The 54,784-nt window shown below is 70.3% G+C and carries 56 protein-coding genes (1 of these 56 running past the window's edge); 27 read left to right on the forward strand and 29 right to left on the reverse strand.

What is annotated here, in order from left to right; genetic code table 11:
* The first annotated feature begins 549 nt into the window (after positions 1-549).
* Complete coding sequence (locus tag FHS44_RS02405) at positions 550-1,863, forward strand: hypothetical protein (RefSeq protein WP_312863506.1); 1,314 nt, start codon at positions 550-552, stop codon at positions 1,861-1,863.
* Here FHS44_RS02405 and FHS44_RS02410 read toward each other — a convergent pair.
* Positions 1,820-2,422 carry a cysteine hydrolase family protein gene (locus tag FHS44_RS02410; protein ID WP_184712201.1) on the reverse strand — a complete coding sequence of 201 codons (603 nt, stop codon included), beginning with the start codon at positions 2,420-2,422 and terminating at the stop codon, positions 1,820-1,822. The two genes, FHS44_RS02405 and FHS44_RS02410, sit on opposite strands and share 44 nt — an antisense overlap.
* Positions 2,419-3,891, reverse strand: coding sequence for an MFS transporter (locus FHS44_RS02415; protein ID WP_184712202.1), 1,473 nt, complete (start codon positions 3,889-3,891; stop codon positions 2,419-2,421). The genes FHS44_RS02410 and FHS44_RS02415 overlap by 4 nt, the downstream gene beginning before the upstream one ends.
* A gap of 488 nt (positions 3,892-4,379) precedes the next feature.
* Between FHS44_RS02415 and FHS44_RS02420 the strand changes: the two genes are divergently transcribed.
* Both FHS44_RS02420 and FHS44_RS02425 read left to right on the forward strand, forming a co-directional pair.
* A complete protein-coding gene (locus FHS44_RS02420; protein ID WP_184712203.1) occupies positions 4,380-5,315 on the forward strand; it encodes a LysR family transcriptional regulator in 936 nt (311 codons plus the stop codon).
* A gap of 20 nt (positions 5,316-5,335) precedes the next feature.
* Positions 5,336-5,737 (forward strand): YchJ family protein, encoded by a 402-nt coding sequence (locus FHS44_RS02425; protein ID WP_184712204.1) that lies wholly within the window; start codon positions 5,336-5,338, stop codon positions 5,735-5,737.
* Between the two features lie 2 nt (positions 5,738-5,739).
* Here the strand turns inward: FHS44_RS02425 and FHS44_RS02430 are convergent, their stop codons facing one another.
* From FHS44_RS02430 to FHS44_RS02480, 11 genes are all read right to left on the reverse strand, one after another.
* The gene (locus FHS44_RS02430) at positions 5,740-6,636 is read right to left on the reverse strand and encodes a DUF4429 domain-containing protein (protein ID WP_184712205.1); all 897 of its coding nucleotides are present in this window, start codon (positions 6,634-6,636) and stop codon (positions 5,740-5,742) included.
* A gap of 43 nt (positions 6,637-6,679) precedes the next feature.
* Positions 6,680-7,090 (reverse strand): VOC family protein, encoded by a 411-nt coding sequence (locus FHS44_RS02435; protein ID WP_184712206.1) that lies wholly within the window; start codon positions 7,088-7,090, stop codon positions 6,680-6,682.
* A 13-nt stretch (positions 7,091-7,103) separates the two neighbouring features.
* Complete coding sequence (locus FHS44_RS02440) at positions 7,104-7,475, reverse strand: helix-turn-helix transcriptional regulator (RefSeq protein ID WP_221460442.1); 372 nt, start codon at positions 7,473-7,475, stop codon at positions 7,104-7,106.
* A gap of 67 nt (positions 7,476-7,542) precedes the next feature.
* On the reverse strand, positions 7,543-8,382 hold the full coding sequence (locus FHS44_RS02445) for an SAM-dependent methyltransferase (protein ID WP_221460289.1): 840 nt from the start codon (positions 8,380-8,382) through the stop codon (positions 7,543-7,545).
* A gap of 311 nt (positions 8,383-8,693) precedes the next feature.
* Positions 8,694-9,320 (reverse strand): TetR/AcrR family transcriptional regulator, encoded by a 627-nt coding sequence (locus tag FHS44_RS02450; protein ID WP_184712208.1) that lies wholly within the window; start codon positions 9,318-9,320, stop codon positions 8,694-8,696.
* A 1-nt stretch (position 9,321) separates the two neighbouring features.
* On the reverse strand, positions 9,322-10,731 hold the full coding sequence (locus FHS44_RS02455) for a carboxylesterase/lipase family protein (protein WP_221460290.1): 1,410 nt from the start codon (positions 10,729-10,731) through the stop codon (positions 9,322-9,324).
* Between the two features lie 62 nt (positions 10,732-10,793).
* Positions 10,794-12,341 carry an ABC transporter substrate-binding protein gene (locus FHS44_RS02460; RefSeq protein WP_184712210.1) on the reverse strand — a complete coding sequence of 516 codons (1,548 nt, stop codon included), beginning with the start codon at positions 12,339-12,341 and terminating at the stop codon, positions 10,794-10,796.
* Positions 12,341-13,387, reverse strand: coding sequence for an ABC transporter ATP-binding protein (locus tag FHS44_RS02465; protein WP_184712211.1), 1,047 nt, complete (start codon positions 13,385-13,387; stop codon positions 12,341-12,343). Before FHS44_RS02465 ends, FHS44_RS02460 begins: the two co-directional genes overlap by 1 nt.
* Positions 13,384-15,246: a dipeptide/oligopeptide/nickel ABC transporter permease/ATP-binding protein gene (locus FHS44_RS02470; protein ID WP_184712212.1), complete on the reverse strand. Its 1,863-nt coding sequence runs from the start codon at positions 15,244-15,246 to the stop codon at positions 13,384-13,386. Before FHS44_RS02470 ends, FHS44_RS02465 begins: the two co-directional genes overlap by 4 nt.
* A complete protein-coding gene (locus FHS44_RS02475) occupies positions 15,243-16,190 on the reverse strand; it encodes an ABC transporter permease (RefSeq protein WP_184712213.1) in 948 nt (315 codons plus the stop codon). Before FHS44_RS02475 ends, FHS44_RS02470 begins: the two co-directional genes overlap by 4 nt.
* A 500-nt stretch (positions 16,191-16,690) precedes the next feature.
* Positions 16,691-17,833 carry a serine hydrolase domain-containing protein gene (locus FHS44_RS02480; protein ID WP_184712214.1) on the reverse strand — a complete coding sequence of 381 codons (1,143 nt, stop codon included), beginning with the start codon at positions 17,831-17,833 and terminating at the stop codon, positions 16,691-16,693.
* A 167-nt stretch (positions 17,834-18,000) separates the two neighbouring features.
* Between FHS44_RS02480 and FHS44_RS02485 the strand changes: the two genes are divergently transcribed.
* From FHS44_RS02485 to FHS44_RS02515, 7 genes are all read left to right on the forward strand, one after another.
* Positions 18,001-18,654 carry a GntR family transcriptional regulator gene (locus FHS44_RS02485; protein ID WP_221460292.1) on the forward strand — a complete coding sequence of 218 codons (654 nt, stop codon included), beginning with the start codon at positions 18,001-18,003 and terminating at the stop codon, positions 18,652-18,654.
* Positions 18,655-18,742: 88 nt separating this feature from the next.
* The gene (locus tag FHS44_RS02490; RefSeq protein ID WP_184712216.1) at positions 18,743-19,549 is read left to right on the forward strand and encodes a carbon-nitrogen family hydrolase; all 807 of its coding nucleotides are present in this window, start codon (positions 18,743-18,745) and stop codon (positions 19,547-19,549) included.
* Positions 19,546-20,208, forward strand: coding sequence for a DUF2848 family protein (locus tag FHS44_RS02495; RefSeq protein WP_221460293.1), 663 nt, complete (start codon positions 19,546-19,548; stop codon positions 20,206-20,208). The genes FHS44_RS02490 and FHS44_RS02495 overlap by 4 nt, the downstream gene beginning before the upstream one ends.
* Positions 20,208-21,656 (forward strand): 4-hydroxyphenylacetate 3-hydroxylase family protein, encoded by a 1,449-nt coding sequence (locus FHS44_RS02500; RefSeq protein ID WP_184713397.1) that lies wholly within the window; start codon positions 20,208-20,210, stop codon positions 21,654-21,656. Before FHS44_RS02495 ends, FHS44_RS02500 begins: the two co-directional genes overlap by 1 nt.
* 22 nt (positions 21,657-21,678) lie before the next feature.
* Entirely contained in the window at positions 21,679-22,023 is a 345-nt protein-coding gene (locus FHS44_RS02505) for a cupin domain-containing protein (protein ID WP_184712217.1), read from the forward strand.
* The gene (locus FHS44_RS02510; protein WP_221460294.1) at positions 22,020-22,547 is read left to right on the forward strand and encodes a flavin reductase family protein; all 528 of its coding nucleotides are present in this window, start codon (positions 22,020-22,022) and stop codon (positions 22,545-22,547) included. Before FHS44_RS02505 ends, FHS44_RS02510 begins: the two co-directional genes overlap by 4 nt.
* 109 nt (positions 22,548-22,656) lie before the next feature.
* The gene (locus tag FHS44_RS02515; RefSeq protein ID WP_184712218.1) at positions 22,657-23,157 is read left to right on the forward strand and encodes a MarR family winged helix-turn-helix transcriptional regulator; all 501 of its coding nucleotides are present in this window, start codon (positions 22,657-22,659) and stop codon (positions 23,155-23,157) included.
* Positions 23,158-23,165: 8 nt separating this feature from the next.
* Here FHS44_RS02515 and FHS44_RS02520 read toward each other — a convergent pair whose 3' ends face one another.
* Positions 23,166-23,318, reverse strand: coding sequence for a hypothetical protein (locus FHS44_RS02520; protein WP_184712219.1), 153 nt, complete (start codon positions 23,316-23,318; stop codon positions 23,166-23,168).
* Positions 23,319-23,496: 178 nt separating this feature from the next.
* Between FHS44_RS02520 and FHS44_RS02525 the strand changes: the two genes are divergently transcribed.
* Positions 23,497-24,351, forward strand: a complete 855-nt coding sequence (locus tag FHS44_RS02525) for a sigma-70 family RNA polymerase sigma factor (protein ID WP_184712220.1) — start codon at positions 23,497-23,499, stop codon at positions 24,349-24,351.
* A 50-nt stretch (positions 24,352-24,401) separates the two neighbouring features.
* Here FHS44_RS02525 and FHS44_RS02530 read toward each other — a convergent pair whose 3' ends face one another.
* The 3 genes from FHS44_RS02530 to FHS44_RS02540 all read right to left on the reverse strand — a co-directional run bounded on the left by FHS44_RS02530 (position 24,402) and on the right by FHS44_RS02540 (position 27,225).
* Complete coding sequence (locus FHS44_RS02530; protein ID WP_184712221.1) at positions 24,402-25,967, reverse strand: M28 family metallopeptidase; 1,566 nt, start codon at positions 25,965-25,967, stop codon at positions 24,402-24,404.
* Between the two features lie 164 nt (positions 25,968-26,131).
* A complete protein-coding gene (locus tag FHS44_RS02535; RefSeq protein ID WP_184712222.1) occupies positions 26,132-26,521 on the reverse strand; it encodes a hypothetical protein in 390 nt (129 codons plus the stop codon).
* Complete coding sequence (locus FHS44_RS02540) at positions 26,506-27,225, reverse strand: hypothetical protein (protein ID WP_184712223.1); 720 nt, start codon at positions 27,223-27,225, stop codon at positions 26,506-26,508. The genes FHS44_RS02535 and FHS44_RS02540 overlap by 16 nt, the downstream gene beginning before the upstream one ends.
* Positions 27,226-27,555: 330 nt before the next feature.
* Here FHS44_RS02540 and FHS44_RS02545 point away from each other — a divergent pair, with 330 nt between their 5' ends.
* Positions 27,556-28,254, forward strand: coding sequence for a pentapeptide repeat-containing protein (locus FHS44_RS02545; RefSeq protein ID WP_184712224.1), 699 nt, complete (start codon positions 27,556-27,558; stop codon positions 28,252-28,254).
* Positions 28,255-28,285: 31 nt separating this feature from the next.
* Here FHS44_RS02545 and tatA read toward each other — a convergent pair whose 3' ends face one another.
* Both tatA and FHS44_RS02555 read right to left on the reverse strand, forming a co-directional pair.
* Positions 28,286-28,525 (reverse strand): Sec-independent protein translocase subunit TatA, encoded by a 240-nt coding sequence (gene tatA / locus FHS44_RS02550; RefSeq protein WP_184712225.1) that lies wholly within the window; start codon positions 28,523-28,525, stop codon positions 28,286-28,288.
* Positions 28,526-28,608: 83 nt separating this feature from the next.
* Positions 28,609-30,018 (reverse strand): FG-GAP and VCBS repeat-containing protein, encoded by a 1,410-nt coding sequence (locus FHS44_RS02555; protein ID WP_184712226.1) that lies wholly within the window; start codon positions 30,016-30,018, stop codon positions 28,609-28,611.
* A gap of 170 nt (positions 30,019-30,188) precedes the next feature.
* On the opposite strand from FHS44_RS02555, the gene ypfJ reads away from it, so the two are divergent.
* Complete coding sequence (gene ypfJ, locus FHS44_RS02560; protein ID WP_184712227.1) at positions 30,189-31,082, forward strand: KPN_02809 family neutral zinc metallopeptidase; 894 nt, start codon at positions 30,189-30,191, stop codon at positions 31,080-31,082.
* 80 nt (positions 31,083-31,162) lie between these two features.
* On the opposite strand, the gene FHS44_RS02565 is transcribed toward ypfJ, so the two are convergent.
* Positions 31,163-31,558, reverse strand: coding sequence for a DNA glycosylase AlkZ-like family protein (locus FHS44_RS02565; RefSeq protein WP_184712228.1), 396 nt, complete (start codon positions 31,556-31,558; stop codon positions 31,163-31,165).
* A gap of 57 nt (positions 31,559-31,615) precedes the next feature.
* Positions 31,616-32,590 (reverse strand): helix-turn-helix transcriptional regulator, encoded by a 975-nt coding sequence (locus FHS44_RS02570; protein WP_184712229.1) that lies wholly within the window; start codon positions 32,588-32,590, stop codon positions 31,616-31,618.
* Positions 32,591-32,670: 80 nt separating this feature from the next.
* On the opposite strand from FHS44_RS02570, the gene FHS44_RS02575 reads away from it, so the two are divergent.
* On the forward strand, positions 32,671-33,495 hold the full coding sequence (locus FHS44_RS02575) for an SDR family oxidoreductase (RefSeq protein WP_184712230.1): 825 nt from the start codon (positions 32,671-32,673) through the stop codon (positions 33,493-33,495).
* A gap of 235 nt (positions 33,496-33,730) precedes the next feature.
* Here the strand turns inward: FHS44_RS02575 and FHS44_RS02580 are convergent, their stop codons facing one another.
* A complete protein-coding gene (locus FHS44_RS02580) occupies positions 33,731-34,663 on the reverse strand; it encodes a helix-turn-helix transcriptional regulator (RefSeq protein ID WP_184712231.1) in 933 nt (310 codons plus the stop codon).
* Between the two features lie 100 nt (positions 34,664-34,763).
* Between FHS44_RS02580 and FHS44_RS02585 the strand changes: the two genes are divergently transcribed.
* The 3 genes from FHS44_RS02585 (at position 34,764) to FHS44_RS02595 (ending at position 37,604) form a co-directional block, all read left to right on the forward strand.
* Positions 34,764-36,002, forward strand: a complete 1,239-nt coding sequence (locus tag FHS44_RS02585; protein ID WP_312863507.1) for a multidrug effflux MFS transporter — start codon at positions 34,764-34,766, stop codon at positions 36,000-36,002.
* Positions 36,003-36,162: 160 nt separating this feature from the next.
* On the forward strand, positions 36,163-37,191 hold the full coding sequence (locus FHS44_RS02590) for a zinc-dependent alcohol dehydrogenase family protein (RefSeq protein WP_184712232.1): 1,029 nt from the start codon (positions 36,163-36,165) through the stop codon (positions 37,189-37,191).
* An 11-nt stretch (positions 37,192-37,202) separates the two neighbouring features.
* Positions 37,203-37,604: a (R)-mandelonitrile lyase gene (locus FHS44_RS02595; RefSeq protein WP_184712233.1), complete on the forward strand. Its 402-nt coding sequence runs from the start codon at positions 37,203-37,205 to the stop codon at positions 37,602-37,604.
* 28 nt (positions 37,605-37,632) lie between these two features.
* Here the strand turns inward: FHS44_RS02595 and FHS44_RS02600 are convergent, their stop codons facing one another.
* Entirely contained in the window at positions 37,633-38,178 is a 546-nt protein-coding gene (locus FHS44_RS02600) for a GNAT family N-acetyltransferase (protein WP_312863508.1), read from the reverse strand.
* A gap of 289 nt (positions 38,179-38,467) precedes the next feature.
* Between FHS44_RS02600 and FHS44_RS02605 the strand changes: the two genes are divergently transcribed.
* The 4 genes from FHS44_RS02605 (at position 38,468) to FHS44_RS02620 (ending at position 41,679) form a co-directional block, all read left to right on the forward strand.
* On the forward strand, positions 38,468-39,718 hold the full coding sequence (locus FHS44_RS02605; RefSeq protein WP_184712236.1) for a helix-turn-helix domain-containing protein: 1,251 nt from the start codon (positions 38,468-38,470) through the stop codon (positions 39,716-39,718).
* A gap of 535 nt (positions 39,719-40,253) precedes the next feature.
* Positions 40,254-40,577 carry a hypothetical protein gene (locus tag FHS44_RS02610; RefSeq protein ID WP_184712237.1) on the forward strand — a complete coding sequence of 108 codons (324 nt, stop codon included), beginning with the start codon at positions 40,254-40,256 and terminating at the stop codon, positions 40,575-40,577.
* 289 nt (positions 40,578-40,866) lie between these two features.
* Entirely contained in the window at positions 40,867-41,208 is a 342-nt protein-coding gene (locus tag FHS44_RS02615) for a hypothetical protein (protein ID WP_184712238.1), read from the forward strand.
* A 267-nt stretch (positions 41,209-41,475) separates the two neighbouring features.
* Positions 41,476-41,679, forward strand: coding sequence for a BldC family transcriptional regulator (locus tag FHS44_RS02620; protein WP_184712239.1), 204 nt, complete (start codon positions 41,476-41,478; stop codon positions 41,677-41,679).
* 17 nt (positions 41,680-41,696) lie between these two features.
* Here FHS44_RS02620 and FHS44_RS02625 read toward each other — a convergent pair whose 3' ends face one another.
* The 3 genes from FHS44_RS02625 to FHS44_RS02635 form a co-directional block, all read right to left on the reverse strand.
* The gene (locus FHS44_RS02625) at positions 41,697-43,193 is read right to left on the reverse strand and encodes an aldehyde dehydrogenase family protein (protein ID WP_184712240.1); all 1,497 of its coding nucleotides are present in this window, start codon (positions 43,191-43,193) and stop codon (positions 41,697-41,699) included.
* Between the two features lie 163 nt (positions 43,194-43,356).
* Complete coding sequence (locus FHS44_RS02630; RefSeq protein ID WP_184712241.1) at positions 43,357-44,721, reverse strand: FAD/NAD(P)-binding protein; 1,365 nt, start codon at positions 44,719-44,721, stop codon at positions 43,357-43,359.
* 105 nt (positions 44,722-44,826) lie between these two features.
* Entirely contained in the window at positions 44,827-45,825 is a 999-nt protein-coding gene (locus tag FHS44_RS02635) for a GlxA family transcriptional regulator (protein ID WP_184712242.1), read from the reverse strand.
* A gap of 653 nt (positions 45,826-46,478) precedes the next feature.
* Here FHS44_RS02635 and FHS44_RS41600 point away from each other — a divergent pair.
* From FHS44_RS41600 to FHS44_RS02650, 3 genes are all read left to right on the forward strand, one after another.
* Positions 46,479-46,883, forward strand: coding sequence for a ribonuclease domain-containing protein (locus tag FHS44_RS41600; RefSeq protein ID WP_184712243.1), 405 nt, complete (start codon positions 46,479-46,481; stop codon positions 46,881-46,883).
* 135 nt (positions 46,884-47,018) lie between these two features.
* Positions 47,019-47,312, forward strand: a complete 294-nt coding sequence (locus tag FHS44_RS02645; protein ID WP_184712244.1) for a hypothetical protein — start codon at positions 47,019-47,021, stop codon at positions 47,310-47,312.
* Between the two features lie 160 nt (positions 47,313-47,472).
* Positions 47,473-48,564 carry a peptidyl-alpha-hydroxyglycine alpha-amidating lyase family protein gene (locus FHS44_RS02650; RefSeq protein WP_184712245.1) on the forward strand — a complete coding sequence of 364 codons (1,092 nt, stop codon included), beginning with the start codon at positions 47,473-47,475 and terminating at the stop codon, positions 48,562-48,564.
* Here the strand turns inward: FHS44_RS02650 and FHS44_RS42210 are convergent.
* The gene (locus tag FHS44_RS42210; protein WP_184712246.1) at positions 48,544-50,100 is read right to left on the reverse strand and encodes a PucR family transcriptional regulator; all 1,557 of its coding nucleotides are present in this window, start codon (positions 50,098-50,100) and stop codon (positions 48,544-48,546) included. The two genes, FHS44_RS02650 and FHS44_RS42210, sit on opposite strands and share 21 nt — an antisense overlap.
* An 84-nt stretch (positions 50,101-50,184) precedes the next feature.
* Between FHS44_RS42210 and FHS44_RS02660 the strand changes: the two genes are divergently transcribed.
* The 3 genes from FHS44_RS02660 to FHS44_RS02670 are packed head-to-tail and all read left to right on the forward strand — an operon-like array spanning position 50,185 to position 54,068.
* Positions 50,185-51,999: a penicillin acylase family protein gene (locus FHS44_RS02660; protein ID WP_184712247.1), complete on the forward strand. Its 1,815-nt coding sequence runs from the start codon at positions 50,185-50,187 to the stop codon at positions 51,997-51,999.
* Positions 52,000-52,006: 7 nt separating this feature from the next.
* A complete protein-coding gene (locus tag FHS44_RS02665) occupies positions 52,007-53,212 on the forward strand; it encodes an MFS transporter (RefSeq protein ID WP_184712248.1) in 1,206 nt (401 codons plus the stop codon).
* Complete coding sequence (locus FHS44_RS02670; RefSeq protein ID WP_184712249.1) at positions 53,205-54,068, forward strand: alpha/beta fold hydrolase; 864 nt, start codon at positions 53,205-53,207, stop codon at positions 54,066-54,068. Before FHS44_RS02665 ends, FHS44_RS02670 begins: the two co-directional genes overlap by 8 nt.
* Here FHS44_RS02670 and FHS44_RS02675 read toward each other — a convergent pair.
* On the reverse strand, positions 54,052-54,489 hold the full coding sequence (locus FHS44_RS02675; protein ID WP_184713400.1) for a VOC family protein: 438 nt from the start codon (positions 54,487-54,489) through the stop codon (positions 54,052-54,054). The genes FHS44_RS02670 and FHS44_RS02675 overlap by 17 nt on opposite strands.
* Before the next feature lie 88 nt (positions 54,490-54,577).
* On the reverse strand, positions 54,578-54,784 hold the 3' end of the coding sequence (locus FHS44_RS02680) for a hypothetical protein (protein ID WP_312863509.1). The gene runs 237 nt beyond the window's last position; only the last 207 of its 444 coding nucleotides appear in the window; the start codon falls outside the window, past its right edge — the gene reads right to left on this strand; it ends in the stop codon at positions 54,578-54,580.

Here is a 54,784-nt window from a genome sequence, read left to right on the forward strand (position 1 = left end):
CCGCCGGAGTCCTCGGGGTCACCGTTCGAGGCAGTTGGGACGTCCGGGTTGCTCGCCGTATCGGAAAGGCAGTCCGCTGGTGGGTCGTACGGCGCGGCGCTTCGGCGGCCCGGGGCTGCTGAGCCGGAAGCACCCTTGGAACCGCCGGAGTCCTCGGGGCCACCGCCCGAGGGGGTGTCCAGGCCGCTCGCCGTACCGGAAGAGCGGCCTTCTGGCAGGTTGTACGGCGCGGCGTTTCGGCAGGACAGGACATCTGGGTTGTCCGCCGCGCCGGAAGCACCCTTGGAACCGCCACGAGAGTCCCCGGAGTCCTCAGGGTTACCGCCCGAGGGGGTATCCAGGCCGCTCGCCGTACTGGAAAAGCAGCCTTCTGGCAGGTTGTACGGCGCGGCGTTTTGGCAGGACAGGGCATCCGGGTTGTCCGCTGTGCCGGAAGCGCCGCCGGAACCGTCACGAGAGTCCTCGGGGTCATCGTCCGAGGTGGTCGGGGCCGCCGTGCCGGAAAAGTGGTCGTATGGTCAGGGGCTTCGGCGGCATTGGGTGTTTGTGGTGGTTCTCGTGGGCGCGGGGGCGCTACGAGGGCTGGTCATGCTTGGTTACCGGCCCGCCCAGCTCTACTGGTACGACTCGTTCACCTATCTCGATACTGCCGTGCACCTGAGGCCGTCCGGGCAGTTTCATCCGGCCGGGTATCCCCTTCTGTTGCGGGCGCTGTGGCCCTTCCACAGTGTGGAGGTGATCGCGGGCGTCCAGCACGCCATGGGGTTGGGCATCGCGTTGATGGTCTACGTGACGCTGCGACGTTGGTCGCTGCCCGGCTGGGGGGCGACCCTGGCGACGTTGCCCGTCCTGTTCGACCCGGCGTTCCTGCGGCTTGAGCACGCCGTCCTGTCGGACACCCAGTTGATCTTCCTCGTGGTGGCCGCGCTCACGGTGCTGCTGTGGCGGCGGGTGCCGACGGTCCAGGCCGCCGCCTGCGCGGGTCTGCTGGTGGCCTTCGCCGGGCTGACCAGGACGGCCGCGGTGCCGCTGCTGGGCCTGCTGCTGCTCTACCTTCTCGTACGGCGGGCGGGCTGGCGGTCGGTGGTGGCGCTGGTGCTGGCGGGGGTCGTGCCGCTGGGGGCCTACGCGGGGTGGTACGCGGCCAACCACGGCAGGTTCGCGCTCAGCGGTTCCGACGGGGTGGCGCTGTGGGCGCGGACCATGACCTTCGCCGATTGCGCGGTGATCAGGCCCCCGGCGCGGGAGGCCGTGCTGTGCCCGAACGGCACCGTTGTCGACGCGGCCTCCGAGTACGTCTGGGCGCCGGGCGCCTCGCTCAACCGGCTGCCCGGTGACCGCTTCTCCCACAACGACCTGGCCAGGTCGTTCGCGCTGCGGGCCATCGCCGCCCAGCCGTTCGACTATCTCCGCGACGTCGCCAGGGACACCTCGCTCGCCTTCACCTGGACCCCGGTCGCCCACCCGAAGCGGGTCAACGCGGCCCTCACCTTCCCCAGGGGGAGCTGGCCGCTGCCCGCCTTCCCGCTGATCGACAAGGTTCGTCAGGAGTACGACCCGGGCATTCGCGGGCTGTCCTCCGTCGAGCCGTACGCGGGGGTGCTGGCGGCCTACCCCTATCCGGTCTTCCTGCACGGCCCGCTGCTGGGCGTGGTCCTGCTGCTCGGCGGGCTCGGGGTGCTGCGGCGGCGCCGTACGGCACTGCTGCCTTGGGCGGTCGCACTGTTCCTGCTGGTCGGGCCGGTCGCGGCGCTCGACTTCGACCACCGCTACGTGCTGCCGGTCTTCCCGGTCGCGTGCCTGGCCGCCGCCCTGGCCCTCAGCCCTCGCGCAGGAGCGAGCGCAGTTCCACGGAGTCGATGATGTGGGCCATCCTCGGGAAGACGCCGGTCAGCAGGGTCCGGTGGAGGTGCGGGTCCGGGTCGGCGACGCCGTCGGAGAGGACGTGGAGCCGGTAGTCGCGGTCGGCGGCGTCGGCGACGGTGGACAGCACGACGCCGCCGGTGGTGACACCGGCGAGGACGAGGGTGGTGATTCCACGGTCCCGCAGCCGCCGGTCCAGGTCCGTCGTGGACAGCGCGCCGAAGCGGGTCTTGCGGACGACGATGTCACCGGGCTCGGGGGCGAGCCGGGGATGGATGTCCGTCGCGGGGTCCGCGTGGTGCATGAGGCGCTGCTTTCCCAGGTAGGAGAAGGATCTGTTGGCCGACGGGATCGCCGCCCAGTCGGCCTCGGTGAACCCGACGTGCACGTGGACGATGGCGGCGCCGTACGCCCGCATGTCGGCGACGGCACCCGCCACCCGCGTCAGCAGCGCCTCCTGGTCGGTCGAGTCGGGGAGCGAGGCGAGGATGCCGCGCTGGTAGTCCATGACGAGCAGTGCGGACGTCCCGGGGTCCAGCGGCGGGGGTGTGACGGTCATGCTGTCTCCTTGATGGTTGTGGAGCGGCGGGGGAGCAGGAGCGGGGTGGCCAGGAGGAACACACCGGCCAGGCCGATGGCCACGCGTGGGCCGAACAGGGTGCCCAGCACGCCCCACGTGGCCGTCAGGAGCGCGGTCGTCGCCTTGGTCGTCACGGACCAGGCGGACAGCGTGCGGGTGATCCGGTCGTTCGCGGTGCGTTCGAGACGGTAGGTGGCCTGGACCGGGTTGAAGACTCCGCAGCAGAGGATGAGACCGAACTCGACCCCCATCACCAGCAGCAGCCCCCCGGCGCCGGGCCCCACGAAGGCCAGGCCGACGGGCCAGAGCGCGCGCAGCGTCCCGGCCACGACCAGCACCCGGTGCTGCCCGAACCTGGCCACGAGCGGCCGGGTCAGTCGTGAACCGAGCAGCCCGCCGATCGCGGGCACGGCGAAGGCCAGGCCGTACTGCCACGCGGTGAACCCGAGCTGCCCGAGCATGAGTACGGCCAGCAGCGCGTCGGCGGCCATCACCAGGCCGTTGAACAGGGCCGTGTTGAGGAACAGGGGCCGCAACGTCGCGTCAGCGAGGATGTACCGCCAACCGTCGAGCAGGTCTCCGGCCCGCGGGCGCGCGGGTTTCCGGTGGTCGTGAGGGGGGTCCACGGACGCGAGCGGGGTTCCGGTCTGTGCATGTGCGGTTTCCCGGCGTTCGTACTGCGGCTTCTGGGTGCCGGTCGCGTGGACGTGCGTGGTCTCCAGGTGTTCGGGGTGTGGCTCCTGGCGGGTGCTCTGGGACGTGATGTCGCCTGTCGTGTGGAGGGCCGGGAGTGGGTTTCCGGCCCGCGTGTGCGTCGTTTCCTGGTGTTCGGGGCGTGAGTCCCCGGTCCGCGTGCGTGTGGCTTTCCGGTGTTCAGGGTGTGAGCCTTGGCGGACGCCTGTCATGTGGATGCCCAGGGCCGAGAGGAGGTAGCTGAGGGCGTCGGCCAGTACGGTCGCCACCGGGCCGAGGAGGCCGATCGCGGCGCCACCCAGGGGTGGGCCGATGATCGTGGTCGTCCAGGTCGTTGACTCGAAACGGGCGTTGGCGACGAGCAGGTGCTCGGCGGGAAGCAGCGTCTTCAGGTACGCGCCCGAGGCGGCGCGGAAGGTGATGTCGGCGGCCGCGACGACAACCGAGACCAGCAGCAGTTGGACGAAGGAGAGCACGCCGAGCGCGAACGCGGCGGGGATCGTCAGCAGCGCCGCGAACCGCACCAGGTCGGTGCCGATCAGCACGGGCCGCTTGCCGCGGAACTCCACCCACGGGCCGAGCGGAATCGCCACGACGGCGCCGACCGCGGCTCCCACGGAGGACAGCGCCGCGACCTCGGCGGGTCCGGCGTGCAGCACCTGGACGGCGATCAGCGGAAAGGCGCCGAAGGCGAGCCACGTGCCGAGCGCGCTGGTTCCATACGCTCCCCAGAGCCACCCGAACCGCCGCCCCAACCGGTGCCCGGACCGCTTCGGCCACCCCGACCGCTGCTCGGTCCGCCGTCCAGGCCACCGTCCGAACCATCCCAACTGCGGCCCGAACGACTCCGGCCATCCCAACCGCCACCTGAAGCGTTCCGGCCACCACCCAAACTTTTCCGACCGCCCCCCGAACCGCCGTTCCGACTGCCCCAACCGCCACCTGAACCGTCTCGACCGTCCAGAGCTTCCGAACCGCCCCGGCCGCGACTCGACCCGCTGGCCCAACCGCCATCCGAACCGTCCTGGTTGGCCAGAACTCCCCGGCCGTTCCCCGACGCGCTTCAGCGACCCCAACCGCCACCCGAACCGCCCCAACCGCTCCGACCGGTAACCGCTTCGCATGTCCACCCCCGTACAACCAACCAGCGACCCAACGCATCAAACCGCCCGCCGTACCAGGCGATCAAACAACCGAGAACCCGCTCAGCCACAACCAGCGGTTGTCCCACTAGGGTTCGAGGATGGATCTCGACGCCGTCAGGACGTTTGTCGTCGCCGCTGAAGTGGGGCAGTTCCAGGAGGCCGCGGCTGAGTTGGCGGTTACGCAGCAGGCCGTCTCGAAACGCATAGCCGCGTTGGAGCGGACCCTCGGGGTGCGGTTGTTCACGCGGACGCCGCGTGGTGCCGAGCTGACCATCGACGGGCAGGCGTTCCTGCCGCACGCCCGGGAGTTGCTCAGGGTCGCCGAGCGGGCGGTCGCGTCGGTGCGGGTCGGCAGTCGTCCGCTGCGCGTCGACGTGATCGCCTCGCGCGGGGCGGCCTCCGGTCTGATGCGTGACTTCCACCGGGCGTATCCCGAGGTCGAGCTCGACGTGGTGATGCTGCACGACATCGAGGCGGCCGTCTCCGCGATCCGGTCCGGGGTGATCGACGCGACCTTCCGGGCCGTCGCCATGCCGGGCAGGGCCCTGCCCGAGGACGTCGAGTCCGTGCGGGTGCTCGACGAGTCGCTCCAGCTTTTCACCGGCCCCGCCCACGCGTTGGCGGATGCCCGGTCGGTGACCATGGCCCAGCTCGTCGGGCACCGGATCTGGATGCCGGGCATCGTCCCCGGCACCGAGTGGGGCGCCTACTACGACGATCTCGTCGCCGCGTTCGGGCTCACGATCGAGGCGACCGGGCCGAACTTCGGTTCGGACGCGCTGCTCGACACCGTCGCCGACACCCCGGCCCTGGCCACCTTCATGGGCGAGCGGACCCGCCTCGTCTGGCCCGCGGGCTACGGCCTGCGACGTATCCCGGTGACCGATCCCGAGCCCGTCTACCCGCACTCGCTCCTGTGGCGCCGCGACAATCCCCACCCCGCGCTGGCCACCCTGCGTGCCCACCTCGCCGGGATGGCGGGTGGTCACGGTGCCGCGGGGACCTGGGTGCCGGGGTGGGTGATCCAGCGTTGAACCATGTGCACAATGAGGGCATGTCGCCTCGCGCCAAGCTCCGCCCCGCAGCCGCCTCGTGCCCCTGCGGGGCCGCCGTGCCGTACCGGGACCACTGTGGTCCGCTGCACCGGGGGGAGGCGGCGGCGAGCACCGCGGAGGCGCTGATGCGCTCCCGGTTCAGCGCCTTCAGTGTGGGGGACGCCGGTTACTTGCTGCGCACCTGGCACCCGAGCACCCGTCCCGCGCGGCTTGATCTCGGCGGCGGGTTGCGCTGGGTGCGTCTGGAGATCCTGGAGACCACCGGCGGCAGCGCCGTACACACCGAGGGGACAGTGCGTTTCCGTGCCCACTATCTGGAGCGGGGCGTGCCGGGGGAGATGGAGGAGAACAGCCGGTTCGTCAGGGATGGCGGCGCCTGGACCTATCTCGGGGCGGTCTGAACTCACTCCTCGTTGAGACGGGCGAGCAGGGCCTGCTTGGCGTAGGTGAACTCGTCCTCGGTGAGCACGCCCGAGCGGCGCAGCTCGCCGAGTTCGCCAAGGCGGCGCAGGACGGCGTCGTGGTTCTCCAACTCCGCCACCCGGCGCAGCAGCTTCTCCCGCTCATCCTTCGGGTCGAGGGTCGGCGCGGGGGCGACGGCCGTACGGCGTGGCAGCCTGGCGTGCACGGCGGCGGCGACCAGGATCGTCGAGCCGCCGTAGCGCTGCACCCCCCAGGAGACGCAGTTGGGGTCCTCCTCGGGGGCCTTCGCCGAGGCGGTGCCGTTGAGGTGGAAGCGGAGCCGTCCGTAGCCCATGCCGGACTGCGGGGCCCACTCGACGCCGGTGACCTCCCGCAGCGGGAACGTCCTGGACCCCGCGGCCTGCTTGGCGGTCTTGGCGAAGCCGGTCCAGTCGAGCCAGACGGTGTGGCCATCGAAGTTCACCGTGCCGTCGCCCGCCGTCGCGGAGATCGGCACGGCGGGCCCGGACAGCAGGAACCCCTCGGGGGGCGTCTCCGTGGTCCGCTCGACCGACAGGTAGGCGCGCACCTCGTCGGCGAGGTAGCTCGCGGCCCCGGTGCGGTCCTTGGGGATCGCCAGCCGGTAGGGGTCGGCGGGCCCGGTGAGCCGCCCCGCGGCCACGTCAGTGAGCGGATCGGTGCCCGGCCGCAGACGAAGTTGGAGATTTCCGCCCTTGCGCGCGGGCTCGAAGGACACGCTGCTGATCGCGGCGAGTGGAACGGTCAGCTCACCGACGAGTCTGCGCAGCTCATGGACGCTTTTGTCTCCACCCGGGACGATCCTTAGGGTCTCGCCGTCGAATGTCCAAGACCCGTCCGGGACGAAGATCTCCGCCATGCCGGTCAGCCTAGTGCCCCGTGGGCAGGCACCCGGAATCTACCTATCGGGAGCGTTTTGGTCCGGAGAAGCGGATCATGTTGCCCGAGGGGTCGCGGAAGGCGCAGTCGCGGACGCCGTAGGGCTGGTCGATCGGCTCCTGGAGCACCTCGACCCCGGACTCGCGGATCTTCTCGAAGGTGGCGTCCACGTCGTCGGCCTTGAAGAAGACGCCGTTCAGCACCCCCTTGGCCAGCAGCGCTTCGAGCTGCTCGCGGTCGGTCGGGTGGACCATCCCGACCTGGTTCAGGACGATCTCGACGTCGGGCTGGGAGGGCGTGGTGAGGGTGAGCCAGCGGTATCCCTCGATCACGACGTCCGAGTTGACCCGCAGGCCGAGGACATCCCGGTAGAAGGCGACGGCCTCGTCCTGGTCGCGGACTTCGAGGAAGACGTGGGAAAGCGTGAGTGCCATGGGGGAACCGTACTCAGGCGTCCTCGACGGGGGCTTCTCGGATCCTGCTCGGACGGGTGATGATCCTGGCGTAGCAGGCCGGTACGGCGGCGTCCCCGCTGTGGTCGCGGGCCCGGTAGGAGCTGGGGCTCTCGCCGACCAGCTCGGTGAAGCGGGAGCTGAACGAGCCGAGGGAGGTACAGCCGACCTCGACGCAGACCTCGGTCACCGACAGGTCGCCCCTGCGCAGCAGCGCCTTGGCCCGCTCGATGCGGCGCGTCATGAGGTAGTTGTACGGCGTCTCGCCGTAGGCGGCCTTGAAGCTGCGGGAGAAGTGGCCGGGCGACATGAACGCGGCGCGGGCGAGCGCGGGGACGTCGAGGGGGCGGGCGTACTCACGGTCCATGAGGTCACGGGCCCGGCGCAGGTGGGCGAGGTCCTCGGGTGTCACCCGGCCAGCATGCCACGGCGGTTCAGCGCTTGATGCCGATGCCTCCGTACATCGAGACCTCGTCGTCCTTGAGGGATCTCGCCTCGGCGTCGGGATGCCAGTGGTGCACGGGGACGAGGCCGGGGGGAACGATGTCGAGCCCCTCGAAGAAGAGGTCGACCTCGGCCCTGGTGCGGGTCTTCGAGGCGATGCCCCGGGCGTTGAAGGCCGCGACTGCCGACGTGACGCGCTCGGGGGCGGCGTCAACCGCGATCGTCGACAGGGCCAGGGCGCTGCCGGAGGGCAGGGGCCGCAGGAGCTTCCTGACGATCTCGTGCGCCTCCTGCTCGTCGGGAATGAAGTGCAGGATGGCGATCAGGCAGAGGGCGACGGGCTTGCCCAGGTCGAGGGTGTTCTGCGTCTCGGCGGCGTCGAGGATGCCCTGCGGGTCGTGGATGTCGGCGTCGATGTAGCTGGTCTTGCCGGTCGGGGTGCCGACGAGGAGCGCGCGGGCGTGCTGCAGCACGATGGGGTCGTTGTCGATGTAGACGATCCGCGCCTCGGGGTTGACCCGCTGCACGACCTCGTGGAGGTTCGGCGAGGTCGGCAGGCCGGTGCCGATGTCCAGGAACTGGGTGATGCCCAGCTCGGAGGCGAGGTAGCGGGCCACGCGGACCATGAAGTTCCGGTTCGCCCGTACGGAGACCCGCAGGTAGGGGGAGAGGGCCATGACCTCCTCGGCGACCTTGCGGTCGGCCGCGAAGTTGTCCTTGCCCCCCAGCATGTAGTCGTAGACCCGGGCGGAGTGCGGCTGGTTGGTGCGCAGATCGACAGGCTTCGGGCTGTCAGGCGTGAGTCTGGACCAGTCCAAGTTTCCCGACAAGGATGATCCTCCGGTCTTCGGCTCGACATCGAGTCGTATAACGATAAAGCCTGTCGATCATATGCCGACCTCCCCCAAACAGGGCGGAGTGGAGATTGCGGGATGAGAACATTTGATGTTCGCCGGGCCCCGGTGGTGACGGGGCTGCCGGCTTGTCGCAGACCAGTTCGAATACCCCGTCTCGTTGATTGAAAAAGCCATTGTGGAAGATGGAAGTTAATCCGCCTTTCCAATGGGTCGCCGGGGTAAATAAAAGCGATTCTTTGTCGGGTGTCGACAGGCGGAGGACCAGGGAGAAGGTGAGATACGGCCTACCGGTCGGGGGTGGTGATCTCGGTGGTCAGTTCGTCGATGAAGGTTCGGAAGAGGCCGGGCATGTCCACCCGGTCCGGGTTGAGGAGCCACTGCAGCTGCAGGCCGTCCATCATCGAGAACACCAGCCGGGCCACGGCCGTGGTGTCCACGTCGGCGCGGATCGAGCCGTCCTCCACCCCGAGCCGCAGGTTGGCGGCCAGGCCGCCGATGAGCTTCTCGTACCGGCCCACGGCCCAGTCCCGCGCGGGGTGCGCGGGGTTGACGGCCGCCTCGCTGGTCACGATGGCGAACAGCTTCACCAGGCCGGGCAGGTGCGCGTTGTGCTCGACGATGTTCACGTAGTGCCGCAGCGCCGCGGTGCCCGGGGTCGGGTCGTCGACGTGGAACTTCTCCGCGTCGAGCCGGTCACGGTATTCGAGGACGGCGGTGAGCAGGTCGGCCTTGGTGGGGAAGTGGTGCAGCAGACCCGGCTGGGACAGGCCGCACCCCTCGGCGATCTCCGCGATGGAGGCGCCTCGGTAGCCGTTCTCCGCGAAGATCTTGAGCGCCACCGCGAGGATGTGCTCCTTACGGGCCTGCCCACGAGGCTGGCTGCGGGGCTGGGGCCGACCGGGGTTGGACATGTCACCAATCTTCCTCATCTGACAGACCTGCCGCTGCCCGTAGCCTCCGCAGGGGACGCGAGGGGTCACGCTCCGTCGAACAGGGTACGTCGAGCAGCCGGGTCCACCGGTCCTCAAGATCGAAACGCGGCCAGCCGGTCGGTGGGGCGCCGTCGCGGGCGAAGGCCGTCCACGCCTCGCCGAGGTCGTCGGCCAGGGCCTGCGGCGGGTTGGGGCCGGTGAAGATCGACACGCCGGGCCGGTCAAGGTTGTCGAAGACGAACGGCAGCTCCAGCGAGTGACATGCCCCGAGCAGGCCGTCCCGCGCTCCCGACCGCCAGGTGAACAGGTAGCGCCACACATCCGGCGTCAGCGCGGCGTAGGCCTCGGCGAGCCGTTCGGTGGGTTCGAGGAACAGCCGGGCGCCGGTGAGCGCGGCGTGGGACGGCTCAGGAGAGCCGGGGGCCAGCAGGAAGAGCCCGCCCTCGTCGCGGTTGGCGCCGAGCAGGAGCGGGACCGGGGTGACCGTCCCCGCCCTGATCGTGTCCAGCGGCCTGGCGGGCAGGACGACGCCGTCCACGACCGGGAGGAACGGCAGCCCGACGTCGTCGCCCCCGGCCCGCAGCGCCGCGATGACCGACTCCTCCGCGGAGACCAGCTCGGCCACCGGGACCTCCCACAGCCGGTGCGTCTCGGTCTCGTCGAGGCCGAGTACGGCGAGCAGCTCGTGGGTCACCGCGTCGGCCCGCTCCGGGGAGCTGACCAGCTCGCCGCTGCCGCTCTGCACCACGGCCCGGTGGAACAGCCCCGAGGCCACGGGCGAGGTGATCAGACTCACGATGCTCATCGCCCCGGCCGACTGGCCGAAGACCGTGACGTTCCCGGGGTCACCGCCGAAGGCCGCGATGTTCTCCCCGACCCAACGCAGCGCCGCGACCTGGTCGAGCAGGCCCACGTTGCCCGAGGAGACGTGCTCCGCGCCGAGCACCTCGGCCAGGTGCAGGAACCCGAGGACCCCCACCCGGTAGTTGACCGTCACCACGACCACACCGTGCTTGGCGGCCAGGCGCGAGCCGTCGTAGACGACGTCCCTGCCCGAGCCGTTGAGGAAGGCGCCGCCGTGGATCCAGACCATCACCGGCCTCGGCCCGCCGCCGGTGCCCGGCGTCCAGACGTTGAGGTTCAGGCAGCCGTCCTCCGCGGCGGGGTAGGGGAGCTGGCCGAGCATCTCCTCGGCCACGGCGTCATGGCACTGGGGTACGGCGGGGCCGTACTCGACGGCGGGTCTGACCCCCGCCCACGGGGTGGGCGGCACGGGCGGGCGCCAGCGCAGGTCACCGACGGGGGAGGCGGCGAACGGCACGCCCAGGAAGGCGGTGACGTCCCCTTTGACCAGGCCCTCGACGGCTCCGTAGTGGGTGTTCACGATCATCTGCGTCTCCTCGGACCATTCCATCAGAGAGGGGGGCGGGCGCGACCCCGCCCCCTGGGGGTTCACCTGGGCTTGACCTCCCAGGCGAGGTCGGGCAGGTAGCCCGAGGCGACCGTCACCCCGTCGAGCTTCTTGCCGTCGAAGGCGAAGATCTGGTCCTGCCTGGAGACGGCCACGAACCACGCCTGGTCCACGACGTAGCGCATGGCCTCGCGGTACAGGCCCGGCTGTCTGGCCTGCGGCGCGGAGGCGGCGGACTCCAGCAGCTTGGCCAGCTTGGGGTCCTGCGAGGCGAAGGGGTTGAACGGCGAGGCGTGCGGGAGCATCCAGTCCAGCGATGTCAGGTAGGTCGGCAGGCCGCCGTAGGCGAAGCCGAGCGCCGGGAACGACTTGGACATCGCGTTGCTCAGGAAGGCGCCGACCGTGGTGTCGGTGACGACGTTCACCGTGACGCCGACCTGCTTCCACTGCTGGAAGACGGCCTGGGGCAGCAGGTCGAAGCCGTTGACCCCCTGCACCTCGGCCCGCAGCGTGAACCCGTCGGGGTAGCCCGCCTCGGCGAGCAGCTTCTTCGCCTTGGCCGGGTCGTAGGGGTAGCGGTTGTCGTAGTCGGGGACGTACCCATCCAGACCGGGCAGGGAGAGCTGGGTGGTCGGCTGGCCGTACTCCTTGAAGATCGCCTGGGTGATGGCCTGGCGGTCGACGGCGTAGTTGAGGGCCTGCCTGACCCGCACGTCCGCCAGCGGCTTGGCCAGCGTCCCGTCCCGGTCGGCGAGGTTGACCCCGGCGAAGGCGATCGGCGCGTTGATCACCGCGAGCCCGGAGGACTTCGCGGTGTCCGCCTGGTTGGCGACCAGCGCGGTCAGGTCGGCCTGCCCGGTCTTGACGGCGTCGAGAGCCGAACTGGGGTTGGTGACGACCTTGATGACGACTTTCTTCCAGTGGATGCGTGACTTGTCCCAGTAGTTGGGGTTCGGCGTGTAGGTGTAGTGGTCGCCGCTCGCACTCTGCGCACTGTCCAACACGTACGGCCCGGCCCCGAAGCTGTTGGCTCCCATCTTCGACGGGTCCGCCAGGCCCTTCGGGCTGATGACCGAGCCGACGAGCTGGATCTGGTCCAGCAGCAGCGGCAGCACCGGATGCGGCGTCGAGCAGTTGATCCGCACGGTCAGCGGACCCGTCGCGGTGACCGACTCGATGGCACTCGACCAGGTCGCGGCGTTGAGGCCGTTCTTCCTGGCGTAGTCCAGCGAGGCGGCGACGGCCTGCGCGGTCAGCGGCGTCCCGTCGGCGAACTTGACGCCCTCGCGCAGCTTCAGCTCGAAGGTCGTGTTGTTCTTCCCGACGTAGCCCCACCTGACGGCCAGGCCCGGCTGGACGTCCCCGTCGGGGCCGAGCCTGAGCAGGGTGTCGTAGGCGAGGTTGACGAACCAGTTGTCCGATCCGACGTTGGCCTTCACCGGGTCGAGGGTCGCCGGGGCGGCGCTGGCGACCACGGTGAGGGTCTCGGCGGCGTTCGATCCTCCGGTGGACCCGCCGCCGCACGCGGCGACCGATCCGGTGACGAGCGCGATCGAGATCATCCCGACCACTGCGCGATGCCTGGACATCACGTTTCCTCCATGTGAGCGTTTCCCGGACGGCCCACGGCGACCGCGCGGGCCACCGTGCCGTTTCCGGTGGGGGTGAGCTCCGCGGCCCGGTGGCAGGCGGCCGACGCGCCACCGGGAACCCCGTCGACGGGCAGCAGCCCGGGACGTTCCCTCCGGCAGATCTCGACGACGTGTGCGCACCTGGGCGCGAAAGGGCAGCCGGTGGCCGTCGGCTGTGACGCGCCCCTGGGGGTGGCGGGCTCGTCGTGACGTCCGGTTCTGATCCGCGGGTCGGGGTCGGGGACCGCGGCGAGCAACGCCCTGGTGTAGGGGTGGGCGGGACGCTCGTAGACCAGGTCCACCGGCCCGGTCTCCATGACGCGACCCCGGTAGAGGACGACGACGCGGTGTGACAGGTACCGGACGACCGGCAGGTCGTGGGCGATGAACAGATAACTGAGGGACAGCTCCCGCTGCAGGTCGGACAGCAGGTTCAGCGTCTGCGCCTGGATCGACAGGTCGAGGGCGCTGACCGGCTCGTCACAGACGACGAGTTCGGCCGACGTCATGAGGGCCCTGGCGATGGCGACGCGCTGGCGCTGCCCCCCGGAGAACTGGCTGGGGTAGCGCTCGGCGGCCTTCGCGGGCAGGCCAACCCGCTCAAGCATGGCCGCGACCCGCTCACCGACCGGTTTTCCGCGTTCTCCGGAGTGGACCAGCAGCGGTTCCGCGAGCGTCTGGCCGATGGTCCGCGCCGGGTTCAGCGACGAGTACGGGTCCTGGAAGACCATCTGCAGCCGGGCGCTGAGGGCGCGTCTGGTCTTTCGGTTGGCGTGGGTGATGTCGGCGCCGTCGAAGCGGATCCGCCCCGAGGTGACCGGGGTGAGACCCAGCACCGCGCGGGCCACGGTCGACTTGCCCGAACCGGACTCGCCGACCAGGCCCACGGTCTCCCCGGGGCGGACGTCGAAGGACACGCCGTCGGCCGCGCGCAGCGTGGGGGCGTGCCGCTGGCCGTACTCGACGGTGAGTTCGGTGACCTGGAGCAGCGGGCGGGGGGTCACAGGCGGGCTCCTTCACTGACGAGTTCCTCGACGTGCAGGCACCGCGTGAGCCTGGCCGGGGCCGGTCCGGTGAGCGCGACGGGCGCGGCGCGGCAGTCGTCGCCCGCGTACGGGCACCGGGCCGCGAAGCGGCAGCCGACCGGCCACTCCCTGGGGGAAGGGACGGTGCCGGGGATCGTGGTCAGCGCGTGGCCGTGCGCCGCCCGGTGGGGGTTGGCGGCCAGCAGACCCGCGGTGTAGGGGTGCAGGGGCCGGACGAACATGGACTCCACGTCGGCCTGCTCGACGACCTGGCCCGCGTACATGACCAGGGAACGGTGGCAGAGCGTGGCCACCACCCCCCAGTCGTGGGTGACGATCAGCACCGCGATCCCGGTCCTGCGCTGGAGGGTGTGCAGCAGGGTGAGGATCTCCTTCTGCACGCTCACGTCCAGCGCGGTCGTCGGCTCGTCGGCGATGAGGAGCTTCGGGCGCCCCGCGAGGGCGAGGGCGATGAGCACCCGCTGGGCCAGGCCGCCGGAGAGCTGGTGCGGGTAACGCCCGGCGACGCCCTCCGGATCGGGGACGCCGACCATGGCCAGGAGTTCCAGCACCCGCTCCCGCGCCTGCTCCCGGTTCGCCCCACTGTGTCGTCGTACGGCCTCGCGGAGCTGGGAGAGCACGGTGAAGGTGGGGTCAAGGGCGACCATCGGGTCCTGGGAGACGTAGGCGATGCCGCTGCCCCTGACCCTGGCCAGCTCCGTGGGGGAGGCGGTCAGGTCGGTGCCGGCGAAGACCACCCGGCCCCCGGTGACGCGGCCGTTGCCGGGGACGAGGCCGAGGACGCCCAGGGCGGTGACGGACTTGCCGCAGCCGGACTCCCCGACGACGCCGAGCGTCTCACCCGGCATGACGTCGAAGCTCACGCCCTGGACCACGGGGACGCCGTCGATCTCGACGGTCAGGTCCCGCACGGACAGCAGCGCCCCCGGCACGGGGGCCTCGGCGTGCTCCTTCGCCACGGGCGGCGGGGCGGAGGCCGTGGCGAGCTTGGAGACCGACCAGCTCTCCACGGCGCTGTCGCGGATCGCGTCGCCCAGCATGCTCAGGGCGACCACCGTCAGCACCAGCGGCACCCCGGCGGGTACCAGCATCCACGGATCACGGTCGATCACCTGGGAGGCGTCGGCCACCAGGCCGCCCCAGCTCGGGGCGGGCGGCTGCGCGCCAAGGCCGAGGAAGCCGAGCCCGGCCTGGATGATCACCGCGACCGCGGAGAACAGGGCCGCCTGGACGATGACCGTGCTGGTCAGGCGGGGCAGGACGTGCCGCAGCAGGATCTGCGCGTCGGACAGGCCGCAGACCCGCGCCGCCGCGACGTACATCTCCTGCCGGATGCCCAGGGTGCGTGAGCGCAGCACCCGGATGAGCCCCGGGCTGCCGAGCACCCCGAAGGTGATCATCGCGGCGTGCAGGTTGCCCGGGAAGACCGAGAGCACGACCAGCACGATGATGATCGCGGGCAGCGCGAACAGCAGGTCGCCGACCCGGGTGATCAGGGTGTCGGCCCAGCCGCCCAGGTATCCGGCGACCAGCCCGAGGGTCACCCCGACCACCAGGTGGGCCACCAGGGCCTCGGCGACCGCGAGCAGCGCGGGCTGCCCGCCGTACAGGAGTCTGCTGAGCAGGTCGCGGCCCAGGCTGTCGGTGCCGAGGGGGTGCGAGGCCGAGGGGAGCGCCAGCACGTGGGACAGGTCCTGGTCGAGCGGACCGTGCGCGGCGATCAACGGCGCGCACGCGGTGGCCACGGTCAGCAGGACCAGCCAGGCGACGGCGACGACGGCGGCGGGGCGGCGCAGCAGGCGGGAGGTGGTCTTCACGAGGTCCTTACCCGGGGGTCGAGGCGTACGTAGGCGAGGTCGACCACGAGGTTCACCACGATCACGAAGACGGTGATGTAGAGGACCGCGCCCTGGATGACCGGGATGTCGTGCTGGACGGTCGCCTGCTGGGTCAGGCTCGCGACGCCGGGCATCGCGAACACGGTCTCGACGAACACCACGGCTCCCAGCAGGCTCACCATGAGCACGCCCAACACGGTCACGATCGGCAGCGCGGCGTTGCGCAGGATGTGCCGGTAGAGGATCGAGCGCGGCGAGAAGCCGTTTGCCTGCATGACCCGGATGAAGTCCCTGTTCATGGTGTCGAGCACGGAGTCACGGGTCTGCTTGGCGATGATGGCGACCGCCCCCAGGGCGATCGAGACGACCGGCAGGACCAGCGACCCGGCCCACCCGCCGGGATCCTCCTCAAGCGGGACATAACCCGTCACGGGGAACCAGCGCAGCGTCACGGCGAAGACCTCGATGACGAGCAGCGCCAGCCAGAACGGCGGAGCCGCCAGGCCGAAGAGCGCGAGCCCATCGACGATCTTCATCAGCACACCGCCGCGACGGGCGCTGAGCAGGCCGAGCGCGACCCCGGCGAGGCCGGAGACCACGGTGCTGGCCAGGATCAGCGAGAGCGAGACCGGCAGCCGGTTCTGCAGGATCGACGTCACGGCCTCGCCGCTGAAGAGCGAGGAGCCCAGGTCACCCCGGAACACCTGGGTGAGCCAGTTCCAGTACTGCACGGGCAGTGGCTGGTCGAGACCGAGCTGACCACGGATGAGGCGGTACTGCTCGGCGGTCGAGTGCTGGCCCGCGATAGTGCGGGCCGGATCTCCCGGAACGAGGGAGACGAGCACGAAGGTCAGTGCGGATGTGAGAAAAAGCAGTGGCATCGACGCCAGAAGACGGCGGATGACGAGGCGAAGGGCGCCCATAGCGCCTCCAGAGCTTCAGATTTACTTACCGAGTACTCGCTCGGTTATTTTGCTGACAGTAGTAGCCCGCTGACGGGGACACAAGAGGTGTTTCAAGGTTTCTCAGGACGTTTCCGCAGGTAGATCGCCTACGGACGTGCTTTCTCCCCCCGGCGCCAGGCAGGCTCCAGCCGTACGGGGCCCGGTGTCTGAGACGCCTTCAGGCCACGCAACGACATGCCTGGCTACGCGCTGGCGAAGGCGTTACGCGAGAAATCCGGCCTCGACGGCGTTGGCGCTCAGTCCACCCTCGGGCTCGGCCATCCCGGCGCCGTGCGTGAGGAGTTGGGGGTACCGGCGCCAAGCGTGAAGAGTGTCCGGCTTGGGCGCGCCGACGCTTGGACTGAGGAGCGAAGGAGCGAAGCGGATGAGCGACGAGGGAAAGCGTTGGCCTGAGGCGCCCAAGCCCTGCGGCGCCGAAGGCGCCGCAAAAGCAGCACAGCCCAAGCCCTGCGGCGCCGTCAGGCGCCGCAAATAAGCAGGGCGCCGTGAATGAGCAGAGCTCTGGAGTCGGCCCCACCCGGCAGCGGCATCTCCGACGTCGTGTACCCGAAGCTCAGCCCCGTCGCCGGGTCCGCGAAGCCGATGCCGCCGCCCACGCCGTCATGTCCGAAGGCCCGGTGGCTCCCGTACGTGAGGCGTTGGTCCGGCTTCTGGAACAGCGTCGCGAACCGGGTCGGCATCCCCAGCACCAGGTCGTCGCCGACGACCTGCAGGCGGGTGACGGCCTCGACGGTCTCCGGGCTCAGCAGACGTGCCCCCGAGACGTCGCTGATGCAGGAGGCGTAGAGCTTGGCGAGGCCGCGGGCGTTGCCGACGCCGCCCATGGCGGGCGGGCCGGCCCGGTGCAGCGCCGTACTGTTGGCCAGGTCGACCAGCGGCGGGAACTCGGCGACCTCGGCGTTCATGGCGATTCCGCCGATGGTTCCCCGGGCGAAGGTGGCCTGCATCGCGGCCACGAGCTCCGGGTCCTCGGGCAGTTCTGGCGGCAGCAGCGGGACCACGCGGCCGTCCTCGGACTCGGGCAGGCCGATGAAGAAGTCCACGTCGCGGGGGAGACGGATCTCCTCGGTGTAGAACGCGGACAGGGTGCGGCCGTCGGTCCTGCGGACCAGTTCGTCGGTGAGGACACCGATCGTCATGGCGTGGTAGCCGTGTCCGGCGCCCGGCTGCCAGTAGGGCCGCTGGTCGGCCAGGCGTTCGGCGAGCCGTTCGTGCCCGAGCAGCTCGGCGACGGTGAAACCGCCGTCGACGCCGACGAGTCCCGCCTGGTGGGACAGCAGTTGCCGTACGGTCACCGCCGCCTTGCCGTGGCGGGCGAACTCCGGCCAGTACTCGCTCACGGGGGCGTCGAGGTCGAGCAGGCCGCGTTCGACCAGCAGGCCGACGCAGATGCCGGAGACGCCCTTGGTGCACGAGAACGTGGTGACGATCGAGTCCTGACGCATTCTCGCGCCGCCCCACAGGTCGACGACCAGCTCGTCGCCGACGTAGGCCGCGACGGAGGCGGAGTATCCGGGGTCCTCGGCGAGGAGGGCCTCGAAGCGTTCCCTGACCGGCTCGTAGCCGGGCTGGACCACGCCGTTCGAGAGCTGTTCTGCCACGGTCCACCTTCCTGAAATAGAAACCTAGTAACCACTCGGTCGGTAACCTATAAGCGTGTCAACCCCTCGGCAAGGCTCGGATGTCAACGGTTCGGTCTCGGTTCACCCCTCTTGTCGAGGGTTGTCCACACGATGTATACATGGCGTCCATGAGCAGTCTAGAAGCTGTGAGCAGGAAAGATTCGGCTCAGGACATCGCATACCGGTGGCTGAAGCAGCACATCGGCGGGCTGCCGAGACGCGGGGGGACCTTCCTCACCGAGGCGGAGGTGGCCGTGGCGACGGGGACCTCCCGCACCCCGGTAAGGGAGGCTCTCCTCCGCTTAGAAGCGGAAGGATTCCTCCAGATAGTCCCGAGGAAGGGAGTCTTCGTCCCGCCGATCTCGGATGCCGAGGTCGAGGCGGTGATGCAGGCGCGGGCCCTCGTCGAGGACTGGGCGGTGCGCCGGGCCGCTCCTTCGAGCGAGGAGTTCCTGGTGGAGCTGGAGAGCCTGGTGGCCGAGCAGGAGGCGGCCGTCGAGGATCCGGTCGCGTTCATCGACGCCGACCGGGCCTTCCACCGCGCGATCGTACGGCAGGCGGGAAACCCGGTCCTGGCGGAGTTCTACGAGTCGCTGCGCGACCGACAGGTCCGGATGGGGCTGCGCGCGGTCGCCAAGGTGAAGAACCGGGCCGAGACGGTGCTGACCGAGCACCGCGCGATCATCGCCTGCCTGCGCCGTGCCGTACCCGAAGAAGCCGGTCAGGCGCTCGCCACGCACCTGTCCAGCACGCTCGCGGTGCTCAGGCTGCCTGACACGGGCGGCTGGGCCCGGCGATGAGAACTCCAGCCGCAAAAGCCGCAAATGCCACAGCCGCAAAGGCCGCAGAAGCCACAAATGCCGCGAGACCCGCGAGGAAGGGACGCCCATGAGAGTAGCCCTGCTGCAGGTCGCCAGTCCTCCCGACGAGACACCGGAGGATCGCAGGGCCAGGGTCGGCCGGATGGTCGCCGGGGCACGTGGCGCCGACCTGGTCGTGCTGCCCGAGCTGTGGGCCGCGGGCTACTTCGCCTTCGACGCCTACGCCGAACGGGCCGAAACGCTGGACGGGCCGACGGTCGCGGCGGGCCGCGAGTGGGCCGCCGAACTGGGCGCCCACGTGCACCTTGGCAGCGTCGTCGAACGCGACGACCGGGGAAGGCTGTTCAACACCGCCGTGCTGCTCGCCCCTGACGGGACGATCGCCCACACCTACCGCAAGATCCACGTCTTCGGCTATGCCTCGCGGGAGGCGGAGCTGCTGACCCCCGGCGACCGGCTCGACGTCGCGCCGACTCCCTGGGGCGGTCTCGGCGCCACGACCTGCTACGACCTGCGCTTTCCCGAGCTGTGGCGGGGCCTGGTCGACCGGGGCGCGGGCATCGTGGTCGTCCCTGCGGCCTGGCCCGCCGCCCGCCGTGAGCACTGGCGCCTGTTCACCTCCTGCCGGGCGGTCGAGGAGCAGGTCGTCGTGATCGCCTGCAACGCCGTCGGCACCCAGGACGGCAGCGTCGAACTGGGCGGCACGAGCCGGATCGTCGATCCGTGGGGCGTCGTGCTCGCCGAGGCGGGCCAGCAGGAGGGGGTCACCTTCTGCGAGGTCGATCCCGGCGTCGTCGAACGGACCCGCGCCGAGTTCCCCGTCCTCGCCGACCGCCGCTGGCCCTCTACACCGGAAGGACAGGAAACAACGTGATCCTCAACGTCGCCGCGAGCAACGAACAGCTCGTGGTCGCACCCGAACGGCTGGTCGTGGCCGGATACACCGGCAGGGACGAGGCCGCCGTGGCCGCGCACATCGCCGAGCTCGAAGCCATCGGGGTGCCGCCACCCCCCAACGTCCCGGCGTTCTACGAGCTGGACCCGGCGCTGCTGACCACGGACGCTGTGATCGAGGTCGGCGGCCCCGCGACCTCTGGGGAGGTCGAACCGGTGCTGGTTCGCCACCGGGGCCGATACTTCCTCGGCGTCGGCTCCGACCACACCGACCGCGACCTCGAACGCACCGACATCACGGCCTCGAAGGCGGCCTGCCCCAAGCCGGTCGGCGCGACCGTCGTCGAGATCGGCGCGGGCATGGCGACCCTGGACTGGGACCGGCTGACGGCCGTCTCCTCCGTCGACGGCCGGACCTACCAGCGGGGTTCCGTCGCGACGCTGCGGCACCCGGCCGACCTGCTGGAACGGATGACCGCCGCGCTCGGCGAGATCACCGGTGACCTGGTGCTCTTCTGCGGCACCATGCCGCTGCTCGGCGGCGAGTTCGTCCACGGCGACCACTGGCGGATCCACCTGGAACTACCGGCCGGGACGGTCCTGACCCACACCTACGAAACGAAGAGGAGAAGCCTGTGATGCGCAGTGGAGCCGACTACCTGGCCTCGCTGAAGGACGCGCGCCGCGTCTACGTGGACGGCGCCGCGGTCGAGGACGTCGCCAGCCACCCGGCGTTCGCCCCCATCGCCCGCACCGTCGCGGAGCTGTTCGACCTGGCCGCGGACCCGGCGTCCGGCATGACCGTCACCGACCCGGAGACCGGCGCGACCGTCAACCGGGTGTTCACCGTCCCACGCAGCAGGGAGGACCTGACGGCCTTCCGGCAGGCGGCGACCCGCTGGGCGCGGCACACCCACGGCTGGGTGGGCCGCAGCCCCGACCACGTCGGCGCGTTCCTCGCCGCCTTCGCCGCCCACCCCGAAGCCTTCTCGACGAGTCCGGAACGCGACCTCGCCGCGAACGTCACGGCGTTCCAGCGCCGGGTCGCCGAGGAGGACCTGTACGTCTCCTACGCCATCATCCCGCCGCAGGTCTCGCGGGCGGCCACCGCGCACGCCTGGGACGGCGAGCTGATCCAGGCCGGGGTCGCCGAGGAGCGGCCCGACGGGATCGTGGTCAGGGGCGCGCAGATGCTCGCCACCGGGGGCGCGGTCGCCGACGAGATCCTCGTGTCCTGCATCAAGCCGCTCGGCCCGGAGGACACGGACTTCGCGATCAGCTTCGCCGTACCCGTCGGAGCCGAGGGGTTGAAGCTCTACTGCCGCAGGCCGTACGCGCCCGCCGCGACGAGCGAGTACGACTACCCGCTGACCAGCAGGTTCGACGAGACCGACGCGCTGCTGGTGTTCGACGACGTGTTCGTCCCCTGGGAGCGGGTGTTCGTCTACCGCGACGTGGCCGGGCTGCGCAGGCAGTTCTTCGACACCGGCGCGCACGTGCTGGGCAACTGGCAGGCGCAGATCAGGTTCTCGGTGAAGCTGCGCTTCCTGGCCGGTCTGGCCCGCAAGGTCGCGGCGGTCAACGGGGTGGACAGGTTCCCCGGCGTCGTCGAGAAGCTCGGCGAGCTGGCGAGCCTGGTCTCGCTGGTCGAGTCGGCTGTCCTGGCCGCCGAGTACACCGCGGCCCCCGACGAGCAGGGGCTGTGGCGTCCCGGCGCCCGCGCGCTGTACGGCGCCATGGGCCTGCAGACCGAGCTGTATCCCCGGGTGCTCGCGATCCTGCGCGACCTGGTCGGCGGCGGCGTGCTCCAGGTGCCGTCGAGCGCGGCCGACATGACCAGCGAGGAGACGAGGCCCGACATCGACCGCTACGTCCACAGCCCCGGCGTCTCCGCCGAGGAGCGGGTCAAGCTGTTCAAGCTCGTCTGGGACGCGGTGGGCAGCGAGTTCGCCGGACGCCACCACCAGTACGAGATGTTCTACGCGGGCGCCCCCTTCGTGGTGAAGGGCTACGCCTTCCGTAACTACGGCTTCGAGGAACCGCTCGCCGAGGTGGAGACGTTCCTCGCCGGTTACTCCCTCACCTGAGACGAGACCTGAGAGGTACGGCATGAGCAAACCGGAACGCGAGTTCTTCCCCGTCACCGACGTCGGTTTCACCGTCTGCGCCGGGGACGACCCCGCCATCACCGAGCGCGTCCTCGCCCGCGATCCCGTAACCGGGGTCGCCACCCGCGTCCTGCGCTACGCCCCCGGCGCCGACTCGACCCCGATGGGCGTGCAGCGGCACGACTTCTGGGAGGAGGTGTACATCCTCGAAGGGTCCTTCACCGACCTGACACTCGGCGAGACCTTCACCGCGGGCATGTACGCCTGCCGCCCACCCGGCATGCCGCACGGCCCGTGGCGCACGAACGAGGGCGTGCTCACCTTCGAAGTCCGCTACCCGGCATGACCACGGCCATGACACCCACCCCCGTGGTCGATCCCCTGACGATGCGGCGCACCATGGGCCGCTTCGCCACCGGCGTCGCCGTCGTCACCACCGTCGCCGACGGCGTCCCGCACGGCATGACCGTCAACTCCCTGACCTCGGTCTCGCTGGAGCCACCGCTGCTGCTGGTCTGCCTGACCACCGGCGCCCGCAGCACCGACGCGGTCACCAGGGCGGGCCGCTTCGCGATCAGCATCCTGTCCGTACGGCAGGAGCAGCTCGCGCTGCGCTTCGCCCGCAGGGGGGAGGACCACTTCGCGGGCCTCGACGTCACCTACGGCAGGCACGCGGTCCCGGTCATCCCGGACGCCTTCGCCCACCTGGAATGCGAGGTCGAACGGCACTTCGTCGCCGGGGACCACGTGGTGGTCATCGGGCACGTGCTCACCGTCTGCGAGCGGGACGGCGAACCGCTCGGCTTCATGGGCGGCAGGTTCAGCGACATCGTGGACCGGGGGCACGACCCCGTCTCCTGGTTCTTCTGACCCCCGTCCCGACGCGGTCCGCGGGTGCCCGACGACGCGCACCCCGCGGTCGCGTGGGTACGGCGGGCCGCCGATACCCTTGCGGCGGGAAGATCAGCCGGGAGGTGCGATGGGTGACGCGGTTGACGCGTTGCTGGCCCAGTGGGCACGGGAACGGCCCGGCCTCGACGTGTGGCCGATGGGGATCGTCGGCCGGATCTCGCGCCTGTCCCGCCTGTTCGACCGCGAGCTGAAGGAGTTCTTCGCCGGACACGGCCTTGAGCACTGGGAGTTCGACGTGCTGGCGACCCTGCGCAGGGCGGGCCCGCCGTACGAGCTGACGGCGGTCGCGCTGCTGCGGGCGGCGATGGTCACCTCGGGGGCGATCACCAACCGGATCGACAGGCTTGAGGCCAGGGGTCTGGTCGAGCGGGTCAGGGACGCCAAGGACCGCCGCCTGGTTCCGGTACGGCTCACGCCGAGGGGCTGGGAGATCGTCGAGGAACTGGTCGCGCTGCACGTGGCCAACGAGGCCAGGCTGCTGGCCGTACTGGACGTGGAGGATCGTGACCGGCTCGCCGGGACGCTGCGCGCGCTGCTCGAATCCCTGGGGGACACCTCCCTGGAGTGAGCGGCTCTTCAGTAGGTCGCGGTGCCGAAGTCCTGGAAGATGAGCCACTCGGTCGAGCCGCCGTAGCCGTAACCGGTGATGGTGCCGATCGCGCGGGTCGCGCTCGATCCGTTCTCCAGGTTGAAGACGGGGCCGCCTCTGGGGCCGGTAGTTGAAAGCACAGGAACCCCGTTTGTTGACAGTCCGAAATGGACGCCCAAGATCTACGAGCGTTCCGCTGCTCGGAAAACAAGATCATGTGGCCGGGGGATGAACGCGAACAGAACAGCCACCGGCGTCACATCGGCGCCGTCCCACGGGTCATCGGTATGACGGAGGGCGAGGGAGGGGTTGGGATCCATGGACGAACACGAGTTCCTGGCGGGCCGGTTCGAGGAGCACCGCGCCCATCTGCGCTCGGTGGCCTATCGGATGCTCGGCTCCTCGAACGAGGCGGAGGACGCGGTCCAGGAGGCGTGGCTGCGGCTCAGCCGGTCCGGCGCCGACGACGTGGAGAACCTCGGCGGCTGGCTGACCACGGTCGTCGCGCGGGTGTGCCTGAACATGCTGCGCTCGCGTGCCACCCGACGCGAGGAGCCCCTGCGGCAGGACGAGGACCAACCGGACGGACAGGACCCGGAAAGCGAGGCGATCGTCGCCGACTCGGTCGGCCTGGCCCTGCTGGTCGTACTGGAGACGCTCACCCCGGCCGAACGGCTGGCGTTCGTGCTGCACGACATGTTCGCCGTGCCGTTCGAGGAGATCGCGCCGATCGTCGAGCGCTCCCCGGCCGCGACGCGGCAGCTCGCGAGCCGCGCCAGGCGCCGGGTGCGGGGAGCGGCCCCGGCCTCGGAGGCGGACCTGGCCAGGCGGCGGGAGATCGTCGCCGCCTTCCTCACCGCCTCGCGGGAGGGCGACTTCGCGGCGCTGCTCGCCGTACTCGACCCGGACGTCGTGCTCAGAAGCGACAGGGCGGAGGCGCTCGCGGGCTCGCCGGGGCCGCTCAGGGGCGCCTCCGTGGTCGCGGAGACCTTCCTGGGCCGGGCCAGGGGAGCGCGGCCCGCGCTCGTGGACGGGGTGGTCGGGGCCGCGTGGGCGCCGGACGGGGAACCGCGCGTGGCCCTCGGCTTCACGGTCAGTGGTGGCCGGATCACGTCGATCGACGTGGTCACCGACCCCGAGCACTTGCGCGAACTGGACGTGACGTTCCTCTGACGCACGCGACCCCCGGAAGGAGATCCTCCCGGGGGTCGCGTGGTCGTTCGTCAGCGGCTGACGCGACCGTCGTGGTCCACGTCGGCCAGAGCCTTCTTCTGGGGTACGGCCGCCGCGGGGGCCCCGGAGCCGGGGAGCTTCCCGCTGAAGGCGTACACCACGGCCGCGGTGGCGATCGCGCCGGTGTTCAGCGCGAGGGCCTTGTCGTTGATGTTGGCGATGGTGTCACACGCCTGGTGGTAGCACCCGTCATACGGCTTGCCCGCCGTACCGCCGAACAGCCTGGCCTCCTCGGCCGTCTTGATACCCTCGGCGCCGGTGAACAGGCCACCGGAGGGGATGCCGACCGCGATGAACGGTCCGTAGTCGGAGCGGCCGTCGAAGTCGGTGCCGTTGTGGGGCTGGCGCAGGGTGTCGAAGTACTTCTCGAAGAGCTTCTCGATCTCGGCGGATCCGGCCGGACCCGCGGGCGCGCCCGTCTGGTCGGAGTCGTCACCGTCGTAGATCTTCAGCGCGTAGTTGGGGGAGGCGACCATGTCGAAGTTGAGGTACAGCTTGATCTTCGAGCGCTGGGCGTCCGTCAGGGTGTCCACGTAGTGCTGGGAGCCGAGCAGCCCCAGCTCCTCGGCGCTCCACCAGGCGAAACGCAGCCTGTTGACCGTCGGGATCCTGCCGAGCGCCTCGGCGACCGTGAGGTCGGCCGCGCTGCCCGAACCGTTGTCGTTGATGCCGGGACCGGCGTCCACCGAGTCGAGGTGCGCGCCGAGCATGACGACCTTGTTCGGGTCGCCCCAGCGCGAGTCGGCGATCACGTTGTGGGTCAGCCGGGTCTCGCTGGTCGTGTCGGTCTTGACCCGCACGACCGTGTTCGGGGTGGAGGCCAGGTCGGAACCGATGGCGAAGCTCGTCCCCACGACCGGGATGTTCACTCCCGGACCGCCGAGCCTGCCAAGGACGGTGTCGGTACGGCCCGGCTGCCCCTCGTTGAAGACGATGACCGCGGCTGCGCCCGCGTTCAGGGCGTTGCGCGCCTTGTCCTCGAAGGAACAGGTGCCACGCTGGACCAGCGCGATGTTGCCCCTGGTGAAACCGGCGAAGTCCGCGGCCTCACAGCCGGAGGTCGAACCGGGCGCCGGGGGCGGCGGCAGCGACACGTCCACGGCCTGCACGGTCCCGGTGACGTCGCCGGAGCCCGAGTAGGTCATGGTCGCGAACTCACCGAGCGTGGAACTGCCCGGCTCGGTCGGGACGTAGGTCCTGGGGTTGGGGGAGATGCGGGCCAGCGACGCTGTCGAGTTCTCGGTGAAGTAGCCGAACTCGAACGGCTGGATCGTGACGTTCCAGCCTGCCTTGCGTAACTTCCCCGCGACGTAGTCACGGGAGGCGTCATGCCCCTTCGTCCCCGCGGCGCGGGTCCCGTTGTTGGCGTTGGCGATGTTCTGCAGTGCCTTCAGGTGGTTCTTGACCAAGGGTGCCGTCACCGAGTTGATCAACTGGCTCTGTACGGCGCTCACCCCCGGATCGGCCTGGGCCGAGGGGATCAAGGCGAGGGGCAGGCCGAAAGCCGTGGTCACGGCGGCGAGCCGGATCGCGTTTCTGCGCAGTTTTGTGCGCATTGGACTCCTCCACTGCTCTGAATTACGGAGAAATCTCCTGACGTGTCACCGGTGGAAATCGCAACGTGACACTGAACGGAACCTAACCGTCTGACGGCTTTTGGGAAAGAGGCTTTTTTTCCGGAAGGCGCGCGGGGGATTTTTCCACGCGTCCTTAGGGTCCGTCAGTCGTCGTGGAAGTCGCCGGGGTTGCAGTAGTCGATCTGGCTCGTCGTGCTGAAGGGGCCGTTGACGATCTTCCTGACGAACCGCCCGGTCTCCAGGACCTCCTCGGCGGAGGCCTCGTAGGTGAACTCCTGCCCGGGCTGCAGCCGCCGGTCGCCGACGAGGATCGGCCTGTTGACCCGGTAGATCGGCGCCCACGGGCAGCAGTAGTAGTGGTAGTTCAGCACCGAGACGTCGCCGCGTTCGATCCCGTCGTTGATGTCCTCCTGGAAGAGCAGCGTCTGGGCCGGGTTGGGGTCGTGCCGCCACAGCTCGCTGATCGACTCCCGGGCGCGGGGGTCGTTCGTCCACCGGCTCAGCGTCTTGCGGTCGGTCAGGCCAGGCACCACGGGTCGAAGCCGGGCTGCCCCGGCCTCGGCAGCTTCCTGTGCCGCCGCGGCGGTTCCTGCGGGGAGCCGTACGTCCTGAGGAGGGTGGGCATCGCCACCAGTTGTCCCAGGTGGTGGTAGGTCCCGAGGACGCCGCGCAGCCGTTCCTCGATCAGCTCGTGCAGCCGCGCGTCGACGCCGGGGGAGTACATGTTGACCGCGTAGTCCGCGGCGGTCGCGGCCTGGGCGGCGAGCTGCCGCAGCCGGTCGCGGTCGGCGAGCCGAGTCTGGGGGACGCCCGCCTGTTCGAGCAGGCCGAGCGCCAGTTCGGCGTGCTCCCTGATCGCGGCGCTCGCGGCGATCATCGCTTCGAGGTGGGCACTCGGGCAGGGCTGGACCTCGACCCAGCCGGGCAGGTCGGCGGGGAGCGCGCGTGGGTCGGCGATCCTGAACCCGGGGTTGGCGGCGGCCTGACGGGCCAGCGACAGCCACCCCTCGACCTGGCCGAAGAAGGCCCACACCTGCTCGGCGGTGACCTGCGGCAGGTAGCCGACCGTCCTGGTGTCCGCGTGGTAGTCCGCCTCGATCATCTTGTCGCCGAGCGTCTGCAGCACGAACGCGTTCCAGGCGTAGAGCTGCTGGGCGGCGACGGCCTCGGGGGCGCTCCACGGGTCGATCCCCTCGGCCGCCATGCTCCTGCGCAGGACCTCGGCCTCGTCGAGCACCTGGTAGACGCCGATCCCCGCCTGTTCGCTTGATATATCGGGATTTTTGGTATTTTGTTGGGTCGTCGCACCTCGCGGTAATTACGGCGGCCCGGTATTCGTGATTTCGGCACCACCCGATGGATTTTCGGCCCGCCGTACCGCTGGAAAAGGCCGGGACTCACCCGCGCGTGCGTGCGGGTAGTGGCCGGCGCCGGGCAGGGGTTTCCGACCGGTACGGCGGGGCCGGAGCCCAGGCGCGTGATCAGCGCGGCGATCTCGTGGGAAAGAAGGCGAAGAGCAGCGCTCTCTGTTTGTTCAGGGGATCTCGTTGGGGTTGGATGTCGTGTCATGGACGTCACGGAGTTGCTCACGACCCAGCGGGACCTGGAGGGGCTGGACCTCTCGGACATGGCGTTGACCGACGTGCTGGCGGCCGAGCCGTACAGGCTCGTCAACTGTGACCTGAGACGGGCGGACCTGAGCGAGGCCGTCCTCGTGGGGTGTGTCTTCGACCGGTGCGCGCTCGACGGCGCCGACTTCCGGGGCGCCGACCTCGACGGCGCGCGGTTCGACGGCGGAGGCGGGGCGGACCTCAGGTTCCTCAATGCCGAGCTGACCGACGCGGTCTTCACCAACGTCGACCTGTCGAACGCCCGCTTCGGCAACGCCCTGCTGGCCGACGTGAGCTTCACCGGCTGCCGCATGATCGGTGCGAGCCTCACCGGGACCCGGGGGACCTCGTTCACCGTCTCGCGCTCCAACCTCACCCTGGCCGACGTGTCCGGCTGCTCCTTCAGGAAGCAGGAGATCGAGGGCGTACGGTTCGACGAGGCCAACCTGTCGGGCTGCGACTTCACCGACGCGGTCCTCACCGACTGCCGGATCATCAGGGCACGGCTGGTCGGCACCACGTTCACCAGGACCGACCTGCGGGGAACCGACCTCGGCCAGCCCGACGACCGCGACCTACGCACCCTCACCGGCGCGATCATCACCTCGGCCCAGGCGGCGGCCATCCTCACCGACAGGGGCCTGACGGTGCTCTAGCGCCTCAGGACTGCGGGGCCTGGGCGTTTCCTCAGCCCTGCGGGGCCTGAGCGCGCAGCCTCGCGGCCTGCTCCTCAAGCAGCCGCGCCTGCTCCTCAAGCGACCGGGCCTGCGGCTCGTCGTCGTCCTCCCGGAGCTTGCCGGTCTCGGCCTTGAACACCCGCAGGGACCGGCCGATGGACCGGGCCATGTCCGGCAGCTTCTTCGACCCGAAGAGGACCACCAGAACAAGAACGATGATGAGGATCTCCCCGGCCCCCAGATCAGCCATGACACACCCCTACCCGTCACCTGGAAACAACTGTTCACCCCCGATCGTACGCACACCCCCGGATGCCCCCGTCCCGAGCCCTCTCACGGCAGGAGCGCATAGCCGTACAGCGAGCCGGTAGGTCCTGAACCGAGCTGGCGCAGCCGCCGCGCCGAGAGGCCCGGATACGACCCCTCGTGTACGGCGCCGCCGAGGAGGACGACCGTGCCGTGGTCGGGGGAGCCCACCAGGAGGTCGTCGAGGGCGCCGTCCGCCCGCCTGAGCGGGGCCAGGGCGGCGCCGAAGCCGTCGCGTCCGTGTGGGATGAGGACGTTGTGGTTGCTGGTCAGGCCACCGGAGCGGGTGCCCGCGAGCACCTGGACCGCGCTCTCGCCCGGCGCCCCGACGGCCAGGTCGTCGTCCCCGTCCCCGTTGAAGTCCCCGGCCGCGAGCGCGGTGCCGAACCGGTCGGCGTAGCGCGCCTGGCCCACGACGCCCCGGGTGTTCTGGGTCCACATCTCACTGCCGAGCGCGCTCAGCCCCCGGCGCGAGCCGTACAGCACGTTGACCGCGCCCGCGCCGTAGTCAAGGGCCCGCACATTCGCGTCCAGGTCCTCGCCCGGCACGCCGATCGCCAGGTCGTCGCGGCCGTCGGCGTTGAAGTCACCGGTCGCCAGGGCGGCGCCGAAGTGGTCCCACTTCTCCGCCGAGCCCTTCACGTTCGGGCTGTCCTGGGTGTAGAGGCCCGCCTGCCGCGCGGCGAGGTCCAGGATCGTCACGGACCCGGCCCCCGAGCGCGGCCCGCCGTCCCCCGGCGCGCCGACCGCCACCTCGTCCCTGCCGTCGCCGTCGAAGTCCCCGGTGGCGACCACCGCCCCGAACTCGTCGGTGCTCAGCGCGTCCTGGGCGATCCACGGACTCGCCTTGCCGAGCGTGTACGGCCCGCGCCCCCTGACCCCGTAGACGCCGATCCCACCCCCAACCCCGAGACCGGGAGCCCCGATGACCAGTTCGTCGGCCTTGTCCCCGTCGAGCTGCCCGGCCGCGAGCGCGGCGCCGAACCGGTCACCCGCGGCCCGCCGCCCGAACCCCGTGACGTCCAGCACCTTCCCGGGCCGCAGCCCCCGGGACGAGCCGTGGAACAGGTGCACCACCCCGTTCCCGTCCGCCCCCGGCTTCCTGGCGCCGAGGAACTCCTCCGACGCCCCCACGGCCAGATCGGCACACCCGTCCCCGTCGAAGTCCCCGGCCGCGACCGCCGAGCCGAACGCGTCCCCGGTCTCGGGCGCGTCCCGGCCCTCCTGGGACAGCCTCTCGGTCCTGCCGGTGCCGTACCTGACGGTCACCTCACCGGCACGGAAAACCCCACCAACCGTGGCGTACGGCGCGGCGACCACGGTGTCCGGATGGCCGTCGGCGTCGAAGTCGGAGGCGACCCCCGAACATCCCGAGGCACTGGCACCGGCCGGAGACAGGAAGGAGGCGACAAGAGCGGAAACGAGAAGGACGCTCATAGGTCGAACGGTCCCCGCCCAGGACCACGAACGCATGAAATCCGCATGACCGGCTCACGTAGGGAACATGCCGACCTGGGAAAACGGGACATGCCGGGCGGGCTTCCTTGCCGTGGGGATCGGGGAGACAATGAGGCCGCGTAGACCCCCGGCCAGAGAGAGCGGCTCCGATGGACTTTCGCGACGACGTGGACCTCGACGCCTCCCAGGTTGAGGACGTTGGCGGTGGCGGCGGTGGATTCCTTGGGGGCGGGGGCCTCATGGTCGGCGGCGGTGTCGTCGGGGTGATCGTGCTGGTGGTCGCGGCGCTGTTCTTCGGGGTCAACCCGGCCGCCCTGCTCGGTGGTGGCGACGGGGGCGCTCAGCGTCCCGCCGCCCCCGGTTCCGACCTGGGCGCCCAGTGCCGCAAGGGCAGCGACGCCGACCAGTCGGAGAAGTGCCGCGTGGTCGGCGTGGTCAACAGTGTGCAGGCCTACTGGCGTGAGGCGTTCACCGAACGCGGCAAGGGCGCCTACCGCAACGCCAGGACCATCCTGTTCACCGGGGGAGTGAACACCGGCTGCGGCCAGGCCAGCTCGGCGGTCGGCCCGTTCTACTGCCCCGCCGACAGCCGCGTCTATCTCGACCTGGGCTTCTTCACCGACCTTGAGAGCCGCTTCGGCGCCAGGGGAGGTCCGTTCGCCCAGGCTTATGTGATCGCCCACGAGTACGGCCACCACGTGCAGAACCTGATCGGCACCTCACGCCGGGTCGGCAACGACCGGCAGGGGGCAGAGAGCGCCTCGGTCAGACTGGAGCTGCAGGCGGACTGCTACGCGGGGGTGTGGGCCAAACACGCCGTGGAGACCGGCTTCTACGCAGCTCCGTTCACTTCCGCCGACATCCAGGAGGCCCTGGACGCGGCGGCCGCCGTCGGCGACGACAGGATCCAGCAACGCACCCAGGGCAGAGTGGACCCCGAAGGCTGGACCCACGGCAGCGCCGCCCAACGCGTCAAGTGGTTCACCACCGGCTACCAAACCGGTTCCCCCTCCCGCTGCGACACCTTCTCCGGCGCCATCTGAGTTCCCCCGAGCCACTGCCCTGCTGTCCAGGTGCGGAGATACCGCTGGCTGGGTTTGTCACAAGTTGCTTGCGAGACATGTCATGACAAGGGGTGATCGTCAGTCCGCGCCGTGGCGGCCAGCTCGGTGAGGTCCAGTCCGGCGGTGAGCCTGCCGAACGCCCCTTTCTGCCAGCGATCCAGCATCGGCTGCAACAGCGGCCGAAGCCACAGGTAATCCTCGGCGGTGACCAGGTGCTGGGTTCCCCGGAGCAGCGTCGCGCGCACCACCTCGCGCCGGTACAGCAGCCGGGTCAGATCATCGAGACGGAAGGTCGTGATCCGGTTCCACAGCCCGATGTACGGCGGGTCGGGATCCTGGGCCTGTAGCCCGACGAGGCGTTCGATCATGTCGAGCGCGGGCACGTCAGCCCGGCGCAGGAGCGACTGCCGTTCCAACGTCGCCCGGTTGAGGCTTCGGCGGGTCAGGATCGTCATAACGTCCCCCAAGGGAGTCGGTAGTAACCGGTCGTCTGGTCGATGCGGGTCCCACGATCAGGCTTGTGAGTCCGCCTGCGGCCACGCGGCACGCTGGAGGCGGGCGGTCAGTGTGCGGAGGTGCTCCAGCAACTCAGGTGGCTCGTGGACGTCGAACTCGAAGCCGAACGCGGCCACCCACACCGCGAGATGGTCGAGGCTGTCCGAGCCGATGCGCAGGGTGCAGGTGTTCTCGTCGAGGGGTTCCACGATGCCGAGGGTGGGAGGAACCTCTTCGGCCACTTCCCGGGCCGAGCCGTACATGGTGAGCACGGCCTGGTAGCGGTGGCGGTCCGTGGTCATGTCCCTGGCGAAGTAGCCGGCCAGGTCCTCGCTGGGGAGCGGTCTCGGGGTGAACCGGGGCCCGAGAGGGCTGCGTAGGGACAGTCTGTCGACTCGGAACGTCCGCCAGTCCGACCTCGCGGTGTCCCAGCCGAAGAGATACCACCGCCTTACGCCGGTGATCAGCCGGTACGGTTCCACGTCCCGCACCGTCTCCGAGCCGTCACTTGAGACGTAGTCGAACCGCAGCCGTCCGTGGTCACGCACCGCGGAGGCGATCACGGTCAGCGTCGACGGATCGACCGTGGGACCGGCCGTCGGCATGGTCACCAGTGCCGAGCTGAGCGTGTTCACCTGGTGGCGCAGCCGTGCGGGCAGCAGCTGGTCCAGCTTGGCCAATGCCCGTACGGAGGTCTCGGCGATGCCCGCGACCGCACCACCGGCCGCCGTCCGCAGCCCGACCGCCACCGCGACCGCCTCTTCGTTGTCGAGCAGCAACGGGGGCATCGAGGCACCGGGCCCCAGTTGGTAACCGCCGCCGACGCCGCCGATCGCGTTGATCGGGTAACCCAGGACCCGCAGTTTGTCGACATCGCGACGTACGGTCCGCGGGCTCACCCCGAGACGCTCGGCCAACTCCGTTCCCGACCAGTCCCGATGGGCCTGCAGCAACGTCAGCAGACGGAGCAGACGAGCGGAGGTCTCCAACATACGACGATCGTCGCACCGCTCGCGGACAGGAGCTGACCGCGATTCCTCCTAGCGTCTGTGCCACAACGAAAGGAATCACCATGACCATCCTTGTGGCCGGTGCCACCGGCAATGTCGGACGCCCCCTCGTTGAACAACTGCTAGCGGCCGGACACCGTGTCCGTGCCCTCACCCGCAACCCGGCGAAGGCGAACCTTCCTGCGGGCGCCGAGGTGGTCGCCGGCAATCTGGCCGAGACCGCGAGCCTGTCCACTGCTTTCTCCGGCATCAGCGCGGCGCACCTGATCAGCTTCAACGGGGAGGACTTCTCACCGCTGACCAACGGTCCGGAAATCGCCGACCTGGCGAAGAAGGCCGGGGTACGCAAGGTGACGGTGCTCAAGGGAGAGGTGACGAAGAGCCCGTTGGAGGAGGCCGTCGAGGCCAGCGGCCTGGAGTGGACGCACCTGTCGCCGGTGGAGTTCATGTCCAACGCCCTGGAGTGGGCGGAGTCCGTGCGAACCGAAGGCGTCGTCCGCGAGGCGTTCGCCGAGGCCAGGAGCGCGATGGTCCACGAGGCGGACATCGCCTCGGTCGCCGCGACCGCGCTGACCGCCGACGGCCACGAGGGCCAGGAATACTGGATCACCGGGCCGGAGGCGTTGACCCCGCCGGAGAAGGTGCGCACGATCGGCGAGGTCCTCGGTCGCGATGTGCGCTACATCGAACTCACCAGGGACGAGATCGTCGAGCAGTGGCGCCAGACCGGCTTCTCCGACGAGGACATCGAGTTCTTCCTGACCATGCGGACCAACCCGCCGCAGGCCGGCTACACCGTGCTTCCCACCGTGGAGAAGGTCACCGGCAGGCCGGCCCGAACCTTCGCGCAGTGGGTACAGGAGAACGCCGCGGCCTTCGGCACCTGACGCCGGACACAGCCCGGTGAGCTTCAGCTCAGGCGTCGAGGGAGTCAGCAGACCAGCGGCGCGCGCCGTACGGCACCAAGGCGTCGTGAGGAAGCTGGGCCTTCACACGAGCCCGACCGCGCCCGGGACCTGGACCCACGTGGCCGCCGGGCCTGAGGATGACGCGAACGTCGTCTGGCAGACGCCTGCGGCGACTCCGGCCCCTCAGTGACCCCGGATCACTCACCGTTATGGATCAACCAACACCACCGTGCCCGCCTGACAGGCGCTCGCCATCAGGGCGCAAGGTACGGCTTGGCTGACCGAGGGTGGGCGGCTGTTCGGCGGACAGGGAGGACAGCAGGCGTAGGCGTTCTTCGGAGGGTGATCCGGGTTCGGCGGTGTAGATGATCATCGCGAGGCCGGGTTCCGCGGTGAGGGCGAGTTCCTCGTAGGCGAGGGTGAGTTCGCCGACCTCGGGGTGGTGGAAGCGTTTGGTGCCTGTGCCGTGGGTGCGCACGTCGTGGGCGGCCCACAGTCGGCGGAAGGTGTCGCTGCGGGTGGACAGCTCGCCCACGAGGTCCTGCAGGGCGCGGTCGTGGGGGTCGCGACCGGCCTCGGCGCGCATGATGGTCACGCACATGTCGGCGAACAGGTCCCAGTCGGGGTAGAAGTCGCGTGCGGCGGGGTCGAGGAACTGGAAACGGGCCAGGTTCGGGGTGCGGCCGCTGTCGCCGATGACGGGGGCGTAGAAGCGGCGGCCGAGCGCGTTGGTGGCCAGGAGGTTCTGGCGGGGGTCACGGACGAAGGCGACGGCGCCGGTGACGGCCTCCAGCGCCCAGTGCAGGCTGGGGCGGGAGGCGCTGTGCCGGGTGGCGCGGCGGCGCGGACGGCCGGAGGCGGGGATGCCGTCGGCGGCGCGGGCCAGGTCGAACAGGTGGGCGCGTTCGGTGTCGTCGAGCTGCAACGCCCGCGCGATCGCCTCAAGGACGGAGGCGGAGGCACCGGCGATCTGGCCGCGTTCGAGCTTGGCGTAGTACTCCACGCTCACGCCGGCGAGGATGGCGACCTCGGTACGGCGCAGCCCGGGCACGCGCCGGTTGGAGCCGCCGGGGATGCCGGCCTGCTCGGGCGTGATCTTGGCCCGGCGTGAGGTGAGGAACTCGCTGACTTCGCGGCGGTTGTCCATAAGGCCAGCGTAGGTGGGGTGCCGGAGGTCTGGGGTGCCCTGCTGGTACACCCCTCGACAGAGACTCCCCCTGCGCCGCGAGGCGCCGTTCACTGGAGGGGTGTTCAAGCGATCCTCACGGCTTCTGCCCATGCTGCTGCTCCTGCTGACGGTGTTCGGACCCATCTCCATGGATCTGTACCTGCCGGTGCTCCCGGCGTTGACGGCCGAGCTGGGGGCGGCGACGTCGATGGCTCAGTTGACCGTCACCGCCTGCCTGACCGGCCTGGCGCTCGGGCAACTGGTCGCCGGGCCGCTGTCGGACCGGTTCGGCCGCGCCCGGCCCCTGTACGTCGGGGTGGTCACCTACGTCGCGACCTCGCTGCTGTGCGCGGTGAGCCCGAGCATCGAGACGCTCATCGCCGCGCGGCTGGTGCAGGGGCTCGCGGGTGGCGTCGGCATCGTGATCGCGCAGGCGGCCGGCCGTGACCTGTACTCCGGCGGCGAGCTGATCCGCTACTACGGCCGTATGACGGTGCTCGGCGGCCTGGCCGCCATCGTCGGGCCGCTGCTGGGCGGGCAGTTGGCCAGGAGCACCGACTGGCGCGGCCTGTTCGTCTTCCTCGCCGTGATCGGCGCGCTCATCCTGGTCCTCGTCGCCACCGGCTACCGCGAGACGCTGCCCCCTGCGGGCCGTACAGCAGGCGGATTCGCCCAGATCGGCCGTGACTTCCGCACCCTGCTGGCCGACCGGGTGTTCACCGGCGCGGTGCTGCTGCAGGGGTTCGTCAACGCCGCCCTGTTCGCCTACCTGGCCGGGGCCACCTACGTCCTGCAGGGGATCTACGGGTTGTCGCCGCAGCAGTACGCGCTCGCGTTCGGGCTGAACTCGGCCGGGTTCATGGTCTTCGGCTATCTGGCAGGCCGTACCAGCGAGCGGTGGAGCGTCGGCGGCACCCTGGCCGCGGGTCTGGTCATGTGCGCGGCCGGTGCGCTCGGGCTGCTGGCCGCGGGGGTGTGGGCGCTGCCGCTGGCCGTGGTGGTCGTGTCGCTGCTGGTCATGGTCAGTGGTGTGGCCGTCACCACTCCACCCGCGACGACGCTGGCCCTGGCCGGTTACCCGCGCCTGGCGGGCACCGCCTCCTCGCTGCTGGGGATGGCGCGTTTCGCCTTCGGCGGCGTCGCCGCGCCCTTCGTCGGGCTGGCGGGCGCGGCGAGCATGCTGCCGCTCGGCATCGTGACCGTCGTCTCGGTCGCGCTCGCGGCGGCCTCCTGCGCCCTGATCTTCAGGCGTCGCACATGTACGGCGCGGCCGTACCCCGTGACCGAGATCGAGCTCGCCGGAACGGCGGCGAAGTGAGCGCGTCATGCGGGAACCACAACTGCGAAATGCCGGGAAAGAGATCATCTCGCCTGTTCAGCCCTCGTTGACCGGGGGAAAGGCCAGGCGGGGGGTCGGAAAACCGGTCGGTGACGCACCGGCCGCATTCATCAGGACACCGTTGAAGGAGACATCTGTCATGCGCGGAGTAGTTCTGCACGGTCCGGGCGACATCCGGGTCGAGGACCGTCCCGACCCGGAGATCGTCGAGCCCACCGACGCGATCATCCGCGTCACCGCCGCCTGCGTCTGCGGCTCTGACCTGTGGCCCTACCGCGGCATCGACCGGGGTGACGGGCCGTCGCCCATGGGACACGAGTACGTCGGCGTCGTCGAGCGGGTCGGCGACCAGGTTGGAACGATCAAGGTGGGGGACTTCGTCGTCGGCTCGTTCTTCGCCTCCGACAACACCTGCGAGATCTGCCAGGCGGGCTATCAATCCCGATGTGTGCACGCCCAGCCGATCGGCGTCTTCGGCACCCAGGCGCAGTACGCGCGGATCCCCCTGGCCGACGGCACCCTGGTCGCCACCCCCGGCCAGCCGGACGCCGACCTCGTCCCGTCGCTGCTCGCCGCCTCCGACGTGCTCGGCACGGGATGGTTCGCCGCCGTCGCCGCGGAGGCCGGGCCCGGCAAGACGGTCGCCGTCGTCGGAGACGGAGCCGTCGGCCTGCTCGGCGTCCTGGCCGCCCGCTACCTCGGGGCCGAACGCGTCATCATCTTCAGCCGCCACGCCGACCGGCAGAAGCTCGCCGCCGACTTCGGCGCCACCGACGTCATCACCGAACGCGGCGACCAGGGCGTCGCCCAGCTCAAGGAACTCACCAACGGGCTCGGCGCGCACTCGGTCATCGAGGCCGTCGGCACCCAGGAGTCGATGATGCAGGCCATCCGTTCCACCCGCCCCGGCGGCCACGTCGGTTACGTCGGCGTCAGCCACGACGTCCAACTGCCCGGCGAGGAACTGTTCTTCTCCGGCGTGCACCTGCACGGCGGCCCGGCCCCCGTACGCCGCTTCCTGCCGCGACTCATCGAGCTGATCTGGGACCGGAGGATCGACCCGGGCAAGGCCTTCGACCTCGACCTGCCGCTTGAGCAGGCCGCAGAGGGCTACCGGGCGATGGACGAACGACGCGCCATCAAGACCCTGCTGCGCCCGCAGCACTGAGAGGAACACCCATGGAACTCCTGCGACAGCCGCCAGCCACCAAGGGACCCGCCGAGTGGTTCACCGGCGACGTCTGGTTCGACGTCATCCACCGCGGCGAGGAGCCGTCCCGGTCCCGCGCCAACCTGGTGCGGTTCGCCCCCGGCGCCCGCACCGCCTGGCACTCCCACGGCCTGGGCCAGAGCCTGCTCATCGTCGCGGGCGTCGCCCTCGTCCAGGCCCGTGGCGACCGGCTCATCGAGGCCCATCCGGGTGACGTCATCTGGACCCCGCCGGGCGAGGAGCACTGGCACGGCGCCGCCCCCGGCTACTTCATGTCCCACCTGGCCCTGTGGGAGGGCGACGACACGACCTGGCTGGAACACGTCACCGAAACCGACTACACCGCCACCCCGCAAACCACCCGCCGCTGAGGAGCACCACCGATCCGATTGGTCCGCGTCATGGTGTCAGCCGGATGGCCGTTGTGCCGGTGAATTCCTCGGCGAGGGTGTCCATGACGATCTCGTCGCAGACGCGGCCGAGCCAGTAGCCCGCCTGGCGTAGCCGTCCGGCCTCGCGGAACCCGGCTCGCCGGTACGCGGCGACACCGGCCGCGTTCGGTTCGAGGACCTTCAGCCACACCATCCGCAGGTTGGTGACGTGCCAGGCGTAGTCGAGGGTGAGCCGGGTCGCCTCGGTGCCGAGCCCTCGGCCACGGGCTTCGGGGCCAAGCATGATCACGAACTCGGCGGTGCGTACGGCCTGGTCGATGTACAGAACCGTTGTGCCGACCGGTACGGCGCCGCCACCGGTGACGTCGTAGACGGTGAACCGAGGGGTGTCGCCCAAGGAGGAGAGCTGGTGGGCGAGTCCCTCGGTCCGGGACTCCAGACTGTCGGGGGTCTGCCTGCCGTACCCCACGAGCGTGGCCGGGTCCTGCTCCCACCGCCAGTACTGCTCAACAAGATCAGCCCGGTACGGCCCCAGAGCGGTTTTCTTCCCCACAACCCAGAGAATCGGCTCAGCCTCCCCGGTCATCGTCGATCGCCTCCTATGATCACTTTGAGGGGCGTGTACGCGTTCGTCGACTTGGGTTCGCGACGGGCGGCTCATATTTAGTTTGTACCCATGCGTGAAGCAGGGTCGGATCTCTGGCGATTCCGTGGCATCACACCACGTCGAACTCGTTGAACCGGGGATAAGTAACGCGAAGACATGCTGTGGCATAGCTCCGCGTGGGGAAGCACAGGTACCGTGCCCATAGAAGCCACTCCCCACATCGAAATGGACGAAGATGCCGCGCGAACTGGAGGAACAGGAGGCGATCGGCTACCGCATCAGGCGGAAGCGCCTCAGCCTCAGGATGAATCAGGCTGCCCTGGCTGCGGCGGTGGGAAAGTCGCAGGGGTGGATGTCGAAGGTCGAAAAGGGTCATATTGAGCTTGACAGCGCTACCGTAATTAACGGGTTGGCGCGTGCCTTGCTCTGCCACCCCAACGAGCTGATCGAACGGCCGTATACCGGAACGGCCGCTGAGAATCGGTGGCGGGAGGCTGCGGCGAACATCCTGCGGGAACTGCGTCGCTACGACCTTCCCCCGGCTTTCACCGGCGCTCCACGGTCGGCTTCGGAGCTGTGGGAAAGCATGAAGCGCCTGCACCGTCTCAGGGATACGGCGGCGAACAGCGCGATCATGCTCAGCCTTCCCGACCTTCTCCGGGAAGTGCGCGCCTTGGCCGAGGTCTCCACCGGCCATGAGCGGGAGGAAGCCTTCGCCATTTATGCCGTGTGTTGCAAGTTCGCGCACACCGCCGCCCACGCGCTCGGTCACGCCGAGCTTGTCGCCATGGCCTGCGAACGTGCCGCCTGGTCGGCGCAGCTCTCCGGCGATCCGCTGATGCCCGCCGTCGTTGACTGGATGCGGGTGTGGGACATGTGGGCCACTGCCGACTGGAACGACGCCATCTCCCTGTCGGACAAGGCGCTGCGCAGCATCGAGAACGACTACGAGCGAGGCGATCCTCTCGCGATCCGAGCGTGGGGATCTCTCCAGCTGAGGGCGGCCGTGTCAGCGGCGCGAGCGGCGAACGCGGCCGAAGCCGACCACCGTCTCGCCCTGGCCGACCAGGCAAGCCAGCGGATGGTCACCGGCAAGTCGCTGGCCTATGACCGTCATTCACTGACGTTCTCCTCTGGAAACGTGCAAATCCACCGCGTCAGTGTGGCGTTGGAGATGAGCGATCAGGTGAAGGCGCTCACCCTCAACGCGCACGTTGATCCGGCTCACCTGGCGGCCCTGCCCAACTCTCGCCAGGGTCACCATCGCATGGATCTCTCCCGCGCCTACCTGTGGAACGGCAACCGCGACAAGGCCCTCAACGAACTCCAGGAAGCCGAAAAATTGGCACCACAATTGGTGCGAAATCACCCAATCGGCCGAGCGACCCTAAGAAGAATCATATGTGCTGAAAGAGCATCCACCCGTGAACGCCTAAGAGCGATGTCAAGTCGATTTAACCTCGATGACCAGGCGTTATTCCCCTGATTCATATTCCCCTGTAACGGGCTCCTTACGCTGCGATACATGACGGTCAGCAACCAGCGTTTCGCTACGGAAGCCCTCCGTTCCGAGTGGACTCCTGAGCGCGGAGACCTCGTCCTCGATACGGTCTGTGGCCGTATCGGGGTTGTGGTCGCCTTGCCGGAAGACAGCAACACCGACCTGTACCACCTACGCCCCCCTGACGGGGGAGAGGATTGGGTGGCAGGCCTCAACAACCTCGAACCACGCCCTGACAGCACCAAAACCTCCGCCACCGGCGCACCTACGCCCTTTTCCGTACGGTTTCCACTTTGCCGCTGGCGAGCCTTTGTGCGCCTGAGTCTCCAAGTCACTTAGCGTCGTACGTTCTCCTGGGCTGTCCCACCTCTCTGGGGACCGTGGCGAGACCCACACCCGGCGTGACGTCAAGTCCGCCGCTTCCCAAAGACCTCATCGCGGATCGGGCCGGAAACGATCCCGAAGGTGTCACTCCACCCATGCACGAAGGAGTCGAATCGTGTTTCCACTCAATACGCCCATGACCGATGCCCTGCGCCGGAAGATGCATGAGGGGTTCTACGACCCCAAGGCGCCGCAGTTGCGTCACCTGCAGAGTCTGCTCGCTCGGTTGCGGGTGGAGACGGTGTTCGTGTGCGAGGACGGCGCCCCTCGGGTGGAGGTTCCCGGTAGGGAGGTTGTCATCTGGACCGATCGTCGGGAGCGGATCTACTTCTGGAAGCACCAGAATGAGCGGGCTCTTCAGGTGCCGGTCGAGCAGGCCGAGGAGGCGGCCCGGCAGATCGCCGACCACCTGACCCGCCTGGCGGAGGCTTCCGGGGCGGAGGAGGGGGCTCCCTCGTGATCGGACGGTCCCGGCCCGCAGGACGCCACCGTGACGGGCAGCCTGTGACGGCGGTCTATCGACGGGTGCGGGATGGCCCTGCTCGGGCTGAGGCTGAGGTGCTCAACCAGGCGTGCTCTGGGTGGGCGGTGCTCTACAGCTTGAGCATGCGCCGCTTCTTCGGCCTGTGTGCTTGGCCTTCTCCGGAGCCGGTGATGATCAGTGACGACACCGCCGACGGGTTGGAGCAGCGGATGCGCGAGGCCGAGACGCTGCTGATCCTGCGGATGCCACCTGCCGAAGAGGCGGCATGATGCCACCGCGTCGAAGTTGCGAGGCCGTACAGCAGGCTCACCCGGACTGGTTGGTGTTCCACAACTCGGCGACCGGGGTGTGGAGCGCCTACCGGCGTGCTCTGCCGTACAGGCCGGAGCCTGAGAGTGTGCTGTTGGTGCGGGCGGACTCGGTTGAGGAGTTGGACCGCAAGCTGGCCGCTCAAGTGTCCCCGGTGGTGCCGCCGAGCATCCGGGCCGTTGCCGTTGCCCGTGCGCTCCAGGCCCGAACCGCTCATGCCGTCCGGGCCGCCGCCACCGTCCAGGCCGGGCGGGTTGGTCAGCGGCCTCTCGGACTGCGCAGACTGCTGCGCTCCTAAGCCGGTACGGCGTGCAGAGGGACCTCATCCCGCTCCCTGCCCGCCGTACCTCATGCGTGCGGCTCAGGTTGGAGGGACCTGGGCCGCACACCTTCGCAAGGCGGCTCCCGCACCGAGCACTCGGTGCGTTGGGGAAGGGGGAGTCGCCTCGCGCACCGGCCCCGTGACGTGGGGCCGGTCCTCCTCCAGGGTGCCCGGTCGCATGCTCCCCGGCTCGGGGCCGGGCACCCATCGCCTACCGCGTTGCTGACCTCCCAGGGAGCCCCCATGCCCGTGTCCAACGTCGTCGAGCCGGACAGCACCGGCCCCACGGAACAACTGTTGACCCCCGGTGAGGTGGCCCACATCTTCGGGGTGGACCCCAAAACCGTGAACAGGTGGTCCCTCACCGGGAAGATCCCCTCGTTGAAGACCCCCGGCGGCCAGCGCCGTTACCGTCAGAGCGACGTCAATGCCCTGTTGAACGGGTGACGGCCTCACATGAAGGGTCAGGTGTGGAGTTGGGTGCAGACGGATTTGACCTCGGTGTAGGCGTCGAGGGCTTGGTGGCCCATTTCGCGGCCCCAGCCTGACTGTTTGTAGCCGCCGAAGGGGAGGGCGGCGTCGAAGACGTTGTAGCAGTTGATCCAGATCGTGCCCGCGCGGATGCGGCCCGCCAGGGCGTGGGCCTTGGAGATGTCGCGGGTCCAGATGCCCGCCCCGAGGCCGTAGACGGTGTCGTTGGCCTGGGCGGCGATCTCGTCGAGGTCGGAGAAGGGCGAGGCGACCACGACCGGGCCGAAGATCTCCTCGCGGACGAGCCGCATGTCCGGCCGTACGTCGGTGATCACGGTCGGCTGGACGAAGTAGCCCTGGTCGCCGTGCCGCTCACCACCGGTCACGGTCCTGGCGCCCTCCTGGCGGCCCGACTCCAGGAAGCCGGTCACCCGGCGCAGCTGCTCGTCGGAGACCAGGGGGCCCATCTGGGTGTCCGCGTCGAGGCCGGGGCCGAGCCTGATGCCGCGGGCGATCTCGGCGACCCCCTCGACGACCTCGTCGAAGCGGCTGCGGTGCACGAAGAGCCGGGATCCGGCGATGCAGCACTGGCCGTGGTTGAAGAAGATCGCGTTCGCGGCGCCCTGGACGGCGAGGTCGGGGTCGGCGTCGTCGAAGACGACGTTGGGGCTCTTGCCGCCGAGTTCCAGGGTGACCTTCTTCAGGTTGCCCGCGGCGGCGTGGACGATCAGCCTGCCGACCTCGGTCGAACCGGTGAAGGCGACCTTGTCCACGCCGTCGTGGGCGGCCAGGGCCGCGCCCGCCGTCTCGCCGTACCCGGGCAGGACGTTGACCACGCCGTCGGGCACCCCCGCCTCGGCGATCAGCTCGGCCAGCCGCAGGGCGGAGAGCGGGGTCTGCTCGGCGGGCTTGAGGATCACCACGTTCCCGGTGGCCAGGGCGGGGCCGAGCTTCCAGGCGGCCATGAGCAGCGGGAAGTTCCACGGGATGATCTGGGCGACGACGCCGACCGGCTCGCGCAGGGTGTAGGCGTGGAAGGCAGAGCCCGGGAGGTAGGGCACCGACAGCGAGATCGTGTTTCCCTCGATCTTGGTGGCCCAGCCCGCCATGTAGTGGAACAGGTCGGCGGCGAGGGGGACGTCCGCGACCCGGGCGACCGCCAGCGGCTTGCCGTTGTCCAGGGATTCGAGCTGGGCCAGCTCGTCGGCGTGTTCCAGGATCAGGTCGCCGATCCGCCAGATGATCCGGCCCCGCTCGGAGGCGGTCATCCTGGACCAGGGGCCGTGCTCGAAGGCCCTTCTGGCGGCGCGTACCGCCCGGTCGACGTCCTCGGCGTCGGCCTCGGCGACGTGGGCGAGGGTCTGGCCGGTCGCGGGGTCAGGGGTGGTGAAGGTCCTGCCGGAGGCCGCGTCAACCCAGCGGCCGTCGATGAACAGTTGGTGGGGGCTGGTGATGAAGTCCTCGACGCTCTTGTCCAGGGCCACCGTCATGAGCGTTGGCTCCCTTCCTGATCGAAGGCGCTCCGCCGGGCTGCCTGAACGCCCGAGCCGGTTGGCGTCCCCGGTCCTCGGGTGGGCGGCCCGTTGGACGAGTAGCCTTCATGACACTATGTGTGAAGAAGGAGCACAAGGTGTGATTTGGGTGGCCTGAGGGTCAGCGTGGGTGCGCGGCCAGGGCGAGGGCGTCGGCGAGCCGGGACGCGAGGGCCGCGGCCTGGGCGCGGATCTCCGCGATGGCCGTCGTCTCGTAGAGGGTCCCGCGCAGGGTCGGCCCCAGCGTGAAGACCCTGTCGTTCGGCCGCCCCACCGCGTCGAGGACCCGGCCGCAGGGGTCGGCGTCGATCCCGAGCCTCAGCGTGTCCTGCCGTACCACACCGTCGGCGACCAGACGGGACAGGAACGGATCACCGGCGACGCCGCCTCCCGGGCCGGTCGCGTTGACCAGCCAGCCGACGTCGAGCCGCCTGACGGCGCCGTCGGCGCTCACCCTGGCACTCACCCCCTCGGGACCGGTCGTGGCCCTGACCAGACGGCCGCGGATCACCCGCAGCCGGCCGTTCGCGCGCAGCTCGCCGATCCTGGCGGCGGTCGCGGGCGGGATGCGGTGCCGGTGGACCTCCCAGTAGCGCGCGACCAGGTCGAGGAAGCGCCGCTGGTCGTCCCGGCTGAGGTTCGCCCACAGCCGCTGGGTCCGCGGGCGCAGCCCGTCGATCACCGCGTGCCAGTCACCCCCGTTTTCTCGTACGGCCAGCCGCACGGCGCGCAGCAGTTCGGCCAGGTCGAGCGGCCCCTCGGGGATCGCCGTCGGGATCGGGGGCGGCACGGGACAGGGGTGCGGCCGGGGCAGCAGGGCGTGCCGCGACAGCGCGTGCACCACCGTCCCCGGATGCGCGGAGGTCACGGTGAGCGCCACGTCCACCATGGTCAGCCCGGTCCCCACCACGAGGACCGGGGCGCCGTCGCGGATCCTGGCCAGGGCGCCGGGGGCCCACGGGTCGGCGACGTAGCGGCGGCTGCCCGCGTCCACGACCCTCGGCCAGGGGGCCTGGGGCCGGTTGCCCAGCGCGAGCACGATGGCGTCGGCGCCGACCTGGCCGCCTCCGGAGAGCTGGACCCGCACGTCGGGGCCCTGGACGAGGGCGGTCGCCGTCGCGGTCACCCGGCGCACCACGCGGGCGGGCCGGTCCTCGGCGGCGGTCAGCAGGTCGCGCAGGTAGCGTCCGTAGGCCTGTCTGGGCAGGTAGCCGGAGCCGTCGATGTCGATCCCGTCGTCGTGCGCCCAGCGCAGCAGGTGCCCCGGGTCGTCGTCCAGGCCGCTCATCTTGTCGACGCTGGCGTTGAGCAGGTGTCGTGGATCGACGGTCGAGTACGCCTGCCCCTGGGCGTGCCTGCCGTACTGGTCGATCAGCATGATCTCCAACGGCATGGCGCGCGCCCGCGCCAGACGGAGGAGGTGGACCGCGGCCAAGGTGCCGCTCGCGCCGCCACCCACGATGGCGACCGATGGAGAGCCTGACACGGCGTCCATCATACCCACTATCCTGGTAGGATATATGGGATGTTTTGTGCGGTCCCTTGGGGGCGGGGATCCCGTCGCGGCGGACCCCCGCCCGGTCAGGGGCCGTCAGCCCGCCGTGCGGAAGACCTCCACGGACGCGTCCGGTTCGGAGCGGCGGTCGTGGCGTCGGCGGTGGTCGCGGGGAGACAGGCCGCGCCGCTTGGTGAACTGCTCGCGGAAGACCGCGACGGAGTTGTATCCGACGAGCCGGGCGATCTCCTCGATCCGCAGGTCGGTGGTCTCAAGGAGCTCCTCGGCGCGGTTGAGCCGCTGGGCCAGCAGCCAGGAGTGCGGCGTCGTGCCCATGGCGGCCCTGAACCTGCGGGCGAAGGTGCGCGGGCTCATCAGGGCCTGGGCCGCCAGGTCGTTGACGAGCAGCGGCCGGTCCAGGTTGGCGTGCGCCCAGTGGATGACGCCGGTGAACAGCTCGTCCTCGTTGCTGCCGGGCACCGAGCGGTCGATGCGCTGCGCCTGGTCGCCGTCCCGGTGCGGCGCGGCGACCATCGCGCGGGCGACGGCGTTGGCCACGGCCGCGCCGTGCTCGCGGCGTAGCAGGTGCAGGCACATGTCGATGCCCGCGACGATCCCGGCGCCGGTGATCACCAGTCCCTCGTCGATGTAGAGGGTGTCGGCGGTCACGGTGACCTCGGGGTAGAGCGTGGCGAAGTCCTCCAGGAGGTGCCAGTGGGTGCTCGCACGCCGCCCGTCGAGCAGCCCGGTCGCGGCCAGCAGGTGGGTGCCGGTGCAGAAGGCGGCGATGATCGCGCCCCGCCGGTTGGCCGAGAGTAGCGCGGTGACCAGTTCGGGGGTCGGATCCGGGCGGGTGTCGTACCCCGGCATCAGAATGACCAGATCGGCCTTGTCGATGCGGTCGAGACCGTGCGTCACGTGCATCGACAGGCCCAGATCGGTAAGGAGTGGACCGGGGCGTTCGGCGCACACCGTGAAGTCGAACGACGGAAGTTCGGCTTCGAGACGGTCGGCGAAGATCGCGCCGATCCCTCCGATGTCGAACGTGCTCACACCATCTGTGGCGAAGACCACCACCGATCGGAAAGCGGCCATCCGGTCAGCCGACCGATAACGGGAAGGTGGACGGTTCCACAACCATCTGACTGTTCCTCATGGGAACAAGTGAACCCCAGAACCGGCACTTTGGAACGTCGCTTCGATTAATGTTCATGGATTTCGCTCCTTACCGTGCTTTCTGTGTGACGAGAGTGACGGGAGGGGTGAAGGAATGCGAGCCGTGGGGGACGCGGTACGGCGGGTGGTGGATCCGGTCGGGCGGAAAACCTCTTTGGGGGCGGGCGAGTGCCTGTCGGGCGTCCAGGGTTTTGGTGAAATCCCCAGGGACACCGGGTTTCCTGGGTGGCCTCGGAACCCCCACTGGGAGGCCGGGCGGCTCGGTGGCGGTTTCCCAGGGGTTTTCCGTGGGGCTGGGACTCCGTTTCGAGGGACGTCCGGGGTTTCGGTGGGTCGGAAACGCTGATTGGTATGGGACTTTTTCGGGGTTCTGGGATTCCGGTGGGCGGCCGGGCTTTCCTGGATCGCGTGGACGTGCGGGGCGGGCGTCTTTCCCGGGCCACGAAGAGTTCATCTCACCTTTGGCGGAAGGCGTCTTCATCGGATTCCGCCCCGCGGTGATCCTGGCGGTTGTCCGCCTCTTCGCGATCCATTCTGTGAAGAGGCTCCGCGCACCTCTGTGAGGAGGCCCCGTGAGCGCTCCAGGAACTCCCCGGTCCGTTCCGTTCGCCGTCGTGTTCGCCGTGATCACGTTCCTGACCGGTCTGGTCGGGGTGGTCCCCGCCGACGCCGCCGTCTACTCGACCTGCACCGTCTCCCGGTGCGCCGACGCCCGCTCGGCCAGCTCGACCTGGGCCGGCAAGGGATACCCGACCGGCGGCGGGTGGTACTCCTGGCCGGACGGCCGGTACAACTACACCGGCGGCCAGTTCTACAACCGCGAGGGGCAGCTGCCCGCGGGTGCCACCTACTACGAGTACGACGTGTACTCCCGGGCCAGGGGCGCGGCGCGGGACGCCTACCGCATCGTCGTCAACCGCTCGACCGGCGTCGTCTGGTTCTCGCCCAACCACTACACCGACTTCTACCGGCTCTGATCCCGTTCGTTGTTCGTTGGGAGAGTCTTTCCCGGCTCCTCGTATGTCGGGATCCCGGGGGGAAGGTGGCGCGGAGTAATCATTGAGCGACCCACCGTGCGGGGCCAGTGCCCCCGGACCTCAAGGAGCTCAACCATGCGACGCCTCCCCACCGCCCTGGCCGTCACGGGCCTGCTCTTCCTTGGTGGAGCCCCCGCCGCCTCGGCCGATCCCGTGGACGACGGTCACCTCCGCCTTGACGGCCGCAGGGTCGTCGCCCCGAGCGGCTGCTACAACTCCCACATCCGGCCGCTGATCGTGCAGAACCGCACCAGCAGGGTCCTGTACGTCTACGGCTCTCCCAACTGCGAGGGCGAGGTGATCTCCACCGTGGTCGCCGGGAACACCGCCGTCGAGAAGTCCGGTGTGAGCGTCTTCGTCACCCCCTGAACCCCCTGACCCGCGCGCGCATCGGGACCTCCCTGACCGGATGATCGGGGACTTCCCCGATGGCGGTTCCCCGGTGACGGGGCCGACACTGGGCGCACACGTGACCAGGTCCGTGTGCGCCCCGCCATATCCGGGACGCCTGCACTACCCGGAGAGACCTATGGCGATACGCGAGACCAACCGGATCGCCAGGCGTGCCCTGCTGGCCGCCGTGCCCCTCGTCGTCCTCGGAACCGCCGGACTGCTCCTGCGGGGGAGCCCGCCCGGGGCCGCCGTGGTCTCCGAGGCCGTTGACCGTACGGCACCGCCCGGCGCGACGCTGACCCCGTGGGGACGGCTCCCCGCGGGAACCGGGATCGGGTCGGGGGTCGCGGTGACCGGGTCGGGGGAGGTGCTGCTGCTGCACCGGGGCGGTGGGGCGTTCGCCACGGACCGGATGATGGACGTCGATCCGATCGTCGTGCTCGACGCGGGCACCGGGGCGTTCCTGCGTTCCTGGGGGTCGGGGATGTTCGCCTCCCCGCACGGCGTCTCGGTGGACGGGCGGGGCCGGGTGTGGGTCACGGACGTGACGACCAACCACGTCACGGTGTTCACCCCCGAAGGGCGGCTCGAACGGACGATCGGGCACGACTACGGCTTCGGGCTCGACACGTGCCTGGCCGTACGGAACACGCTGACCAACCTGCCCTGCACCGGGGACCCCTACATCTTCGCCAGGCCGACCGACGTGGCGGCCGGGGGAGCCGGGCGGGTCTACGTCTCCGACGGCTACCGCAACTCCAGGGTGGGGGTGTTCGACGACTCGGGGCGGTTCACCGGGGAGTGGGGAAGGCTCGGCGACGATGACGGCGCCTTCTCCATCCCGCACGGGATCGCGCTGCGCGGCAACGGCGACGTCGTGGTCGCCGACCGGCGCAACGCGCGGGTGCAGGTCTTCTCCGCCGACGGGAGGCACCTGGCGACCCACTCCTCTTCGGCGATCGGCAGGCCGTACGACGTGGCGGTGGGTCCCGGGGACGTGCTGTACGTGCTCGACGGCGGGGACGCGCTCGACGAGAAGGGGGGAGAGCATCGGGGGCACGTCGTCACCCTCGCCGGGGACGGGTCGGTGACACGGCGCTGGACGATGGCCGACCAGAACGCCGACCCCCACCAGCTCGCGGTCGGCCCCGGGGGCGAGATCTACGTCGCCGCGCTCAACGGCCCACCGCTGTGGCGTTGGACCCCTTCACAGCAGGCGAAGGCGTAGCCAGGTGACCAGGCGGGTCTGGGGGTCGGACAGGTCGAGGCCCTCGGCGGCGAGTCTGCGGACGCGGTAGCGGAGCGTGTTGGGGTGCACGCCGAGCCGCGAGGCGGCGGCCCGGACGTCCCCGTGGCTCTCGATCCAGGCCAGCGCCGACTCCGCGACCTCGGAGAGGTCTCCCCAGGGCTCGTGCAGGAGCAGGCCGGGATGGTCGTCGAGGAGGGCGCGCAGTTCGATGAGGGCCGCCGCCGCGCGGACCTCCTCGATCGTGCCCACCGCCGTACCCGACGCGCGCAACGCCGCCAGCGCCAGGTCGGCCTCGCGGCGGGAGCGCGGCAGCTCCTCCGCCGTGACCCGCCCGCCGACCGCCGCGACCAGCCGTCCGCGTCTGCCGAGCTGCCGGACGAGGTCGGCGGCGATCTCCCGCAGCGCCGTCAGGTCGGGCGTCGGGACCAGGCAGTAGACGGTCTCCGCGCGCAGCACGCAGGCCGCAGAGCGCCGGTAGGCGTCGAAGTAGGTGGCGACGCCGTCGAGCAGGTGCTCCCCGGGCGGGTCGTCGGCGCCGAGCGAGAGCCCGGCCACGGCGAGCACCGCGATCCCCGCGTCCGGGTCGAGGCCGAGGCGGCGGCAGGCCGTACGCGGGTTCGTGCCGTCGAGCGCCTGCCCGACCAGCTCGCCACGGCGCTCCCGGTCGGTGGTTCTGGCCGTGCGCGCCCGCAGCAGGTGGGCCGCCGCCAGCCTGGCGAACTCCTCGACCAGGACGAGCCTGTCGTCGGGAAGCTGGTCGCGGCCTTCGAGGACCCACAGCATGCCGAGGGGTTCGGCGCCGCTCCGGATGCCCGCCCCGACCCGCCAGATCGTGTGGTCGGCGGTGTCGTAGGGCGCGTTGGTGAGGAAGCGCAGCGCGCGGCCGGTGGTCAGCAGCAGCCGCCTGGTCTCCCGTGGGGCGTTGCGCTCGGGCACGACCCGGTTGAGGATGACGTCGCGTTGCAGGTCGTCGTTGACCTGGCCGGGCACTGCCGAGTAGGCGAGCAGCCGCCACTGGGTGTCCACGATCCCCACCGGGCGGTCGAGGGTCTCGGCGATCAGGTTGACCAGCGTGTTCAGGTCGCCGACGGGGACGCTGCCCAGGTCGCCGCCGGGTGCCGAGACGAGGTTCTCGCCCAGTAGGACGGTCTCCTCGACCAGCGTGTGCAGGTGGCTCCAGGTCATCGCCGACTCCAGCGCGACCAGCGCGACGCCCGCCCGCGCCGCCTCCTCCGCCAGGGGTACGGCGTCCGCCGCGTCGGCCCGCAGCACCGCCGCCGTCGCCCCGCCGAGCCCGCGCAGCGTCGTGACGATCTCGGGGGAGGTGGCGGTCAGCCCGACCAGCAGCACCATCGACCCCGGGCGGGGCGGTACGGCGCTCAGCGGGTCATGGATCGCGGGCCCGGAGACCGGGACCTCGACCCCGCGCGGGGCGCCGACGACCGTGACGTAGCGGTCCCCGATCCGTTCGACCACCTGGGCGAGTGACGGTTCGAGATACTCGACCTGGTTCACCTGTGCAGTATCGGCCAACACCCAGGGTGATTCCTCGTCCGATCGGCCAAGGAATTTCGGACATTCTTCACCCAGGGTTGACGCATGGACAATTCCTGGGGCTCAGTGCGGATTCTCCGGGACGCGTACGGCACGCCGCTGATCGACGCCTCCACCGAGCCCGCCGCCTACTTCGGACTCGGGTACGCGCAGGCGCGGGACGACCTGAACGGTGTGCTCGGGCAGTACCTCCTGGTCCGGGGCGAGTCCGGCGATCCGGAGCGCGACGCCGTACACCGTCGTTGGCAGGTGCTCGAAGAGGCCAGGCGGGGCCTGGAGTCCATGCCGGATGATCTGCGGGCCTGCTACGAGGCGTTCGTCGCCGGGGTCGGCGCGTGGATGGCGGAGAACCCCGGGGCGGTTCCCGACTGGGCGCCGCCGCTCGAACCCGCCCTGCCGATCGGCGTCAACCGGATGGTCATGCTGTTCTGGATCATCACCGACGGCGTCGAGGCGCTGCGCGCGGCCGGGGTGCTCTCGAACGCCCCGGCCTCGGAGAAGGACGTCGGCTACGCCCCGCTCGGCTCGAACGCCTGGGTGGTCAGGCCGTGGCGGACCGGGAGCGGCGAGACGTTCGTGGTCAGCGACCCGCACCTGCCCTTCGGCGGCGCGTTCGCCATGCACGAGGCGGTCGTCAGGGCCGGGGACCTGCACTACGCGGGGTTCTGCTTCCTGGGGGCCATGCTGCCGCCGCTGGCCCACAACCGGACCTGCGCCTGGGGGCTGACCACCGGGGGACCGAGGGTCTCCGACGCCTACCAGATCGCCGTCCAGGGCGACCGCTACCTCCACGACGGCGAGCCCAGGGAGGTCCTGCGGCACGACGGGCACGAGTACGTCGTGCACAACGGCGTCGTCGCGCCCGTCCTGGCCAGGGACGCCGAGGCGGTCTACGTGGTGTGCACGCCGTACATGGGGAGGGCGGGGGAGACGGAGCGGCAGTTCGCGGCGATGGTGCGCGCCCGCGACGTGGGTGAGCTGCGCGCGGCGCTCGGGGCGTGCGCGTTCCCGCCGCAGAACGTGCTGGCCGCCGACGCCTCGGGTGACTGCCTCTACCAGCGCACGGGCCGGGTGCCGCTCAGACGCCCGGGGCAGGGCGGCGGGGTGCTCGACGGCAACACCTCGGCCACCGGCTGGCTTGGCGTCAGGCCCGCAGAGGACCTGGTGCAGATCGTCAACCCCGCCTCCGGCTACCTGCAGAACTGCAACACGGCCCCCGACACCGTCACCCCCGATGCGGCCCTGGCGCCGGAGCGCTGGCACCCGGACGTCTTCAACGACGAGCCTGGGCGCGACACCAGCCGGGGCAGGCGCCTCGCCGAACTGCTGCCCCGGGCCTTCGCCGTGAGCCTGGCGGAGGTGACCGCCTGGGCGCTCGACGACAGGTGGCCGGACACCGGGGACTGGCAGGCGAGGCTCCGTGAGGCCGCCTCCGCCGAACCGGAGCGGGTCAGCGGCTGGCCCCCCGAGCATCGGCGGCTGCTGCACCGGCTGCTCGCCTTCGACGGTCACGCCGCCCCGGACTCGGCGGACGCCACGGCCTGGGTCGCCTGGCGGGAGCGCATCCCTGACGACGGCGACCTCCTCGACGCGGTCTCCCAGACCTGCGAGGACCACAAGGCCTATGGGGAGGAATACCGCCTGCCGACCGGGGTGCCGGGCCGGGGTGGGGCGATCGGGCTCGACGTGTCGCTGCGCTCGACCTACTACGCGGGGGGTACGGCCTTCGCCGGGGGACCCTGCCTGCGGATCGTCGCCCTCGACAAGGACGGGATGCGCTCGTGGAGCGTCGCGATGCCCGGCCAGGCCGCGCTCTACAGCCGTGGCGAGGTCAAACCGATCGTCTTCGACCCGTCGTGAGGCCCGCATGAGGCTCTATCCCGTCGTCGCCGTCGGCATGCTGGCGATCACCGACGCGTTCGTGAACCAGGCCCTCAGCGTGCTGGCCCCGGACATCACCGCCTCGTTCGGCGTCTCGACCGGCGCCCTCACCTCCCTGCTCGCGATCCAACTCCTGGCCGTGGGGGTCGCGCCGTTCCTGATGGCGACCGTGGTCAGGGGCCGTCCGATCCGCGCCCTCGTCTCCATCGTCACCGGCCTGGTCTGGAGCGTGTCCACCCTCGCGATCTCCTTCGCCGGGGACATCTGGACGCTGGGCGCGTTGCTGCTGGTCAGCGGGCTGGCCAACGGCAGCCAGATCGCGCTGCACTCCCCGCTGCTCGCCGACATCTACCCGCCCGCCGTCCGGGGAAGAGTCCTCGCCCTGTACGGCGCCGCCATGCCCGCCGGGGCGATCCTGAGCCCGTTGACGGTCTCGGCGCTTTCCGGCTGGTTCGGCCTGGACTGGCGGGCGGTCTACGCGGTGCTCGGGGTGCTGTCGCTGCTCGGCTGCCTGTCGGCGCTGCGGCTGCGCGACCCGGGGATCGGGCGGCACGACGAGGTGACGCCGGGCGGGAACCCGCTGCGCTCGCGGACGCTGCGCCGGGTCTTCGCGGCCTTCGTCGCCTACGGCATGCTCCTGGTTCCGGCCGCGACGTTCCTGTCGGTCCACCTCAAGGAACGCTGGGGCATGGAGACCGACGCCCGTGGCCTGTTCACGGCGTGCTGCTCGGCCGGGGCCATCGTCGCGCTTGTCGCCTTCGGACGGAGGCTCGACGCGATCTTCCAGGCCGACCCCGGGAGGGTGCCGATCGTGGCCGCCAGGATCATCGCCTGCTCGGCGCTGGCCTTCGCGGCGGGCGCGTCGGCCCCCGTGCTGCCCCTGACCCTGCTGGCCTTCTTCGTGGGGCTGGTCCTGACGCCGATGATCGTCCCAATGATCACATTGATCATGATCGCGGTCACCGGTCCCGGGGGGCGCAGCTACATGGCCAGCCTGTTCGGGGTTGGGCTGGCGATCGGCGGCCTGACCGGGGCCGCGCTGCTGAGCACCGTCGAGGGAACGTACGGTACGGCGGGGGCGGTGGCCTCGATCGCCCTGCCCGGACTGCTCGCCGGGCTGCTCATCGCCTCGACGGCCCGTACGATCCGTGCTGATCTGATTCCCGTCCGGGAGGAGAACGTCAATGCCTAGCGTCTTCGGAGACCCGGGGTACGCGCCCCTGCCGGACGGACGGCGGCTGCACTACGTCAGCCAGGGGTTCAGCCAGGGAGAGGGACGGCCCGTCGTCGTCCTGGAGTCGGGACTCGGGGCCTCCCGGGTCGAGTGGGGCCTGGTCATGCCCCTGGTCGCCGAACGCACCCGGGTCGTCGCCTACGACCGGGCTGGGCTCGGCCGCAGCACCCCCGACCGGCACCGCCGCGACCTGGAACGCATGGTCGAGGACCTGGGACGCCTCCTGGACCACCTGGGCGAGGAGCGTTACGTCCTGGCCGGGCACAGCCTGGGCGGGCCGATCCTCCGCGCCTACGCCGCCGCCAACCCCGGGCGGGTCGCCGGGCTCGTGCTCATCGACCAGGCCGTCGAGGACCTGCCCTTCTACTACTGGCGCAGCGTCCGGGCCCTGTCCCTGGCCGTGCAGACGGTCACGATCGGCCTGGCCGGGCTCGGCGTAAAGATCGTCCCGAAGGAGGTGCGTCGCATCCTCGCGCTGTTCCCCAAAGAGATGCGGCGGGAGGCGCTGGCCGAGATGACCAGGGCGTCCGAGCTGCGCGCCACCCGCGCCGAGTACGCCGCGCTCCCCGAGGGCTTCGCCCGCCTGCGCGCCTCGGAGATCACGCTGCCCCCGGTCCCCGTCACGGTGATCAGCGGCGCGCTCGCCCCGAGCAAGCTGGAGAGGCGCTTCCGCCCGGAACTGGTCGCGGCCCACAGGAGGCTCGCCGAGGCCCAGCCCATGGGCCGTCACGTCCTGGCCGAACGCTCCGGCCACATGGTCCCCCAGGACGAACCCGGCCTGGTCGCCGAGGAGATCCTCAGACTGCTCGGTTGAGCTGTTCGGCCAGGGCGACGATGATGCCCGAGGGGCCGCGGAGGTAGCAGAGCAGGTAGGTGTCCTCGTAGCGCACCACCTCGCCGACGAGTTCGGCGCCGTGGGTCCGCAGCCGGGCGACGGTGTCGTGGATGTCGGTGACGGCGAACATGACGCGGTGGGCTCCCAGCGTGTTCACCGGCCTCCTCTCCGGCTCGGGGCGGACCACGGCCGGGGCGTGGAACCTCGTTAGCTCAAGCCTGCCGTGGCCGCCGGGGACGCGCATCATCGCGATCTCGGACCGCATGTCGTCGTCGAGCCCGACGACACGGGCCGCCGAGGCTCCCTCGATCATCGCCCTGCCCTCAAGCTCCATGCCGAGCTCGGTGAAGAACGCGACGGTGGCGTCGAGGTCCTCGACGATGATGCTGACGTTGTCCATTCGTTCGATCATGGTGGTTCCCCTTCGTCACGGCTGTCGTGTCCCCGGGGACGGAGCCGGAACCACGATCTCGACATCCGGCGACCGGTCAGCTGAGGAGCAGGACCCCGGCGGTCAGCAGGGCCACGACCTTGACGGCCTCCAGGGCGATGTAGGCGTGGTGCGCGTGCGAGCGGGGAGCTTCGTGCCCGGCCATCACCAGGTCCGAACGGCGGGTCAGCCGGGGCCGTACCGTCGCCAGCTGCGCGCCGAGCGCCACGATCGCGACCCCCTCGGCCACCGCCGCGCCGTACGG

Source organism: Streptosporangium saharense (assembly GCF_014203715.1).
GTDB classification, from domain to species: Bacteria; Actinomycetota; Actinomycetes; order Streptosporangiales; family Streptosporangiaceae; genus Streptosporangium; species Streptosporangium saharense.

Bases quoted from the DNA above. Each gene is read 5' to 3' on its own strand.
- FHS44_RS02410 (WP_184712201.1), bottom strand. From the start codon at position 2,422: ATGACCGTCACACCCCCGCCGCTGGACCCCGGGACGTCCGCACTGCTC.
- FHS44_RS02420 (WP_184712203.1), top strand. From the start codon at position 4,380: ATGGATCTCGACGCCGTCAGGACGTTTGTCGTCGCCGCTGAAGTGGGG.
- FHS44_RS02425 (WP_184712204.1), top strand. From the start codon at position 5,336: ATGTCGCCTCGCGCCAAGCTCCGCCCCGCAGCCGCCTCGTGCCCCTGC.
- FHS44_RS02430 (WP_184712205.1), bottom strand. From the start codon at position 6,636: ATGGCGGAGATCTTCGTCCCGGACGGGTCTTGGACATTCGACGGCGAG.
- FHS44_RS02435 (WP_184712206.1), bottom strand. From the start codon at position 7,090: ATGGCACTCACGCTTTCCCACGTCTTCCTCGAAGTCCGCGACCAGGAC.
- FHS44_RS02440 (WP_221460442.1), bottom strand. From the start codon at position 7,475: ATGGACCGTGAGTACGCCCGCCCCCTCGACGTCCCCGCGCTCGCCCGC.
- FHS44_RS02450 (WP_184712208.1), bottom strand. From the start codon at position 9,320: ATGTCCAACCCCGGTCGGCCCCAGCCCCGCAGCCAGCCTCGTGGGCAG.
- FHS44_RS02455 (WP_221460290.1), bottom strand. From the start codon at position 10,731: ATGATCGTGAACACCCACTACGGAGCCGTCGAGGGCCTGGTCAAAGGG.
- FHS44_RS02460 (WP_184712210.1), bottom strand. From the start codon at position 12,341: ATGTCCAGGCATCGCGCAGTGGTCGGGATGATCTCGATCGCGCTCGTC.
- FHS44_RS02475 (WP_184712213.1), bottom strand. From the start codon at position 16,190: ATGGGCGCCCTTCGCCTCGTCATCCGCCGTCTTCTGGCGTCGATGCCA.
- FHS44_RS02490 (WP_184712216.1), top strand. From the start codon at position 18,743: ATGAGAGTAGCCCTGCTGCAGGTCGCCAGTCCTCCCGACGAGACACCG.
- FHS44_RS02500 (WP_184713397.1), top strand. From the start codon at position 20,208: ATGCGCAGTGGAGCCGACTACCTGGCCTCGCTGAAGGACGCGCGCCGC.
- FHS44_RS02505 (WP_184712217.1), top strand. From the start codon at position 21,679: ATGAGCAAACCGGAACGCGAGTTCTTCCCCGTCACCGACGTCGGTTTC.
- FHS44_RS02510 (WP_221460294.1), top strand. From the start codon at position 22,020: ATGACCACGGCCATGACACCCACCCCCGTGGTCGATCCCCTGACGATG.
- FHS44_RS02515 (WP_184712218.1), top strand. From the start codon at position 22,657: ATGGGTGACGCGGTTGACGCGTTGCTGGCCCAGTGGGCACGGGAACGG.
- FHS44_RS02525 (WP_184712220.1), top strand. From the start codon at position 23,497: ATGGACGAACACGAGTTCCTGGCGGGCCGGTTCGAGGAGCACCGCGCC.
- FHS44_RS02530 (WP_184712221.1), bottom strand. From the start codon at position 25,967: ATGCGCACAAAACTGCGCAGAAACGCGATCCGGCTCGCCGCCGTGACC.
- FHS44_RS02545 (WP_184712224.1), top strand. From the start codon at position 27,556: ATGGACGTCACGGAGTTGCTCACGACCCAGCGGGACCTGGAGGGGCTG.
- tatA (WP_184712225.1), bottom strand. From the start codon at position 28,525: ATGGCTGATCTGGGGGCCGGGGAGATCCTCATCATCGTTCTTGTTCTG.
- FHS44_RS02555 (WP_184712226.1), bottom strand. From the start codon at position 30,018: ATGAGCGTCCTTCTCGTTTCCGCTCTTGTCGCCTCCTTCCTGTCTCCG.
- ypfJ (WP_184712227.1), top strand. From the start codon at position 30,189: ATGGACTTTCGCGACGACGTGGACCTCGACGCCTCCCAGGTTGAGGAC.
- FHS44_RS02565 (WP_184712228.1), bottom strand. From the start codon at position 31,558: ATGACGATCCTGACCCGCCGAAGCCTCAACCGGGCGACGTTGGAACGG.
- FHS44_RS02570 (WP_184712229.1), bottom strand. From the start codon at position 32,590: ATGTTGGAGACCTCCGCTCGTCTGCTCCGTCTGCTGACGTTGCTGCAG.
- FHS44_RS02575 (WP_184712230.1), top strand. From the start codon at position 32,671: ATGACCATCCTTGTGGCCGGTGCCACCGGCAATGTCGGACGCCCCCTC.
- FHS44_RS02580 (WP_184712231.1), bottom strand. From the start codon at position 34,663: ATGGACAACCGCCGCGAAGTCAGCGAGTTCCTCACCTCACGCCGGGCC.
- FHS44_RS02590 (WP_184712232.1), top strand. From the start codon at position 36,163: ATGCGCGGAGTAGTTCTGCACGGTCCGGGCGACATCCGGGTCGAGGAC.
- FHS44_RS02595 (WP_184712233.1), top strand. From the start codon at position 37,203: ATGGAACTCCTGCGACAGCCGCCAGCCACCAAGGGACCCGCCGAGTGG.
- FHS44_RS02605 (WP_184712236.1), top strand. From the start codon at position 38,468: ATGCCGCGCGAACTGGAGGAACAGGAGGCGATCGGCTACCGCATCAGG.
- FHS44_RS02610 (WP_184712237.1), top strand. From the start codon at position 40,254: ATGACCGATGCCCTGCGCCGGAAGATGCATGAGGGGTTCTACGACCCC.
- FHS44_RS02615 (WP_184712238.1), top strand. From the start codon at position 40,867: ATGATGCCACCGCGTCGAAGTTGCGAGGCCGTACAGCAGGCTCACCCG.
- FHS44_RS02620 (WP_184712239.1), top strand. From the start codon at position 41,476: ATGCCCGTGTCCAACGTCGTCGAGCCGGACAGCACCGGCCCCACGGAA.
- FHS44_RS02625 (WP_184712240.1), bottom strand. From the start codon at position 43,193: ATGACGGTGGCCCTGGACAAGAGCGTCGAGGACTTCATCACCAGCCCC.
- FHS44_RS02635 (WP_184712242.1), bottom strand. From the start codon at position 45,825: ATGGCCGCTTTCCGATCGGTGGTGGTCTTCGCCACAGATGGTGTGAGC.
- FHS44_RS02645 (WP_184712244.1), top strand. From the start codon at position 47,019: ATGCGACGCCTCCCCACCGCCCTGGCCGTCACGGGCCTGCTCTTCCTT.
- FHS44_RS02650 (WP_184712245.1), top strand. From the start codon at position 47,473: ATGGCGATACGCGAGACCAACCGGATCGCCAGGCGTGCCCTGCTGGCC.
- FHS44_RS02660 (WP_184712247.1), top strand. From the start codon at position 50,185: ATGGACAATTCCTGGGGCTCAGTGCGGATTCTCCGGGACGCGTACGGC.
- FHS44_RS02665 (WP_184712248.1), top strand. From the start codon at position 52,007: ATGAGGCTCTATCCCGTCGTCGCCGTCGGCATGCTGGCGATCACCGAC.
- FHS44_RS02670 (WP_184712249.1), top strand. From the start codon at position 53,205: ATGCCTAGCGTCTTCGGAGACCCGGGGTACGCGCCCCTGCCGGACGGA.
- FHS44_RS02675 (WP_184713400.1), bottom strand. From the start codon at position 54,489: ATGGACAACGTCAGCATCATCGTCGAGGACCTCGACGCCACCGTCGCG.